The organism is Grimontia sp. NTOU-MAR1 (assembly GCF_035758505.1).
Classification (GTDB): Bacteria; Pseudomonadota; Gammaproteobacteria; order Enterobacterales; family Vibrionaceae; genus Enterovibrio; species Enterovibrio marinus.
In genome coordinates, this window is the sequence record NZ_CP142108.1 from 2,421,235 (window position 1) to 2,478,905 (window position 57,671).

General features: G+C 50.8%; 55 protein-coding genes, 3 tRNA genes, 3 rRNA genes and 1 riboswitch (1 of these 62 running past the window's edge). Of the genes, 22 read left to right on the forward strand and 39 right to left on the reverse strand.

The window, feature by feature from the left end:
* The 9 genes from hemB to rmuC form a co-directional block, all read right to left on the reverse strand.
* Positions 1-574: the 5' portion of a porphobilinogen synthase gene (gene hemB, locus VP504_RS11045; RefSeq protein WP_325891204.1), read on the reverse strand. 482 nt of this gene lie to the left of the window's left edge; the window shows 574 of its 1,056 coding nt (coding positions 1-574); it begins with the start codon at positions 572-574; its stop codon lies beyond the left edge, outside the window.
* 48 nt (positions 575-622) lie between these two features.
* Positions 623-1,402, reverse strand: a complete 780-nt coding sequence (gene tatD, locus VP504_RS11050; protein ID WP_325891205.1) for a 3'-5' ssDNA/RNA exonuclease TatD — start codon at positions 1,400-1,402, stop codon at positions 623-625.
* Positions 1,403-1,479: 77 nt separating this feature from the next.
* On the reverse strand, positions 1,480-2,241 hold the full coding sequence (gene tatC, locus VP504_RS11055; protein ID WP_325891206.1) for a Sec-independent protein translocase subunit TatC: 762 nt from the start codon (positions 2,239-2,241) through the stop codon (positions 1,480-1,482).
* A gap of 35 nt (positions 2,242-2,276) precedes the next feature.
* Complete coding sequence (gene tatB, locus VP504_RS11060) at positions 2,277-2,639, reverse strand: Sec-independent protein translocase protein TatB (RefSeq protein ID WP_325891207.1); 363 nt, start codon at positions 2,637-2,639, stop codon at positions 2,277-2,279.
* Positions 2,640-2,642: 3 nt separating this feature from the next.
* Positions 2,643-2,876, reverse strand: coding sequence for a Sec-independent protein translocase subunit TatA (tatA, locus tag VP504_RS11065; RefSeq protein WP_062708600.1), 234 nt, complete (start codon positions 2,874-2,876; stop codon positions 2,643-2,645).
* Positions 2,877-2,959: 83 nt separating this feature from the next.
* Complete coding sequence (gene ubiB, locus VP504_RS11070) at positions 2,960-4,594, reverse strand: ubiquinone biosynthesis regulatory protein kinase UbiB (protein ID WP_325891209.1); 1,635 nt, start codon at positions 4,592-4,594, stop codon at positions 2,960-2,962.
* Positions 4,591-5,214 (reverse strand): ubiquinone biosynthesis accessory factor UbiJ, encoded by a 624-nt coding sequence (locus VP504_RS11075; protein ID WP_325891210.1) that lies wholly within the window; start codon positions 5,212-5,214, stop codon positions 4,591-4,593. Before VP504_RS11075 ends, ubiB begins: the two co-directional genes overlap by 4 nt.
* Positions 5,215-5,224: 10 nt before the next feature.
* Complete coding sequence (ubiE, locus tag VP504_RS11080; RefSeq protein WP_325891211.1) at positions 5,225-6,004, reverse strand: bifunctional demethylmenaquinone methyltransferase/2-methoxy-6-polyprenyl-1,4-benzoquinol methylase UbiE; 780 nt, start codon at positions 6,002-6,004, stop codon at positions 5,225-5,227.
* Between the two features lie 121 nt (positions 6,005-6,125).
* Positions 6,126-7,646: a DNA recombination protein RmuC gene (rmuC, locus tag VP504_RS11085; protein WP_442788875.1), complete on the reverse strand. Its 1,521-nt coding sequence runs from the start codon at positions 7,644-7,646 to the stop codon at positions 6,126-6,128.
* 139 nt (positions 7,647-7,785) lie between these two features.
* Here rmuC and VP504_RS11090 point away from each other — a divergent pair, with 139 nt between their 5' ends.
* Positions 7,786-8,667: a DMT family transporter gene (locus tag VP504_RS11090; RefSeq protein ID WP_325891212.1), complete on the forward strand. Its 882-nt coding sequence runs from the start codon at positions 7,786-7,788 to the stop codon at positions 8,665-8,667.
* Here the strand turns inward: VP504_RS11090 and tsrA are convergent, their stop codons facing one another.
* Together tsrA and VP504_RS11100 are read right to left on the reverse strand one after the other, a co-directional pair.
* Positions 8,668-8,958, reverse strand: coding sequence for an H-NS-like global regulator TsrA (tsrA, locus tag VP504_RS11095; protein ID WP_325891213.1), 291 nt, complete (start codon positions 8,956-8,958; stop codon positions 8,668-8,670).
* Between the two features lie 230 nt (positions 8,959-9,188).
* The gene (locus tag VP504_RS11100) at positions 9,189-10,385 is read right to left on the reverse strand and encodes a multidrug effflux MFS transporter (protein WP_325891214.1); all 1,197 of its coding nucleotides are present in this window, start codon (positions 10,383-10,385) and stop codon (positions 9,189-9,191) included.
* Between the two features lie 100 nt (positions 10,386-10,485).
* On the opposite strand from VP504_RS11100, the gene VP504_RS11105 reads away from it, so the two are divergent.
* Together VP504_RS11105 and VP504_RS11110 are read left to right on the forward strand one after the other, a co-directional pair.
* Positions 10,486-11,457 (forward strand): LysR substrate-binding domain-containing protein, encoded by a 972-nt coding sequence (locus tag VP504_RS11105; RefSeq protein WP_325891216.1) that lies wholly within the window; start codon positions 10,486-10,488, stop codon positions 11,455-11,457.
* Positions 11,458-11,505: 48 nt separating this feature from the next.
* Positions 11,506-13,293, forward strand: a complete 1,788-nt coding sequence (locus VP504_RS11110; protein WP_325891217.1) for an aminopeptidase P family protein — start codon at positions 11,506-11,508, stop codon at positions 13,291-13,293.
* Positions 13,294-13,326: 33 nt separating this feature from the next.
* Here the strand turns inward: VP504_RS11110 and VP504_RS11115 are convergent, their stop codons facing one another.
* The 15 genes from VP504_RS11115 to VP504_RS11185 all read right to left on the reverse strand — a co-directional run bounded on the left by VP504_RS11115 (position 13,327) and on the right by VP504_RS11185 (position 25,925).
* Complete coding sequence (locus VP504_RS11115) at positions 13,327-13,695, reverse strand: hypothetical protein (RefSeq protein ID WP_239644008.1); 369 nt, start codon at positions 13,693-13,695, stop codon at positions 13,327-13,329.
* A 131-nt stretch (positions 13,696-13,826) separates the two neighbouring features.
* Positions 13,827-14,939, reverse strand: coding sequence for a 2-iminoacetate synthase ThiH (thiH, locus tag VP504_RS11120; protein WP_325891218.1), 1,113 nt, complete (start codon positions 14,937-14,939; stop codon positions 13,827-13,829).
* Positions 14,940-14,950: 11 nt separating this feature from the next.
* Positions 14,951-15,721 carry a thiazole synthase gene (locus VP504_RS11125; protein WP_325891219.1) on the reverse strand — a complete coding sequence of 257 codons (771 nt, stop codon included), beginning with the start codon at positions 15,719-15,721 and terminating at the stop codon, positions 14,951-14,953.
* A 2-nt stretch (positions 15,722-15,723) separates the two neighbouring features.
* Positions 15,724-15,924 (reverse strand): sulfur carrier protein ThiS, encoded by a 201-nt coding sequence (gene thiS / locus VP504_RS11130; protein WP_325891220.1) that lies wholly within the window; start codon positions 15,922-15,924, stop codon positions 15,724-15,726.
* Positions 15,908-16,720, reverse strand: a complete 813-nt coding sequence (locus VP504_RS11135; RefSeq protein WP_325891221.1) for a HesA/MoeB/ThiF family protein — start codon at positions 16,718-16,720, stop codon at positions 15,908-15,910. Before VP504_RS11135 ends, thiS begins: the two co-directional genes overlap by 17 nt.
* Positions 16,692-17,363, reverse strand: coding sequence for a thiamine phosphate synthase (gene thiE / locus VP504_RS11140; protein WP_325891223.1), 672 nt, complete (start codon positions 17,361-17,363; stop codon positions 16,692-16,694). The genes VP504_RS11135 and thiE overlap by 29 nt, the downstream gene beginning before the upstream one ends.
* 8 nt (positions 17,364-17,371) lie before the next feature.
* A complete protein-coding gene (thiC, locus tag VP504_RS11145; RefSeq protein ID WP_325891224.1) occupies positions 17,372-19,285 on the reverse strand; it encodes a phosphomethylpyrimidine synthase ThiC in 1,914 nt (637 codons plus the stop codon).
* 98 nt (positions 19,286-19,383) lie between these two features.
* Positions 19,384-19,482, reverse strand: a riboswitch (TPP riboswitch).
* A 49-nt stretch (positions 19,483-19,531) separates the two neighbouring features.
* A complete protein-coding gene (crcB, locus tag VP504_RS11150) occupies positions 19,532-19,915 on the reverse strand; it encodes a fluoride efflux transporter CrcB (protein ID WP_325891225.1) in 384 nt (127 codons plus the stop codon).
* A 157-nt stretch (positions 19,916-20,072) separates the two neighbouring features.
* Positions 20,073-20,149 (reverse strand) — tRNA-Trp (locus VP504_RS11155).
* Positions 20,150-20,235: 86 nt separating this feature from the next.
* Positions 20,236-20,370: a hypothetical protein gene (locus VP504_RS11160; RefSeq protein ID WP_325891226.1), complete on the reverse strand. Its 135-nt coding sequence runs from the start codon at positions 20,368-20,370 to the stop codon at positions 20,236-20,238.
* A 317-nt stretch (positions 20,371-20,687) separates the two neighbouring features.
* A tRNA-Asp gene (locus VP504_RS11165) sits at positions 20,688-20,764 on the reverse strand.
* A gap of 15 nt (positions 20,765-20,779) precedes the next feature.
* Positions 20,780-20,895, reverse strand: a 5S ribosomal RNA gene (gene rrf, locus VP504_RS11170).
* Positions 20,896-21,015: 120 nt separating this feature from the next.
* A 23S ribosomal RNA gene (locus tag VP504_RS11175) occupies positions 21,016-23,903 on the reverse strand.
* 333 nt (positions 23,904-24,236) lie between these two features.
* A tRNA-Glu gene (locus VP504_RS11180) sits at positions 24,237-24,312 on the reverse strand.
* Positions 24,313-24,374: 62 nt separating this feature from the next.
* Positions 24,375-25,925, reverse strand: a 16S ribosomal RNA gene (locus VP504_RS11185).
* The 16S, 23S and 5S rRNA genes sit together here with 2 tRNA genes alongside, the layout of an rRNA operon.
* A gap of 653 nt (positions 25,926-26,578) precedes the next feature.
* Here VP504_RS11185 and VP504_RS11190 point away from each other — a divergent pair.
* Positions 26,579-27,124 carry a gamma carbonic anhydrase family protein gene (locus VP504_RS11190; protein WP_325891227.1) on the forward strand — a complete coding sequence of 182 codons (546 nt, stop codon included), beginning with the start codon at positions 26,579-26,581 and terminating at the stop codon, positions 27,122-27,124.
* Here the strand turns inward: VP504_RS11190 and VP504_RS11195 are convergent.
* The 4 genes from VP504_RS11195 to VP504_RS11210 form a co-directional block, all read right to left on the reverse strand.
* Positions 27,121-27,384: a DUF1488 domain-containing protein gene (locus VP504_RS11195; RefSeq protein WP_251876898.1), complete on the reverse strand. Its 264-nt coding sequence runs from the start codon at positions 27,382-27,384 to the stop codon at positions 27,121-27,123. The genes VP504_RS11190 and VP504_RS11195 overlap by 4 nt on opposite strands.
* Positions 27,385-27,395: 11 nt before the next feature.
* Positions 27,396-28,214 carry a shikimate dehydrogenase gene (gene aroE / locus VP504_RS11200; RefSeq protein WP_325891229.1) on the reverse strand — a complete coding sequence of 273 codons (819 nt, stop codon included), beginning with the start codon at positions 28,212-28,214 and terminating at the stop codon, positions 27,396-27,398.
* Positions 28,215-28,232: 18 nt separating this feature from the next.
* On the reverse strand, positions 28,233-29,084 hold the full coding sequence (gene hemF, locus VP504_RS11205) for an oxygen-dependent coproporphyrinogen oxidase (protein ID WP_325894037.1): 852 nt from the start codon (positions 29,082-29,084) through the stop codon (positions 28,233-28,235).
* Positions 29,085-29,177: 93 nt separating this feature from the next.
* On the reverse strand, positions 29,178-29,735 hold the full coding sequence (locus VP504_RS11210) for a Sua5/YciO/YrdC/YwlC family protein (RefSeq protein ID WP_325891230.1): 558 nt from the start codon (positions 29,733-29,735) through the stop codon (positions 29,178-29,180).
* Positions 29,736-29,966: 231 nt separating this feature from the next.
* Between VP504_RS11210 and purE the strand changes: the two genes are divergently transcribed.
* Both purE and VP504_RS11220 read left to right on the forward strand, forming a co-directional pair.
* Entirely contained in the window at positions 29,967-30,452 is a 486-nt protein-coding gene (gene purE / locus VP504_RS11215) for a 5-(carboxyamino)imidazole ribonucleotide mutase (RefSeq protein WP_325891231.1), read from the forward strand.
* Between the two features lie 2 nt (positions 30,453-30,454).
* On the forward strand, positions 30,455-31,591 hold the full coding sequence (locus VP504_RS11220; RefSeq protein ID WP_325891232.1) for a 5-(carboxyamino)imidazole ribonucleotide synthase: 1,137 nt from the start codon (positions 30,455-30,457) through the stop codon (positions 31,589-31,591).
* Between the two features lie 77 nt (positions 31,592-31,668).
* Here the strand turns inward: VP504_RS11220 and VP504_RS11225 are convergent, their stop codons facing one another.
* The 4 genes from VP504_RS11225 to VP504_RS11240 are packed head-to-tail and all read right to left on the reverse strand — an operon-like array spanning position 31,669 to position 34,865.
* Complete coding sequence (locus tag VP504_RS11225) at positions 31,669-32,235, reverse strand: DNA topoisomerase family protein (RefSeq protein WP_325891233.1); 567 nt, start codon at positions 32,233-32,235, stop codon at positions 31,669-31,671.
* 17 nt (positions 32,236-32,252) lie between these two features.
* Positions 32,253-32,729, reverse strand: a complete 477-nt coding sequence (locus VP504_RS11230) for a DUF494 family protein (protein ID WP_062712307.1) — start codon at positions 32,727-32,729, stop codon at positions 32,253-32,255.
* A 2-nt stretch (positions 32,730-32,731) separates the two neighbouring features.
* On the reverse strand, positions 32,732-33,829 hold the full coding sequence (gene dprA / locus VP504_RS11235) for a DNA-processing protein DprA (RefSeq protein WP_325891235.1): 1,098 nt from the start codon (positions 33,827-33,829) through the stop codon (positions 32,732-32,734).
* A gap of 1 nt (position 33,830) precedes the next feature.
* Positions 33,831-34,865, reverse strand: coding sequence for a LysM peptidoglycan-binding domain-containing protein (locus VP504_RS11240; RefSeq protein ID WP_325891237.1), 1,035 nt, complete (start codon positions 34,863-34,865; stop codon positions 33,831-33,833).
* 120 nt (positions 34,866-34,985) lie between these two features.
* Here VP504_RS11240 and def point away from each other — a divergent pair, with 120 nt between their 5' ends.
* The 5 genes from def (at position 34,986) to VP504_RS11265 (ending at position 40,713) form a co-directional block, all read left to right on the forward strand.
* Positions 34,986-35,498 (forward strand): peptide deformylase, encoded by a 513-nt coding sequence (gene def, locus VP504_RS11245; RefSeq protein WP_325891238.1) that lies wholly within the window; start codon positions 34,986-34,988, stop codon positions 35,496-35,498.
* A 7-nt stretch (positions 35,499-35,505) separates the two neighbouring features.
* Positions 35,506-36,450 (forward strand): methionyl-tRNA formyltransferase, encoded by a 945-nt coding sequence (gene fmt / locus VP504_RS11250; protein WP_325891239.1) that lies wholly within the window; start codon positions 35,506-35,508, stop codon positions 36,448-36,450.
* A 69-nt stretch (positions 36,451-36,519) separates the two neighbouring features.
* On the forward strand, positions 36,520-37,797 hold the full coding sequence (gene rsmB / locus VP504_RS11255) for a 16S rRNA (cytosine(967)-C(5))-methyltransferase RsmB (RefSeq protein ID WP_325891240.1): 1,278 nt from the start codon (positions 36,520-36,522) through the stop codon (positions 37,795-37,797).
* Positions 37,798-37,869: 72 nt separating this feature from the next.
* Positions 37,870-39,246: a Trk system potassium transporter TrkA gene (trkA, locus tag VP504_RS11260; protein ID WP_062712296.1), complete on the forward strand. Its 1,377-nt coding sequence runs from the start codon at positions 37,870-37,872 to the stop codon at positions 39,244-39,246.
* A gap of 21 nt (positions 39,247-39,267) precedes the next feature.
* A complete protein-coding gene (locus tag VP504_RS11265) occupies positions 39,268-40,713 on the forward strand; it encodes a TrkH family potassium uptake protein (RefSeq protein ID WP_325891242.1) in 1,446 nt (481 codons plus the stop codon).
* Positions 40,714-40,727: 14 nt separating this feature from the next.
* Here the strand turns inward: VP504_RS11265 and trhA are convergent, their stop codons facing one another.
* Both trhA and VP504_RS11275 read right to left on the reverse strand, forming a co-directional pair.
* Positions 40,728-41,384 (reverse strand): PAQR family membrane homeostasis protein TrhA, encoded by a 657-nt coding sequence (trhA, locus tag VP504_RS11270; RefSeq protein WP_325891244.1) that lies wholly within the window; start codon positions 41,382-41,384, stop codon positions 40,728-40,730.
* 83 nt (positions 41,385-41,467) lie between these two features.
* On the reverse strand, positions 41,468-42,256 hold the full coding sequence (locus tag VP504_RS11275; RefSeq protein ID WP_325891246.1) for a sporulation protein: 789 nt from the start codon (positions 42,254-42,256) through the stop codon (positions 41,468-41,470).
* Positions 42,257-42,414: 158 nt separating this feature from the next.
* Here VP504_RS11275 and VP504_RS11280 point away from each other — a divergent pair, with 158 nt between their 5' ends.
* The 6 genes from VP504_RS11280 to VP504_RS11305 all read left to right on the forward strand — a co-directional run bounded on the left by VP504_RS11280 (position 42,415) and on the right by VP504_RS11305 (position 47,649).
* Positions 42,415-43,440 carry a GGDEF domain-containing protein gene (locus VP504_RS11280; protein ID WP_325891248.1) on the forward strand — a complete coding sequence of 342 codons (1,026 nt, stop codon included), beginning with the start codon at positions 42,415-42,417 and terminating at the stop codon, positions 43,438-43,440.
* A 226-nt stretch (positions 43,441-43,666) separates the two neighbouring features.
* Entirely contained in the window at positions 43,667-43,846 is a 180-nt protein-coding gene (locus tag VP504_RS11285) for a hypothetical protein (protein WP_325891250.1), read from the forward strand.
* Positions 43,847-43,949: 103 nt separating this feature from the next.
* Positions 43,950-44,216, forward strand: coding sequence for a YihD family protein (locus VP504_RS11290; protein WP_325891252.1), 267 nt, complete (start codon positions 43,950-43,952; stop codon positions 44,214-44,216).
* A 276-nt stretch (positions 44,217-44,492) separates the two neighbouring features.
* Positions 44,493-45,920 (forward strand): cytochrome c oxidase accessory protein CcoG, encoded by a 1,428-nt coding sequence (gene ccoG / locus VP504_RS11295; RefSeq protein ID WP_325891254.1) that lies wholly within the window; start codon positions 44,493-44,495, stop codon positions 45,918-45,920.
* A 104-nt stretch (positions 45,921-46,024) separates the two neighbouring features.
* Complete coding sequence (locus VP504_RS11300; RefSeq protein ID WP_325891255.1) at positions 46,025-47,011, forward strand: serine/threonine protein kinase; 987 nt, start codon at positions 46,025-46,027, stop codon at positions 47,009-47,011.
* Between the two features lie 35 nt (positions 47,012-47,046).
* Positions 47,047-47,649, forward strand: a complete 603-nt coding sequence (locus VP504_RS11305) for a thiol:disulfide interchange protein DsbA/DsbL (protein WP_325891256.1) — start codon at positions 47,047-47,049, stop codon at positions 47,647-47,649.
* A gap of 71 nt (positions 47,650-47,720) precedes the next feature.
* Here the strand turns inward: VP504_RS11305 and VP504_RS11310 are convergent, their stop codons facing one another.
* Together VP504_RS11310 and VP504_RS11315 are read right to left on the reverse strand one after the other, a co-directional pair.
* Entirely contained in the window at positions 47,721-48,635 is a 915-nt protein-coding gene (locus tag VP504_RS11310) for an acyltransferase (RefSeq protein ID WP_325891258.1), read from the reverse strand.
* A gap of 120 nt (positions 48,636-48,755) precedes the next feature.
* Positions 48,756-50,282 carry a YifB family Mg chelatase-like AAA ATPase gene (locus tag VP504_RS11315; RefSeq protein ID WP_325891259.1) on the reverse strand — a complete coding sequence of 509 codons (1,527 nt, stop codon included), beginning with the start codon at positions 50,280-50,282 and terminating at the stop codon, positions 48,756-48,758.
* Positions 50,283-50,737: 455 nt separating this feature from the next.
* On the opposite strand from VP504_RS11315, the gene ilvG reads away from it, so the two are divergent.
* From ilvG to ilvA, 5 genes are read left to right on the forward strand one after another with little or no spacing between them, the layout of a single operon-like run.
* Entirely contained in the window at positions 50,738-52,384 is a 1,647-nt protein-coding gene (ilvG, locus tag VP504_RS11320) for an acetolactate synthase 2 catalytic subunit (RefSeq protein WP_325891261.1), read from the forward strand.
* Positions 52,381-52,629 carry an acetolactate synthase 2 small subunit gene (gene ilvM, locus VP504_RS11325; RefSeq protein WP_325891263.1) on the forward strand — a complete coding sequence of 83 codons (249 nt, stop codon included), beginning with the start codon at positions 52,381-52,383 and terminating at the stop codon, positions 52,627-52,629. The genes ilvG and ilvM overlap by 4 nt, the downstream gene beginning before the upstream one ends.
* 22 nt (positions 52,630-52,651) lie before the next feature.
* A complete protein-coding gene (locus VP504_RS11330) occupies positions 52,652-53,587 on the forward strand; it encodes a branched-chain amino acid transaminase (RefSeq protein WP_325891265.1) in 936 nt (311 codons plus the stop codon).
* Positions 53,588-53,609: 22 nt separating this feature from the next.
* Positions 53,610-55,451: a dihydroxy-acid dehydratase gene (ilvD, locus tag VP504_RS11335; RefSeq protein ID WP_325891266.1), complete on the forward strand. Its 1,842-nt coding sequence runs from the start codon at positions 53,610-53,612 to the stop codon at positions 55,449-55,451.
* A 2-nt stretch (positions 55,452-55,453) separates the two neighbouring features.
* Positions 55,454-57,016, forward strand: a complete 1,563-nt coding sequence (gene ilvA, locus VP504_RS11340) for a threonine ammonia-lyase, biosynthetic (protein ID WP_325891267.1) — start codon at positions 55,454-55,456, stop codon at positions 57,014-57,016.
* A gap of 58 nt (positions 57,017-57,074) precedes the next feature.
* Here ilvA and VP504_RS11345 read toward each other — a convergent pair whose 3' ends face one another.
* Positions 57,075-57,446, reverse strand: a complete 372-nt coding sequence (locus VP504_RS11345; RefSeq protein WP_325891268.1) for a helix-turn-helix domain-containing protein — start codon at positions 57,444-57,446, stop codon at positions 57,075-57,077.
* Between the last annotated feature and the right edge of the window lie 225 nt (positions 57,447-57,671).

Genomic DNA, 57,671 nt, shown 5'->3' on the forward strand with positions numbered 1-57,671 from the left:
CCGCTTCCTCCAGCGCTTCCCGGATAGCACCGATGCGGCCGTCCATCATATCTGACGGTGCCACGATATCTGCGCCAGCTTCCGCATGGGAGAGCGCCTGTTGAATAAGCACCTGGGTGGTTTCGTCATTCAGTACGTAACCGTCTTCGTCGGTCAGACCGTCCTGACCTGAAAGGGTGTATGGGTCAAGTGCGACATCAGTGATCACGCCTATTTGTGGTACGTGCTCTTTCAGCAAACGCACGGCGCGCTGCACCAAACCTTCCGGGTTATGCGCCTCGTCAGCGGTTGCTGATTTGAACTCTTTCGGCACCACGGGGAACAGGGCAATCGCAGGCACGCCCAGTTTTGCCAGATATTCTGCTTCGTACAGCATGAGATCGATGGACAAACGCTCAATGCCCGGCATTGACTCTATCGCTTCACGACGGTTTTTCCCCATCAGAATGAACATCGGGTAAATCAGATCGCTGGCGGAAAGCTGGTTTTCCGCCATCAGGCGGCGGCTGAAATCATGTTTGCGCAGACGGCGCATACGACGGGCCGGAAACGCGCCCTGAATGGATACGGTCACGGTATCCTCCTTAATCCAAGTGCTTGAGCTTTGACAGCATCATAGCGGTTACAGTCCAAAGAATCGACGGGTGTTGAGGGTGGTTTGTGTGATCAACTGCTCAGTGTCCTGCTGACGTAATGCAGCAATTTCTGATGCAATATGAGGCAAATAGCAGGGCTCATTGCGACGGGATTTAGGTTTTGGCTTGAGATCCCGTGGCAAAAGATACGGTGCATCAGTTTCAATCATCAGCTTGTCATCAGGGATGAGTGGCACAATGGCACGCAAGGCTTCACCGCGCCTTTCATCGCACACCCAGCCGGTAATACCAATATAAAGGCCAGCTTCCAAGCATGCTTTCAGCTCATCCTCCGAGCCCGTAAAGCAGTGCAGCACGGCACCCGGCAAATTATCAATATAAGGCGTCAGAATGGCCATAAAGCGCTCATGGGCGTCACGACAATGAAGAAACACAGGCATGTTAAGCTCAACGGCGAGTTTAAGGTGCGCCTCAAACACAGCCTCTTGCTGCGGCCTTGGTGAAAGGTCGCGGTTAAAGTCGAGCCCACATTCACCAATGGCAACCACCTGAGGCTGATTGGCTAAAGCCCGGATAGACGGTAACTTCAAATCGTCCACAGTTTTGGCATCATGGGGATGAACGCCGACCGTGGAAAACGCAAAACCAGGCATAGATGCTGCCATAGCGGCGGCATCTGGGCTGGATTCCAGATCCGTACCTGTCAGCACCATAGCACTGATACCGGCTTCTTTAGCGCGCGACACAACGCCTTCTCTGTCTTTGTCGAACTGGCTGCTGGTGAGGTTCACCCCAATATCAATCACGCTCAATCCTTTTCATTTGATCTGAATAAGAAAAAAGCCAGTGTATCACTGGCTTTCCGGTTCAGCACACGCTCAGGTTAACCCTGGCTTTGCTCTTCATTCTCTTCGTTTTCTTCGCCGCGCGGCTTATAGAAGCGTGAGAAGAATAGGCCGATTTCAAACAGCAGACACATAGGGATCGCCAGAAGCGTCTGCGAAATAATGTCTGGTGGTGTCAGCAACATACCAACTACAAACGCAGCCACGACGATATATGGGCGCTTCTTGCGCAGATCATCAGGCTCTACCGCACCCGTCCAAGTCAGCAGCAAAATCGCTACCGGAATCTCAAACGCCAGACCAAAGGCCATAAACAGCGCCAGAATGAAGTCCAGATAGCTGGCAATGTCTGTGGCTATCTGAACATCTACCGGGGCAATCGAGGTAAAAAAGCCAAATACCAGCGGGAAAACCACGAAGTAGGCAAATGCCACACCGCAGTAAAACAGCAGTGAGCTGGAGGCTAACAGCGGGAATATCAGACGTTTTTCATGTTTGTACAGGCCCGGGGCAATAAATGCCCAAACCTGATAGAGGATCATCGGTACTGCAACAAACACCGACACCACTAAGGTCAGCTTGATGGGCGTAAAGAAGGGCGAGGCCACATCCGTCGCAATCATGCTGGTACCTTCCGGCAACTGGGAAACCAGTGGCTCGGAAATGAAGGTGTAAATGTCGTTGGCAAAGTAAACCAGCGCCAGAAACACCACCAGCACAGCCAGCAATGCACGCAGCAGACGATCTCTCAGCTCGGTAAGATGGCTGATGAGCGGTTGGGTATCTTCAACAGATGACATAGTTTCTCGACAAAAACTGAAGCCCGGATAAAACCTTACTCGGTTTTATCCTTGGTTGGGCTGGAAGCATTGGCAGCGTCTGCTGCAGGCTCACTTTCGCTTTTCGGTGCGTAAGGGCGCTGAACATCTTCCGCTGCTTTTTTAAGCTCATCTACAGACTGTTGCAGATCTGGTGACAGGTTTTGCATACCCATCTGCTCGGCTTTTTTCAGGTTATCCTGAAGCTCCTGGATTTTCAGCTCTTGTTCGAGCTCATCTCTCACGGAGCCTGCCATTCTGCGCGCAGTACCCACCCATCGGGACACGTTGCGGATGGCCACAGGTAAACGTTCGGGGCCGAGCACCACCAGACCGACAACGGCGATCAGGATCAGCTCCCAAAAACCGATATCAAACACGGATTATGCCTGCTCTTTGTCTTTCGCTTCGCTTTTTTGAGCTGTGTTGCCGCCTTTCTCTTCCAGTTTTTCCTGGCCGAAATCAGCATCTTTTTTGTCTTCGTCAGACATGGCTTTCTTGAAGCCTTTTACCGCCGAACCCAAATCGCCACCGATGTTACGCAGCTTTTTGGTTCCGAACAGAAGAATAACAATGACTGCTACGATCAGCAGTTGCCAAATACTAATACCACCCATGCTAGTGTTACCTCTGCGTTATGTGGTGAATAAAAAAGTAACCGGAGTTTATCCCCCCAATGTTACAACTTATTTCTTTAATTTCACTTATTAAATGCGCGCCATGCGAATAACCAGCTAAACAGCGCGGTGCCACCGGTCAACTGAGGTAAAAGTTCTACCTGATTGCTATACAGTATGGCAGAAGTCACCAGCAGCGTAGCGCCAACGCCCATCAGGAAACGGGCTCGGTTTTGCTGCTTACGCGCCAGCATAAATTCGCGGTACATGGCATCCATTCTCAGGTTAACCTGACGGCCTTGCTTAAGGCTGTCGTAAACCAGCTCTGGTAGCTCGGGCAGTTTCTCCGCCCAGAACGGCGCTCTTTCTTTGATGGCGTTGATCACAGCCTGAGGACCGACCTGACGTGACATCCAATCTTCAAGGAACGGCTTGGCGGTATCCCACAAATCCAGTTGCGGATAAAGTTGGCGCCCCAACCCTTCCACATAAAGCAGTGTTTTTTGCAGCAGAACCAACTGAGGCTGAACTTCCATGTTGAAGCGGCGCGCAGTATTAAATAGATTCAGCAGCACATGCCCAAATGAAATATCGCACAATGGCTTTTCGAAAATTGGCTCACACACGGTACGAATAGCAAATTCGAACTCATCGACATTGGTATCATGCGGCACCCAGCCTGAATCAACGTGCAGTTCGGCCACCTTACGGTAGTCACGGTTGAAGAAAGCGAGAAAGTTTTCCGCCAGATAACGTTTATCTTCACGGTTCAGCGTACCAACAATGCCGCAATCCAGGCCAATCCACTGCGGGTCTTCCGGGTGCTCATAGGAAACGAACACATTGCCCGGATGCATGTCTGCATGGAAGAAACTGTCGCGGAACACCTGGGTGAAGAAGACCTGCACGCCGCGCTCAGCCAGAAGCTTGAGATCGGTGCCGTTGGCTTTCAGCCCCTCGATATCAGACACCTGAATGCCATAGATGCGCTCAGACACCATCAGGCTCGAGCGGCAGTAATCGCTGAACACTTCCGGCACATAGAGAATATGATCGTTTCCAAAGTTGCGGCGAAGCTGAATCGCATTGGCCGCTTCTCGCATCAGATCCAGTTCATCAAGAAGAGTCTTTTCATACTCACGCACCACTTCCACCGGTTTTAAGCGTCTTGCTTCCGGGAGGAAACGCGCCACCAAACGTGCCATGCGATACATGAGTTTGATGTCGGCCTGAATGACAGGAAGAATGTCAGGGCGAATCACCTTTAACACCACCTCGCGGCCGTTTTCCTTCAAGGTCGCAGTGTGGACCTGTGCAATGGAGGCCGATGCCAGCGGAGTATCGCAGAAATCGTCAAACCAGTTTTCCAGCGGACCACCAAGGGCTTTTTCCATTTGCGCTTTGGCAAGCTTGCCATCAAACGGCTCAACCTGATCTTGTAGCAGAGCAAGCTGGTCAGCAATTGCAGGCGGAAAAAGATCACGGCGTGTCGACATCATCTGGCCGAACTTGATCCACACCGGACCCAACTCTTGAAGTGCCAAACGCAGGCGCTCACCGAGTTGCTTGTCCGGATGTTGATTCTTCATCCAGAACAGCAGTTTGCGCATCAATTGCGGGCCACGGGTTATCGGCTGATCCGGCAACAGCTCATCCAGCCCGTAACTTAGCTGGACTTGAGTAATTTTGTAGAGGCGGCGGATTTCGCTGGGTGTCATGCGCTTTCCACCTCAGCCAATTTCTTTTCGAACCCTTCAAGTCGTGCTGACAAACGGGAAGCCTGACTTTGGACATCATCGACCTGATCGGCAAAGTAGGCCACTTCCAGCGCACCCGGCGCCAGTCGCCACTCTTCGACCACCAACTCGCCAACATACCGCTGATTACGCTCGGTCATCTGCTTGAGAAATGCCAATCCTTGCTGGGCACCACGAACCAGCGTGTGAGCAACCACATCACCGGTGTAGTGCGAGAGCCATTCTGCGATATCCGGGTTAAGACCATTGAGAAGGCTGGAAAAATGCTGGGCGACATCAATATCACCGTCCAGATGCAATTTGTCTTCTTTGATGAGTTTGGTCAGGTTGGCTTTGTCTTTCAGATGTGGCACGACGGAAATGGCCAATGCCAAGTCGCAATCTGCTTCACCTTCAAAATCCGCCAGCACATCGATTTGCTGGCTGAACACAAACACCAACTGCTTATTGATGTCCGTCAGGCGCACACGCAGCACTTTGCCTTTAAGCCTCGCCAGTCGGCGTTGGCTCTCTACATCCTGCTTGAGCAGGGTGTTTAAGCTGGTTTCAACAACGGCGGTGACTAATGGGTCGAATGGCATTCCCAACCCCTTAGAATTTGTAGCCGCGGTGCAGGGCAACAATACCACCGGTCAGGTTGAAGTATTTGGTTTGCTCGAAACCTGCTTCTTCCATCATGCCCTTCAGAGTATCCTGATCTGGGTGCATGCGGATAGATTCTGCCAAATAACGGTAGCTTTCGCCGTCATTCGCTATAATTTCGCCTATTTTCGGCAATAGGTGGAACGAGTAGGCATCATAGACTTTTGACAGCGGCTCAACGATTGGCTTGGAGAATTCCAGTACAAGCAGACGGCCACCCGGTTTCAGTACGCGGTACATTGAGCGTAGTGCTTTGTCTTTGTCAGTGACGTTACGAAGACCAAAGCCGATGGTGATGCAATCAAAGTGGTTATCAGGGAATGGCAGCTCTTCCGCGTTCGCCTGCACATAATTCACGTTGCCGACGATACCCAGATCGCGCAGTTTATCGCGACCGACATTCAACATGGAGTTATTGATGTCTGCCAACACCACCTGACCTTTCTCACCCACGATGCGGGAGAATTTAGCCGTCAGGTCGCCAGTACCACCAGCCAAGTCGAGGACATGATGACCTGGACGCACGCCGCTGCAATCAATGGTAAAGCGTTTCCAGATACGGTGAATACCCATGGACATCACATCGTTCATGATGTCGTACTTTGCCGCCACATTGTGGAAGACGTTGGCAACCATACCGGCTTTCTCATCTTTAGCGACGGTCTGAAAGCCAAAGTGGGTGGTATTCTGTTCCGCGTCTTGCGTCACGCCCTGTGTCATATCTGTCATTATTAACCCCTGAGTAACACCGGGCCGGAAAAGAAGAAAACGCCCGATATTTTTGCGCTTAGTGTACTTTACATACTCAAACAACCACAAGAAACGCTTAATGTGCCAAGTGAATGTCCGTTTACTCCTTTGAGACAGGTAAGGTAACAACATCATCATTCTCTTCCGTCGTATCTCTTTTCAGCATAGCCGGACTGATATCACGCTTCACTTCCACACCCAGCGTTTTAAAGCTCTCCGCCTGACGCAAAATATTGCCACGCCCGCTGGATAGCTTATTTACGGCGCTTTGATAGCTGTCTGACGCTTTATCGAGTGCCGAGCCCATGGCTTCCATGTCCGACACAAACAAACGAATTTTGTCGTAAAGCTTGCCTGCTTTTTCTGCTATCACACGGGCATTCTGGTTCTGATGTTCAAAGCGCCACAGATTATTGATGGTGCGGAGTGCCACCAGCAAAGTGGTTGGGCTCACCAACATGATATTGTGATCCAGCGCTTCACGGATAAGGGAGGGCTCAGCCTCGATGGCAATCTGGAATGCAGGTTCAACAGGAATGAACATCAGCACATAATCGAGGCTTTGAATGCCATGAAGTTGATGGTAGTCCTTACGACCAAGGCCTCGGATATGACCGCGAATGGCGGCAATGTGCTCACGCAGTGCGCTGTCTTTATCCACCAGTGATTCGGCGTGGTAATAACGCTCATACGCTACCAAGGCCATTTTGGCATCAATCACCACATCCTTTCCTTGCGGTAGGCGTACGATGACGTCCGGCTGGTAGCGTTTACCCTGCTCGTTCTCAAGGCTGACCTGAGTCTCGTATTCATACCCTTCACGAAGGCCGGATTCTTCCAGCACACGGGCAAGAACCACTTCCCCCCAGTTACCCTGCTGTTTGTTGTCGCCTTTGAGTGCCTGAGTCAGGTTCACTGCTTCTCGGGTCATGGCTTCGTTAAGCTGCTGGAGGTTTTTGATTTCATGCACCAGGGTGTGACGCTCTTTGGCCTGTTCGCCAAAGCTGTCACTGACTTGCTTACGGAAACCTTCCAGCTCGTTTTTCAAAGGACTCAAGAGAGATTCGAGACTCTGACGGTTTTGTTCATCCACAGTGCGGGTTTTGTGGTCGAAGACTTTGTTGGCTAGCGCCTCGAACTGAACACGAAGACGCTCCTCCGCGCCTTCAAGCAGTTTGATTTTCTCTTCTGCAGCCTCTAGCTGCTCTTCGGTACGGGTTTGCTGCTCGCGAAGGGTCAGCTCCAGTGCCGCTTTAGTATCACGAAGGTTCTCAGCGGTATCCGCCAATTGGGCTTTTTCGGCGCGCAGGGTTTCCATCTGGCGCAGCTTTTCTGCCGCTGCCGCGAGCTTGCCATATTGAGTGCGAAGCTCAGAGCTTAAGCGATCACGTTCCAGATCCATGCCATCAAGCTCATCCTGCAAGCTCTGGTTTTCGTCCTTCAGCCGACCAATCTCAGACTGGCTGTGCTTTTCATCAGCTTCCCGCAATTGCTCATGCAATGCCTGCAGGCTTTGTTTTGCCATACGATGGTAAAACAAAGCCAATAACGCCGTGACACCTGCGCCAGCCCCTGCTGCCATCCATATCAGACTGTCTGAAAACAGTGCTTCAAGCTGCATGCCGATACCCTTTTATTTCCAATACGCTAACTGTATTGAAGGCTAATCAGACACTGGATAAATGTCCAGCTTTTCTATTCAGCAGATCTTACTCTAGACTGCCGCATTCTCTCCTTCATTTTTTATAAGTGATTCTCCTATGAACGACCGCCTTGCGATTGGCTACGGATTGGCTGCGGTGCTCCTTTGGTCGACCGTCGCGACGGCTTTTAAAATCACCTTAAGCTACATGACTCCGATTCAGATGCTGGCTGCCGCCAGTGTGGTGTCGGCACTTTCTCTGGCTGCGGTCGCAAGCTTTCAGGGCAAATTGCACCTATTGACGTCTACTTTTGCCAAACGACCGCTGTATTACCTGCTGCTCGGGCTTATCAACCCGCTGATTTATTATCTGGTGCTGTTCAAAGCTTATGATTTGTTGCCCGCTTCCCTCGCGCAGCCACTGAACTATAGCTGGGCGATCACCCTGACGCTGATGGCAGCGTTATTCTTAGGCCAGAAAATTCGTAAACAGGATTGGATTGCAGCTGCTCTGGGTTACGCCGGTGTGGTGGTCATTGCCACCAAAGGGGATATTTTCGGCCTGCAATTCGACAGCCCATTAGGTGTAGGGTTGGCACTGCTTTCCACAGTTTTGTGGGCAGGTTACTGGATTTTGAACGCAAAAAACCAAGCCGACCCAGTGATTGGGTTGCTGCTTGGTTTCTTACTTTCTTTGCCGTTTTCGATTGGACTTAGCCTATACACCAGCGACTGGAGTGGCATTCCATGGCAAGGCTGGGCGGCGGCGACCTATGTTGGTCTGTTCGAGATGGGCATTACTTTTGTGCTTTGGCTTAATGCCATGAAGCTTGCCACCAACACCGCCAAGATCAGTAACCTGATCTTTATTTCACCCTTTATTTCGCTGATCTTGCTGTCGCAAATTATTGGAGAACAAATTCATCCTACGACCTTAATCGGTCTGTTGATGATTGTTGTCGGTTTGCTGATTCAGCAGCGAAAAGGGAAAATGAAATAATCAGGCGCTACGCTGCGCGAGATAGTCGCGCAGCTCATCGACAGAAATACCGTCGTTTGCCAGCTCTTGCGCCAATTCCAGCACACGCTCACCTTTGCGATCATCAATCACTTTATTGAACTGGTGTACCAGCTCGCGAAGACCACTGATTGGCACCTGACGCGCTGCTCTTTTTACGCGCTCTTCACTCATGCCGCTCAATTCAGTGAGCAATTTACCGAACATCATTTTTTCCGGAGATTCTTCTAGCATCTCCAGATGACGAGCTAATTCAATTGTCGACATCGACATAATATTTAACTGCCTGTGTATGTATTTACGAAGGAGTGTGCGAACAGCCTTTGATTTGGCTAGCACCCCGAAATCGGGAAGATCTGAGAAATTCGCACACTAAATATACTTCTCAAGCCAAATAAGCAACAAAAAAATACCCGCTAATGAGCAATTAACGGGTAAATGGTGGAATAACGGTTGTCGAGACCGTCGCGCTTTTCGCGTCTTATTAGTGAATTCGCTAAGTTTTACGCTTCTGCGGTATGCCAGCGTTTACCTTTCGACGACCACAACAGCAAAAGGCCTGGTGCCAACAGTAACATGTGAAAGACCAGAAGGTGTGGCTCAGAAAGACCTGCGCGTTGTGTCAGGCTGACCAGCACACCTGCACCACTCATCTGGAAAAGACCCAGCAAAGCGGCTGCCGTGCCCGCGCGTTGGCCAAACGGCTCCAGCGCTTTACCCGCCGCAGAGCCCAGAATCCAGGCAAAGCCAAATGATGACAGGAAGACAGGCACCATAAAGGCCCAAGCCGCTTGTGTGGTGCTGAGTACTGCCATCAGGCCACCTGCAAACACCAATAGCAGCATGCCAGCATTCAGGGTTTTACGGCTGCCAAATTTGTCCATCACTTTAGGCGCCGTCATGGATGCCGTAATGTTCAGCACTGCATTGACACCAAACCACAGGGTGAACTGCTCCATGGTTAGGCCAAGGCCATTAATCAGGCGAACCGGTGCTGAGGTGACGTAAGCCAAAATAACCGACATCGCCAACATGCAAAGCACCGCGTGATACACAAACACAGGCTCTTTCAAAACCTGCCAGTAACGCGAAGGGCTCAGCAGTTTGCCGCTGCTGTCCGTGTCTGCCGGACGGGTTTCACGGAACAGGGTCAATACCAGCACTAAGGCCACCAGCGCATAGGCCATCATAAAGCTGAAGTTTGAACGCCAGCCAAACTGCGCCGTCAACCATGCGCCCAAAAGCGGTGCCAGTGCAGGAATGAAACAGATAGCGCCGTTAAGATAGCTGATCATCTGGCCGCTTCGCTTGCCGCCAAAACTGTCACGCACGGCAGCGAATGCACACACAGAAGTTGCACAAGCGCCCGCACCTTGCATCAGACGGGCAAAAAGCAGCGCATCCAGCGAACTTGCAACCCAGGCAAAGCCCGAGCTCAAGCTGTAAATCACAATACCGGCTATCGCGACTGGGCGGCGACCATAACGGTCTGCTAAAGGTCCAGCCAGAAGTTGGCCAAGACCCAGACTCACCATAAACCAGGAAATGGTGTCCTGAATTCGGGTAGAGGCCACATCAAACTCTGCCGCCATCAGTGGCATGGCAGGCAAGTAAATATCGATTGCCAGTGGGCTGAACAGTACAAGCAGTACCATGAGCGCCACAAGTCGGCTATCAGGCTTGGAAGAAGGGGTAGACATAAAGAACTCCTGATGATTTGAGGCGAAGTGTAGTGGGATTTTGATATGAACAAAAATGGTTTATATTCAGGTTAGACATTCCCATCAGGAATAACATTTAATGAACCTCAACCAACTGCTGCGTTACGATCTCAGCCTGCTTATCTGTCTTCATGTGTTACTGGAAGAGAGCAACGTCACCCGGGCAGCGCAGCGTCTTCATCTCAGTCAATCCGCGGTCAGTAAAAACCTCGCCAAGCTTCGCGAACAGTTTGATGATCCCTTGTTTAACCGCACTTCCCGAGGCCTTTACCCAACGCCGAAAGCCTTGTCCTTAAAGCCGGGACTGAAAAGCCTGCTAGGGCACATTGAAGGGCTGACAGTCTCGAATGAATTCAACCCGGCAACCAGCGATCGCCGTTTTCACTTCTCACTGGTCGAAAGTGCCTATCCCCTGCTGCTTCCCCGATTTTTAGGTGAAATCCTCGACGCAGCTCCCTCTATCACGCTGGATACTCAGGCATGGAGCGGGCAAACTTTCGACGCCATGGCACGTGGTGAGGTAGATTTTGGCATTACGGGAAAAGACCTTAACCCTGCTGACGCCATGCTGACGATGATGCCGCCGAAAGGCATCATCTATGAGGAGCTTTATCAGGATGAGCAACGGGTGATAGTGAGAAAAGATCACCCCGTGCTAAATGAAGAAAAATGGGATTTGGGTACCTATCTGAAACAGCGACACGTTCAGGTCAGGTGTGATGGCAGCGATCGCTGGCTGCTTGACTATAAACTTGCAGAGCGGGGCATTGAGCGAGACATCGCGATGTATGTGCCGGATTTCAACAGCGCTGCGAGCCTTTGCACCCATACCGACCTGGTGTTTACAGCACCGGCGCATTTTGCAGCTGCCGTCGCTAAGCAACTCAATTTACACGTGTTGTCATTGCCAACACCTTTACCGCCCATGGCATATACCCTGTTCTGGCATCAAAGTCAGCAATCCGATCCTGGTCATAGCTGGTTACGGCAGCTGATTATTTCACGTTGTCGACATATGACAGAAATTGCAGCGGCAGATGAAAACAGATAGCTTAGACAACCAAAGACCCCTATACGATCACCCAAATAAGGACGAAGAATGCACGCTATCATTGCGCAGCGCGTCGATGCATTGAGACGCTGGCTGGAAGAACAGGCACTGGACGCTCTGATCATTCCTCATGAAGATGAATTTCTCGGCGAATACATCCCCGAGCACAATGAACGCCTCCACTGGGCGACAGGTTTTACTGGTTCAGCGGGTGCGGCTGTTATCGCGGGAGACAAAGCCGCGATGTTTGTTGATGGCCGCTACACGGTACAGGTACGCAAGCAAGTTCCTGGTGACATTTTCGAATACCGTCATCTGATTGAAGAGCCCGCTCTGCAATGGCTTCAAGACAACCTGCCTAAAGGTAGCAAGGTGGCCGTTGACCCACGCCTTCATAGCGCGAACTGGCTGGCATCTGCGGAGAAACAGGTCGAGGGTAAGCTGGATTTGGTATGTGTAGATACCAACCCGGTCGATAATACATGGCATGATCGTCCTGCCCCTCTGCTGACCAATGCAAGGCTGATGGGCACCAACATTGTGGGTCAAAACAGCGAAGATAAACGCCGTGAAATCGGTACTGCGATTGCTAAATCTGGCGCTGATGCAGCGCTTTTAAGTCAGCTCGACAGCATCTGTTGGCTTCTGAATATCCGTGGTGGCGATGTATCACGTCTGCCTGTGGTGCTGGCCAGCGCTATCGCCAATGCCAAAGGCGAAGTCACCCTGTTTATCGACCCTGCGCGCCTGCCAGAAGGTTTCTCTACACATGTGGGCGAAGGCGTATCGGTCCAATCTCCAGAAGCACTGGAGTCGGCTCTGGCTGAACTCTCGGGCCAATCTGTGTTGGTCGACCCGCAAACCAGCAATGCCTGGGCAAGTCAGGTACTGAATCAAAACGGTGCTATTATCGTTCACGCTGCAGATCCATGCATGCTGCCAAAAGCAGCCAAAAACGCGGTCGAAGTTGGTGGTATGAAAGCAAGCCATGTCCGCGATGGCGTGGCAGTCAGCCGTTTCCTTGCCTGGCTGGATAAAGAGGTCGCTGCAGGCAATCTGCCAAACGAAGCCGAGCTTTCTGACAAGCTATACAGCTTCCGCGAACTGGATAAAACACTGGCAGATTTGAGCTTCGATACGATCTCAGCAGCAGGTGGCAATGCAGCTATGTGCCACTACAACCACCTGAACCAGCCTGAGCCGGGCGAGCTTGAACTGAACAATGTGTATCTGGTGGACTCAGGCGGTCAGTATCCGGATGGCACGACAGATATCACCCGCACGGTTGCGATTGGTGAATGTGCCGATGAAGTGAAGCAAGCTTTCACTCTGGTACTGAAAGGCCATATCTCTCTGGCAACGGCGCGTTTTCCGAAAGGTACCGCTGGTAGCCAACTGGATGCGCTGGCGCGTCAACACCTGTGGGCAAATGGCTTCGACTACGACCATGGTACAGGCCACGGAGTAGGTCACTTCCTGAGTGTCCATGAAGGCCCGCAGCGTATCTCCAAAGCCCCTAGCACAGTAGCACTGCTGCCGGGCATGGTGCTGTCGAACGAGCCAGGTTATTACCGCGCCGACGCCTTTGGTATTCGTATCGAAAACCTGGAGTTGGTGGTAGAAGTGCCAACCCAGGGCGACATGACTGTGCTTGGTTTTGAGTCATTAACCCGCGCTCCAATTGATCGCCGCTTGGTGGATGTATCACTGCTGACTTACAGCGAGATTGCATGGTGGAACGATTACCACCAGAAAGTGTGGCAGGATGTTAGCCCATCACTTGAAGCTGAGGACTTGGCGTGGCTTGAACAGGCAACTGCTCCAATTTCAAATTAGTAAAGTTTAAAAGGGCTCTTTCGAGCCCTTTCTTTACAAGTTTGTAGGAGGGCCTTCAGCACATCTATCAGCGTTATAAAACTCATAGCTTCCGCCTCGACCTTTTGCCCAAACATTCACTATAAAGCCGCGATCAATATACCACTCCAGCCACTCACATGCAGTTTCGTAACCATATTGTCGCATACCAATTTTATCCCACTTGTAGCCACTTTGAATTTGATGGCTCACGACAATAAATCCATCATCATCCACAGTTACTGCATCGTACTTGGACAGGGAGCGTTTCGCTGACTTAATATCAAACTCGCTCGCTGAAGGCTTGTAAGGGCTTGACTCAATTGTCGATGTGCACGAAGCGACAATAAAGGCAAAGGACATAGATAGAACTACTTTTTTCATTATTATCTTCCTTGATAACCAACTGAAAATCTTTACCAGTCTAGCGCGGTGAAACCCCTTAGCCACATAAAAGTCAAGATTTTTACAAACCATCTTATATTTGAGTCAAGACTATTAAGGACACTATCGTCTCATCCAGAGTATCCCTGCTCCCAATCCTTCCAAACCACTTCAAAGCCCGCTGCTTTTACTGCATTAGCTACAGCACTCGCGCTACGTTCGTCCGAAACCGAAAACTGCTCCAGTTCAGGCTCATCATCGGCGTAACCACCAGGCTGGGTTTTCGAAGCTGCTGACATCGAGGTGATCCCAAGTGGCAGCACTTTATCACGAAATTCAGGTGACTCTCGGGTCGATAGAGAAAGCTCCACTTCTGAGTTAAGCAACCTATAGGCACAGATAAGTTGAACCATCTGCCTATCCGTCATCACCGACTTTGGCTGCACAGCACCTTCACAAGGACGGAGCCTTGGAAAGGAAATCGAGTAACGGCTTCGCCAGTAAGTGCGCTCCATGTACTCAAGGTGACTGGCGACAAAGAAGCAATCAGTTCGCCACTCATCCAGTCCAATCAGAGCACCAATGCCAATCTTGTCGATCCCTGCCTGGGCAAGCCTGTCAGGGGTATCAAGGCGGAAAGCAAAATCCGTCTTGTTACCACGCAGATGATGTTCGGCATAGGTCGAGCGATTATAGGTTTCCTGATAGACCATCACTGCGTCTAGACCCAGACCTTTAAGCTCAGCATAGTCTTTCGTTTCCATGGGTTGTACCTCCATGGCGAGATAGCTGAAATGATGCTTAATAGCAGGCACTGAGGTTCGAAAATAGTCCATCCCCACTTTGGTTTGATGCTCACCCGTCACCAAAAGGATGCTGTCAAAGTTCATTGCTTTAATCGCTTCGCACTCTCGCTCAATGTCATCCAGCGACAAAGTGCGTCGCTTGATACGGTTTTCCATTGAAAAGCCACAATAGGTACAAGCATTGGCGCAAAGGTTCGACAGATAAAGCGGCACGTAGAAATTGACCGTATAGCCGAATCGACGGCGGGTCAGCGCTGCAGCTTGCTGGGCCATCGCTTCAAGGAAGGGCTCCGCAGCGGGCGAGATCAGCGCCTTGAAGTCTTCCAAGTTCCGCTTTGGCTTAGCCAATGCCCGCTGAACATCCGCTTCCGTTTTGCTGTAAATCGAGAGACGGATATCATCCCAATTGAGCGTCTGCCAATGATCAGAAAAAGCCATATCTCCTCCCGTCACGCCAGCTCATCAAGAAAAGCGGTGAGTGGACTGGAAGCGACGGCTTGTTTTGCCTGACCTGCTAAGCCTGACTCATACGCCATGCGTCCTGCTTCTACAGCTAACTTGAATGCCTTAGCCATCGCGACAGGGTCAGCTGCCGCAGCAATGGCCGTGTTAACCAGCACCGCATCTGCACCTTTTTCCATCGCTTCAGCGGCATGGGAAGGGGCGCCTATCCCAGCATCTACCACCACTGGCACTTTGGCCTGATCGATGATGATGTCAAGAAAGTCTCGCGACGCAAGGCCTTTGTTGCTGCCAATAGGCGCACCAAGCGGCATGACAGCCGCACAACCAGCTTCTTCCAGATGCTTACAAAGCACAGGATCGGCGTGGCAATATGGCAGCACCACAAACCCCTCTTTGACCAGTGCTTCAGCCGCTTTCAATGTTTCAATCGGGTCAGGCATCAGGTATTTGGGATCAGGATGAATTTCAAGCTTCAGCCAGTTCGTTCCCAACGCCTCACGTGCAAGCCTTGCCGCAAAAATGGCTTCTTTCGCCGTCTTTGCCCCCGAAGTGTTAGGTAACAGATTCACGCCCGACGCAATCAGCGGCACCAGAATGTCATCATCACGCTTTTGGATATCGACACGTTTTAGCGCCATGGTAACTAACTCGGAGCCACTTTCGGCGATACTCTCTGCCATCACCTGGGTACTTGAGAACTTTCCTGTTCCGGTAAACAGGCGAGAGGAAAAAGTTTTATCTGCAATTTTCAACATGGTTAACCTCCAGCAATGGCCTGAAACATAGCGACCTGAGTACCCTCGGTCAGTGGTGTAGATTGCCACTGGCTGCGGGGGATAATTTCACCGTTCAGAGCGATCGCCACAGACTGTTCAGGCAGAGATAATTCACTCACCAATGCCAGCAAATCGCTGGCAGTTTTTGGCGAGTAGGCTTCATCATTAAGCCAGATCTGCATGTGAGATCTCCTTATTTAGAAGTGTGCGAGGCTTACAAATGGCGCACTCAGGATCGCGAGCAATCAGCATCTTTTTGAGCGATAGTGACAGACCATCAAACTGGAAGAAGTTAGGTGACACCCTCTCTCCTATCAGTAGCTTCAGTGCTTCTAAAGCCTGAAAGTTTCCGATAATACCCACTACTGGCCCCACGACACCTGCACTCTGACAGTTTCGCGATTGCGCATCCTGATGGGAGGGAAATAGGCAGTGATAACAAGGTGAGGAAGAGGCTCTGAAATCGAAAGTCATCAGCTGACCTTGCCAACCAATACCAGCACCGGCAATCAATGGCTTGCCCAGTTTCAGACAGGCGGCATTCACCGCCTGCCTGGTTGCCATGTTGTCACTACAATCAAGCACGATATCGGCAAGGGAAACTTCAAGTTCCAGCACCATTCCATCTAGCTGACGAGTGACGGGACGACATTGGATGAGGCTATTCAACGCGTTGAGTTGTTCACTCAGCGCTTTCGCCTTACCTTTGCCCAAGTCCTTTTCACGATAAGCAATCTGCCTCGGCAAGTTTGAACGCTCCAGCACATCACCATCAGCCAGCACTAACTGTCCGACTCCTGCCCCAGCCAAATACTGTGAAGCCGCAGTTCCAAGACCACCACACCCCACTATCAGTACTTTGGCTTGGGAAAGTTTCAGTTGCGCCTCTTCGCCCCAGTTATCCAACATGATTTGGCGACTGTAACGGTCAAACTCATAGTCTGACAGACTAGCTTTGTTCGACGACGATACGCTCATTTCTCGCCTCCTCTGTCAGCACCTCAGAGAATGATTGAAGCGTTGCCGCCAAGTCACAGGACTGGGTGACCGCCCGCACAACGGCGATCGCATCCACACCGCTTTGCCAGACTTCTCGGGCTTTAGCGAGATCAATGCCACCAATAGCCACTGTCGGTACTTTCCCTGCTACTGTCACTAAATGCTTCGACAACTGCGCTACGCCCTGGGGTGGAGTGGGCATCTGTTTGGTTGGTGTTGGGAAAATATGGCCGATAGCTAAATAGCTCGGGTTAAGAGATAAGGCCAATTCCAGCTCATCAGATGTTCGGGTGGACACACCAAGGCGAATGCCAGCAGTAGCTATCGCATCCAGATCCGCCGATTTCAAATCGTCCTGACCCAGATGGATCCCATATGCGCCGGCACCGAGAGCCTTTTCCCAGTGATCATTGATAAATACCTGAGCCTGACAAAGACGGCCGCAAGCAACAGCCTCTTTGATCATGGCATCAAGGTTAGGATGATTGGCATCTTTAACCCTAAGCTGAACCGTACGCACACCAAAAGCCAGCAAACGCTTCAACAGAGCAATATCATCAACCACCGGATAGAGAGGGCCAATGCCCCCGTCCATCCGTGGAAACACGGGAGAGGTGTTCATAGCACCTCCTACGCTTTCTGGTGGTAGAGTTCGCTGCCTTTAGCGAGAAATTCCGCTGATTTTTGCTTCATGCCTTCAAGGGGATCTTCCAGCATTTTCACTTCGATGCCTTCGCCTAGCTCAAGGTCTTTTGCATAGTCGCGAACTTCATGACTGATTTTCATTGAGCAGAACTTAGGGCCACACATGGAGCAGAAGTGCGCCACTTTGCCCGACTCCTGTGGGAGAGTCTCATCGTGATAAGCGCGCGCAGTATCTGGGTCGAGCGCCAGATTGAACTGATCTTCCCAACGGAATTCGAAGCGCGCTTTAGACAGCGCATTGTCACGTACCTGAGCGCCAGGGTGTCCTTTCGCCAAATCAGCCGCGTGAGCACAGAGCTTGTAAGTAATCAGGCCGACTTTCACATCATCTTTATTCGGAAGCCCTAAGTGTTCTTTCGGTGTCACGTAGCAAAGCATGGCACAGCCAAACCAGCCGATCATCGCCGCACCAATACCTGAAGTGATGTGGTCATAGCCAGGAGCTACGTCTGTCGTCAAAGGTCCAAGGGTATAGAAAGGTGCTTCATGGCAATGCTCTAACTGCTCTTCCATGTTTTCTTTGATCATGTGCATTGGCACGTGGCCAGGGCCTTCAATCATTACCTGAACGTCGTACTCCCAAGCTACCTTGGTCAACTCACCAAGAGTACGAAGTTCTGAGAACTGGGCTTCGTCGTTAGCATCAGCAATAGATCCCGGACGCAGACCATCGCCCAACGACAATGCCACGTCATACTTCGCACAGATTTCACAAATCTCACGGAAGTGGGTGTAGAGGAAACTTTCCTGATGGTGTGCTAAACACCACTTGGCGATGATAGAGCCGCCACGGGAGACAATGCCGGTAACACGTTTAGCTGTCATTGGTACGTAGCGCAGCAGCACACCAGCGTGGATAGTGAAGTAATCAACACCCTGCTCTGCCTGTTCAATAAGGGTATCGCGCATCACTTCCCAAGTCAGGTTTTCAGCGATACCATTTACTTTCTCGAGTGCCTGGTACATAGGAACAGTACCGATTGGCACAGGGCTATTTCTCAAGATCCACTCGCGAGTTTCATGGATGTTTCGACCGGTCGACAAATCCATGACCGTATCTGCGCCCCAGCGGGTAGACCACACCAATTTCTCGGTTTCCTCTTCAATCGATGAGGTGACTGATGAGTTACCGATATTAGCGTTCACCTTCACCAGGAAATTGCGACCAATGATCATTGGCTCAGATTCAGGGTGGTTAATATTGGAAGGAATGATCGCGCGGCCTTCCGCAACTTCTTTACGAACAAATTCCGGCGTAATTTCTTTTGGAAGGTTAGCACCAAAGTTCTGACCCGGATGCTGACGGTTCAGTTGCTCATCTGCATATTGCTGGCGACCCATGTTTTCACGAATCGCGATGTATTCCATTTCAGGAGTAATGATGCCCCGACGTGCATAGTGTAGCTGGGTAACACACTGCCCATTTTGGGCTCGACGCACGGACGGTAGATTACCAAAGCGAAGCTCATCCAGTGTGTCATCATCCAAACGTGTCTTGGCAAAGTCTGACGTCACTCCATCAAGGAGTTCAGTATCACTACGCTCTTCTATCCAGCGTTCTCGTAGCTTTGGCAAACCCGCATAGATGTCAATTTCGTAGTCTGGATCGGTATAAACACCCGATGTGTCGTAAACACGAACTGGCTCATTTTCTTCAAACTGGGGATTATCTTTAGTGCCACCAATGAGGCTTGGTGCTAGGGAGATTTCACGCATGCCCACCCGAATATCTGGACGGGAGCCCTCTACATGAACTTTAAGAGAATTAGGAAATGGTTGTACCGACAGGTTGTCGATAAAGGCTTTTGCTTCGTTTCTGGCTTGTTTACGGTTCGACATAGCATTACTCCAATATATTTTTGGGAATAAATGCTTGCCGGATTTGCTGAGCAAGAGGTGTGGCGAAACTTATAGATATCAATATCCCAGAACACCACAATTGTTGTTCTCTTGTTCCCTTCGCAGGTATTAGCCTGATCAGGTTCAACGGATCCTGCTTACGCAGTCTCAGCCAAATGGCACTCCGACAAGTATCAGTGAACGAGTATAGGGAATGCTTTCCGTTATCTCAACCACTCAAAGTGATTAACCGCGCATTAACAACTGAAAGCCTGCCCAGGCAGCAAAAATGCAGATAACGACATTAAGCACAACATTCAGGCCCACTTTGAACCACTCGCCTTGCTGTAACAACAGAACATTGTCCATCGAGAAAGTCGAGAACGTAGTGAGCGCTCCAAGAAAGCCCAGTCCGATGAGATGCCGCCATGGGCCAGGGGAAAATACCTCTTGTTCCAACGCTGCAACTAGCAGCCCCATTAAAAATGAGCCCACGACGTTAACCGTCAAAGTGCCATATGGGAATCCACGACCTAGTAATACAACACAGAGTTCAGAGATCAGGTATCGTGAGCAAGCACCGAAGGCGCCGCCGATAGCTATGTAGAAGAGTAAAACCGCTTGATTCATGGCGTTCAAACCCATGCCATCCAGAAAACCAAGCTGACATGATACGCCTTAAAACTCATATTCGCTAAGGCGATATCTTAGCCAGTTAAAATGTTGAACTGAAATGTGGGGACATTAGATACGCAAAACCTCAGCATTTCTGCTGAGGCTTCGAATTTGGCAGGGGTGGAGGGATTCGAACCCCCAACACGCGGATTTGGAATCCGCTGCTCTGCCAATTGGAGCTACACCCCTGTACGCGCGCTATTCTAATGGTTCTCAATCAAATAGCCAGTAATGATTGGGGAAAGCTAAACCAAATGAGCAGATTTCATGCAAAATTATGATTCTTCAGCAAGATTTTTCTGCTTGTACTTATTAAATACCAGCAATGCGATAACTGCCGGCCCTGCAACCAAAGCTGCAATAGCGCTACAAAGCAGAGTCATTTGAAGTAAAGCTGCTAAATCATCCATCTGGTGATTCCTTTATCCCTGTTAGATAAACCGATAATACCGCGATGTTATATAAAAAAAGTCTCAATAATAAGAATTTCGGATTGATACTCCATCCATTGCATAAATAAAAGTGAGAGAAATAAACAATGAACACTCAGTGTATGCATTTCAATGCATTATATGTAGATTTTCGATATATCAACTTATTACCCAATGCCCGCTCATTAATTTTGGTCAGGCTTGTATTTTGAACTTAAGACAGAAATTGAGTGTCTTATTTGAGTATGACAAATAGCAAAAAACCCCAGCCTTTCGACTGAGGTTTCTCTAAGAAGTGGCGGAGCGGACGGGACTCGAACCCGCGACCCCCGGCGTGACAGGCCGGTATTCTAACCAACTGAACTACCGCTCCACACTTAAATTGGAAGCCTGGCGATGTCCTACTCTCACATGGGGAGACCCCACACTACCATCGGCGCTGTTACGTTTCACTACTGAGTTCGGCATGGAGTCAGGTGGGTCCATAACGCTATGGTCGCCAAGCAAATTCTGCTAAGTCTTTACCTTTAAAAAAGGTGAAAACCAAAATCTTGGAAAGCTGTTTGTGTATTCTCTACACATTCAAGGTTCTCTCTGAGTCCGTCAAAACCCCTTGGGTGTTGTATGGTTAAGCCTCACGGGCAATTAGTATCAGTTAGCTCAACGCCTCGCAGCGCTTACACACCTGACCTATCTACGTCGTCGTCTCCAACAACCCTTTAGAGGACTTTAAGTCCTAGGGATGACTCATCTTGAGGCTCGCTTCCCGCTTAGATGCTTTCAGCGGTTATCGATGCCGAACTTAGCTACCGGGCAATGCCACTGGCGTGACAACCCGAACACCAGAGGTTCGTCCACTCCGGTCCTCTCGTACTAGGAGCAGCCCCTCTCAATCATCCAACGCCCACGGCAGATAGGGACCGAACTGTCTCACGACGTTCTAAACCCAGCTCGCGTACCACTTTAAATGGCGAACAGCCATACCCTTGGGACCGACTTCAGCCCCAGGATGTGATGAGCCGACATCGAGGTGCCAAACACCGCCGTCGATATGAACTCTTGGGCGGTATCAGCCTGTTATCCCCGGAGTACCTTTTATCCGTTGAGCGATGGCCCTTCCATTCAGAACCACCGGATCACTATGACCTGCTTTCGCACCTGCTCGAACCGTCATTCTCGCAGTCAAGCGGGCTTATGCCATTGCACTAACCTCACGATGTCCGACCGTGATTAGCCCACCTTCGTGCTCCTCCGTTACGCTTTGGGAGGAGACCGCCCCAGTCAAACTACCCACCAGGCACTGTCCTCAACCCCGATAAGGGGCCTAAGTTAGAACATCAAACATACAAGGGTGGTATTTCAAGGTCGGCTCCACACAAACTGGCGTCTGTGTTTCAAAGCCTCCCACCTATCCTACACATGTAGGCTCAATGTTCAGTGCCAAGCTGTAGTAAAGGTTCACGGGGTCTTTCCGTCTAGCCGCGGGTACACAGCATCTTCACTGCGATTTCAATTTCACTGAGTCTCGGGTGGAGACAGCGTGGCCATCATTACGCCATTCGTGCAGGTCGGAACTTACCCGACAAGGAATTTCGCTACCTTAGGACCGTTATAGTTACGGCCGCCGTTTACCGGGGCTTCGATCAAGAGCTTCGACCGAAGTCTAACCCCATCAATTAACCTTCCGGCACCGGGCAGGCGTCACACCGTATACGTCATCTTTCGATTTTGCACAGTGCTATGTTTTTAATAAACAGTTGCAGCCACCTGGTATCTGCGACTGCCCTCAGCTCCATCCGCAAGGGACTTCACCATGGGCAGCGTACCTTCTCCCGAAGTTACGGTACCATTTTGCCTAGTTCCTTCACCCGAGTTCTCTCAAGCGCCTTGGTATTCTCTACCCGACCACCTGTGTCGGTTTGGGGTACGGTTCCTGATAACCTGAAGCTTAGAGGCTTTTCCCGGAAGCATGGCATCAATGACTTCATCACCGTAGTGACTCGACATCGTGTCTCAGTGTATAGCGTCCCGGATTTGCCTAAGACACCCACCTACGCACTTGAACCTCGACAACCGTCGCGAGGCCCACCTAGCCTTCTCCGTCCCCCCATCGCAGTTATCAGCAGTACGGGAATATTAACCCGTTTCCCATCGACTACGCCTTTCGGCCTCGCCTTAGGGGCCGACTTACCCTGCCCCGATTAACGTTGGACAGGAACCCTTGGTCTTCCGGCGAGGAGGTTTTTCACCCCCTTTGTCGTTACTCATGTCAGCATTCGCACTTCTGATACCTCCAGCAGCCCTTACAGACCACCTTCTACGGCTTACAGAACGCTCCCCTACCCAGATATAAATATCTGCCGCAGCTTCGGTGTATCGCTTAGCCCCGTTACATCTTCCGCGCAGGCCGACTCGACCAGTGAGCTATTACGCTTTCTTTAAATGATGGCTGCTTCTAAGCCAACATCCTGGCTGTCTGAGCCTTCCCACATCGTTTCCCACTTAGCGATAACTTGGGGACCTTAGCTGGCGGTCTGGGTTGTTTCCCTCTCCACGACGGACGTTAGCACCCGCCGTGTGTCTCCCGGATAGTACTTACTGGTATTCGGAGTTTGCAAAGGGTTGGTAAGTCGGGATGACCCCCTAGCCTTAACAGTGCTCTACCCCCAGTAGTATTCGTCCGAGGCGCTACCTAAATAGCTTTCGGGGAGAACCAGCTATCTCCGAGTTTGATTGGCCTTTCACCCCTAGCCACAAGTCATCCGCTAATTTTTCAACATTAGTCGGTTCGGTCCTCCAATTGATGTTACTCAATCTTCAACCTGCCCATGGCTAGATCACTCGGTTTCGGGTCTACGTCATGCAACTCATTCGCCCAGTTAAGACTCGGTTTCCCTACGGCTCCCCTATGCGGTTAACCTTGCTACATAACGTAAGTCGCTGACCCATTATACAAAAGGTACGCAGTCACCTAACACGTAGGCTCCCACTGCTTGTACGTACACGGTTTCAGGTTCTGTTTCACTCCCCTCACAGGGGTTCTTTTCGCCTTTCCCTCACGGTACTGGTTCACTATCGGTCAGTCAGGAGTATTTAGCCTTGGAGGATGGTCCCCCCATCTTCAGACAAGATAACACGTGTCCCGTCCTACTCGTTTTCACGTTAAACAAGCCGTCGTGTACGGGGCTATCACCCTGTATCGCGCCACTTTCCAGAGGCTTCCACTAACTCATAAAACGCTTAAGGGCTAATCCGGGGTCGCTCGCCGCTACTGCCGGAATCTCAATTGATTTCTTTTCCTTCGGGTACTTAGATGTTTCAGTTCCCCGAGTTCGCCTCCACACACCTATGTATTCAGTGTGGGATACTGGCTTATGCCAGTGGGTTTCCCCATTCGGACATCCCAGATTCAAATGGCTGTTACTGCCTTATCTGGGCTTATCGCAAGTTACTACGTCCTTCATCGCCTCTGACTGCCAAGGCATCCACCGTGTACGCTTAGTCACTTAACCATACAACCCCAAGAGGTTTCGTAGGTTTAAACAACCAAGGTGTTCTTATAAGAACATGTTCACCCTTTTTGCCTCTGCTTTTTCTTAAAAAGCGGAAACATAAAGCGATGAACGATTTCGCCGGACTCAAATATTGTTCATCACTTCAGGAGAAGGATGAAACCAAGAACACTTGAATGTGTTTGGTGTTAATTCCGAAGAATCAACATTTGAGAACTTTTACAAACAAACTGAATCAGTTTGTTTAGTCAGCTTTCCAGATTTTTAAAGAGCAATGCGATGTTCTTTCGAAGCACCACTTTCTAATCACACTCAATGAATGCGTTTAATAAGTGGCGTCCCATAGGGGAGTCGAACCCCTGTTACCGCCGTGAAAGGGCGGTGTCCTAGGCCTCTAGACGAATGGGACACATCGTTTCTTTACATTTCGACCGTAGCAATCTGTGTGGACACTGGCATCAATAGTATCGTTAAGGAGGTGATCCAGCCCCAGGTTCCCCTAGGGCTACCTTGTTACGACTTCACCCCAGTCATGAACCACACCGTGGTAAACGCCCTCCCGAAGGTTAAGCTATCTACTTCTGGTGCAGCCCACTCCCATGGTGTGACGGGCGGTGTGTACAAGGCCCGGGAACGTATTCACCGTGGCATTCTGATCCACGATTACTAGCGATTCCGACTTCATGGAGTCGAGTTGCAGACTCCAATCCGGACTACGACATACTTTCTGGGATTCGCTTCACATCGCTGCCTCGCTGCCCTCTGTATATGCCATTGTAGCACGTGTGTAGCCCTACTCGTAAGGGCCATGATGACTTGACGTCGTCCCCACCTTCCTCCGGTTTATCACCGGCAGTCTCCCTGGAGTTCCCACTCGAAGGCTGGCAAACAAGGATAAGGGTTGCGCTCGTTGCGGGACTTAACCCAACATTTCACAACACGAGCTGACGACAGCCATGCAGCACCTGTCTCACAGTTCCCGAAGGCACACCAGAATCTCTTCCGGCTTCTGTGGATGTCAAGAGTAGGTAAGGTTCTTCGCGTTGCATCGAATTAAACCACATGCTCCACCGCTTGTGCGGGCCCCCGTCAATTCATTTGAGTTTTAATCTTGCGACCGTACTCCCCAGGCGGTCTACTTAACGCGTTAGCTCCGAAAGCCACAGTTCTAGACTACAGCCTCCAAGTAGACATCGTTTACGGCGTGGACTACCAGGGTATCTAATCCTGTTTGCTCCCCACGCTTTCGCATCTGAGCGTCAGTCTTTGTCCAGGGGGCCGCCTTCGCCACCGGTATTCCTTCAGATCTCTACGCATTTCACCGCTACACCTGAAATTCTACCCCCCTCTACAAGACTCTAGCCTGCCAGTTCAAAATGACTTTCCCAGGTTAAGCCCGGGGCTTTCACATCTTGCTTAACAGACCGCCTGCATGCGCTTTACGCCCAGTAATTCCGATTAACGCTCGCACCCTCCGTATTACCGCGGCTGCTGGCACGGAGTTAGCCGGTGCTTCTTCTGCCGCTAACGTCAAACACTGCACGTATTAAGTACAATGCCTTCCTCACGGCTGAAAGTGCTTTACAACCCGAAGGCCTTCTTCACACACGCGGCATGGCTGCATCAGGCTTGCGCCCATTGTGCAATATTCCCCACTGCTGCCTCCCGTAGGAGTCTGGACCGTGTCTCAGTTCCAGTGTGGCTGATCATCCTCTCAAACCAGCTAGGGATCGTCGCCTTGGTGAGCCTTTACCCCACCAACTAGCTAATCCCAACTGGGCCCATCCGGTAGCGAGAGGCCATAAGGTCCCCCTCTTTGGTCCAAAGACATCATGCGGTATTAGCCACCGTTTCCAGTGGTTATCCCCCTCTACCAGGCAGGTTCCCAGCCATTACTCACCCGTCCGCCGCTCGCCGCCCAATAAATCATCCGAAGAATCTTTATTGTCGCTGCCGCTCGACTTGCATGTGTTAGGCCTGCCGCCAGCGTTCAATCTGAGCCATGATCAAACTCTTCAATTAAAGTTTTTGGCTCGATGAAATACTGTTGTTGTTTTGTCTCCGCTTTTTAAAAAAGCAGAAGCAAAACGAATTGACTGTGCCGATATAACCGAAGTTATTTCGTTTGGTCACTCAGTAAACATCGATAAATCTTTTGTCTATCAATCACGAGTGCCCACACAGATTGCATAGGTCAAATTGTTAAAGAACGTTGACTTGAAGAAGCGTCGCTTCTCACCGTCAGGGCTGCGAATTTTACGCTGCCGGGCGATGAAGTCAAGAAGAAATTTTGAGATTTTTCAGCGTTGCTTTTGCAACCCTCAAAACACCTTGTTGACTTGCCTCTCGGGGTGATTTTCCCTTCGAAGCGGGCGGTCATTTTACTGATTCGAAACAGCGCGTCAAGCGTTTATTTCAACTCAATTTTTGAGGCCTTCGCCGTACCGATTTGAGTGGGCGTTTCCGCTGTGGGAGCCGCTCTCCGTGTCGGTGAGGCGGCATTATAGGGAGGTCTGAAATTCTGGCAAGGGCTTTTTTGAGGTTTTTTATGAAAAATGATGCGTTCGATTACTTTTCGCCCAAAACGGCATTAAAGTGCATTGAAACGAACAAGAATTGCACTCTTTTCCGCATCAAGATAGTCTGTTTTCAATCATCCTTATTTGGAATTCTCTATGTCTTCTGTACTTCGCAGCTATAAAGGTATCTTTCCAACAGTCGGTGAACGCGTTTACCTCGACCCTTCTTCTGTATTGGTTGGCGATATTACCCTTGGAGATGACGCAAGCATTTGGCCTTTGGTTGCTGCCCGCGGTGACGTTAACCATATCCGTATAGGCCAGCGGTCTAACATTCAGGATGGCTCTGTTCTTCATGTCACCCACAAGAACAAAGAGAATCCAGGAGGCTATCCGCTGATCATCGGTGATGACGTGACTGTCGGACACAAAGTCATGCTGCATGGCTGCACTATCGGTAATAAAGTGCTGGTCGGCATGGGCGCGATTGTTCTCGATGGTGCTGTAATAGAAGATGAAGTCATGGTGGGTGCGGGCAGTTTGGTTCCGCCTGGTAAACGTTTAGAGTCTGGTTTTCTCTATGTGGGCAGTCCGGTAAAACAAGCGCGCCCTTTGAAAGAAGCAGAACGCGCTTTTTTGCAGAAATCGTCTGATAACTATGTTGTCACGAAAAATGAGTACATCGCAGAGCTCGAAGGTTAACGCACCCAGATCTCACCGGACGCATTGAAGTCTTCCTCTTCAATGGCTTCTTCTGCTAACTCTTCCAGATCGAAGCGATTCCCGGCAAACGCTGCCAGAATCGCTTCTTCTGTATTCAAAGCTACTCGCTCTCTCTTTTCCAGATCAACAATCGAGATAAAGCAGGCAATCAAGGAGCCTGCTTGCTGCGCATCAAAGCGGACAGCGCATTTTTCAGTATCGACCTCTTGGAGGTCAGGGAAAAGGATGTTCTGGTTCATCTGCACTTCATCTATTCAGCAAGATTACGGCGAAGCTCTCTCAGCACCTGTCCAGTTCCCGGCCTGATACCACGCCAAATCGTAAAACTCTCCGCCGCTTGTCCCACCAGCATACCCAATCCATCAATCACACGAGCGGCACCGTTATCCAGAGCCCACCGGTTACTGCTGGTCACGCCTGAACCATATACCATGTCATAAACCACGGTTTGACTGCCAAACACAGTCGCTGAGATTTGTGGGTGTTCTCCTGAAAGGCTGGCAGATGTGGAATTCACCACCACATCAAACTCTCCTTCCAGCGATTCAAAGCTGGTTGCCGACACACTGCCATTATCCGCAAATAGTGATGCCAGTATCTCGGCTTTACTTGCAGTGCGGTTAGCAATCACCAGTTGTGCAGGCTCGTGAGCCAGTAAGGGAAGAATCACTCCCCTCGCTGCGCCACCTGCACCAAGCAATAAAATTTTAGCGCCTTCGAGTTGGACATGGTGACTCAGCAGATCTTGCACCAGGCCTTCCCCGTCTGTGTTATCGCCGAGTATGCCGCCATCATCGAGCTTTTTCAGTGTGTTCACCGCCCCAGCGAGCTTAGCCCGCTCGGTCAGCATGGTCGCCAACTTAAACGCCTCTTCTTTAAAAGGCACAGTGACATTGCATCCTTTGCCGCCACTGTTAAAAAAGGCAGCTACCGCTTCCTCAAAACCACCGATTGGCGCTTCGAGCGTTTCATAATTCATTGCCTGCGCAGTCTGGCGCGCAAACAAGGTGTGTATAAAAGGAGACTTACTGTGTGAGATCGGGTTGCCGACAACGACATATTTATCCACGACTTTGTTTTCCTTGAATTACCATTCCCTTGGTTTCAAAAACTCTTTGTAGAGCTTCTCTTCAGCAGACCCTGGCTCAGGCTCGAATCCATACTCCCAGCGCACCAGTGGTGGCATAGACATCAGGATTGATTCTGTCCGTCCGCCGCTTTGCAGACCAAACAGAGTGCCACGATCGTAGACAAGATTAAACTCAACATAACGCCCGCGGCGATAAAGTTGGAATTCACGCTCATGTTCACCGTAAGCGGCGTCTTTGCGTTTCTGCACGATCGGAAGGTAAGCGTCGAGGTAACCTTCACCCACGGCTTTAATGTAATCGAAAGACGCGTCAAATCCCCACTGGTTCAAATCATCGAAGAAAAGACCGCCGACACCACGGGTTTCGTTACGGTGAGGAAGGAAGAAATAACGATCACACCAAGCTTTGTGCTCGGCATAAACATCTGCACCGAAGGGAGCACAAATAGACTTCGCCGTCTGGTGCCAGTGAACACAATCTTCTTCTACCGGATAGAAAGGCGTGAGATCGAAGCCACCACCAAACCACCAAACCGGGGCTTCCCCTTCTTTTTCGGCAATGAAGAAACGGACATTGGCGTGGGAAGTCGGAACATTCGGGTTTTTAGGATGCACCACCAAAGACACACCCATGGCTTCAAAGCCTCTGCCTGCCAGTTCAGGGCGGTGCGCCGTCGCCGAGCCCGGCATTTTGTCCCCAAACACATGGGAGAAATTCACGCCAGCCTGCTCAAATACATAGCCATCGCGAAGCACCCGGCTTTTACCACCGCCGCCCGCAGGTCTCTCCCAGGCATCTTCCTCAAATGTCGCACCGCCGTCTTCTTTTTCCAGCGCCGCACATATCATGTCCTGCAACGACAGCAAAAAGCGCTTAACCGCCTCTTTATCAACCTGCTGAGGAAGGTTCTGATTCTCCACGTGATTTCCTTGTACTTTTATTTAGCCCTGACGAAGCACCTTACCAGAACGCGCATCTCGGATCTCGGTGGGCTTATCACGTCCGCCAATTTTTCCTTCTAAAACATTCGGCACACGGCTACCCAATTGCTCTACCACTTCCGCCAAACTGCGACACGGCTCTTCACCGCTGAGGTTTGCACTGGTTGAAGTGATGGGTTTGCCATAAGAAAGACACAGCTCGCGGACATCCGGATGATCGGAAACGCGCACAGCGACAGTATCAAACTGCCCAGTCACCCAGTCGGTGATCTTCTTGCCAGCTGGCATGACCCACGTAACAGGACCCGGCCAGGTTGCTAAAACATCGTCTTTCACTTCTTCGCTCAGGCTATCGAAGTCAATGTACCCGTCTAACTGGGAAAGCTCTGCTGCGATCAGAATGAGGCCTTTGGCCTTATCACGCTCTTTTACATCTAAAAGCGCCTGCACAGCGGCTGGGCTATCTGGGTCACAACCCACACCAAATACCCCTTCTGTGGGATACGCGATAACTTCCCCGCGCGTCAACGCTGCCACGCATTGTTCTAAATTCGCCAATGCTCTTCTCCTGCCTCTACCCGAAAAATTCGGCTTACTATGACCAACTTTACCCGACGTTCTCAACACTTTTGTCACAAATCGAAACAGACTTTCTATCAGCCCCATTTATATCAGGCATCCAAACAGCAGCAAACAGACTGACGCAAACGTTTTCCTTACCGCTTTTTGCCGATATAATGCGCCCACTTTCCATGTTTCAGCGGTTAACGAGCATTTACAGGAGTTACTATGAAAGTCGGCATCATCATGGGTTCTAAGTCAGACTGGCCAACCATGAAAAACGCAGCAGATATGCTGGATCACTTCAGCGTTGCCTACGAAACCAAAGTGGTTTCCGCCCACCGCACTCCTGGCCTGCTCGCAGATTATGCCAGCGAAGCTGCTTCACGTGGCCTGAAAGTGATTATTGCTGGCGCAGGTGGTGCTGCTCACCTACCTGGGATGACCGCTGCATTTACAAGCCTTCCTGTACTGGGTGTACCGGTTCAGTCAAAAGCACTGAAAGGGATGGATTCGCTACTTTCTATCGTTCAAATGCCAAAAGGTGTGGCAGTCGGTACGCTGGCGATTGGTGATGCGGGTGCCGCGAATGCCGGTCTGCTTGCAGCGCAAATCTTGGCCACCAATGATGCAGAACTGATGGCGAAGGTCGACGCTTTCCGTCAGAACCAAACAGACACCGTTCTCGCTAACTCTGACCCATCGGTAGATTAATCATGAATGTGCTGGTTCTCGGTGCCGGACAGCTGGCACGTATGATGGCGCTGGCAGGCGCCCCCCTAAATCTTAAGATTAGCGCGTACGATGTGCGAAGCGGCAACCTTGTACACCCAGTCACGCTGGAAGTACTTGGGCAAGGTCTGGAAAACGGAATTGCCGATGCGGATGTGATTACTGCCGAGTTTGAACACATCGCGCCGGACGTTCTGGACGTCTGTCAGGCCAGCGGTAAGTTCTACCCCGGTGAAACCGCCATCCTGACCGGTGGTGACCGTCGCCTGGAAAAAGCATTGCTGGATAAAGCAGGTGTAGCCAATGCCCATTATCAGGTGATTGAATCCCGCGCTGATTATGACAAGGCAATCGCCAACATTGGCCTTCCACTCATCCTGAAAAGCGCCCTTGATGGCTATGACGGCAAAGGCCAATGGCGCCTGAAGCCAGATTCAGATATTGAATCAGTGTGGCAGGATATCGACCAGTTCCTCAAAACCTCTCCACAAGGTGCGCGTCAGTGTGTGATTGCCGAAGAATTTGTGCCATTTGACCGCGAAGTGTCATTAATCGGTGCGCGCAATGCCAAAGGCGATTTGGAAATTTACCCACTGACCGAGAATATCCACACCAACGGTATCTTGAGCGTGTCGGTGGCAGCCGGTGACAATGATGCAGTACAGGCGCAGGCTGAAGCCATGTTTAAAGCGGTGGCAGACACACTGGATTATGTCGGCGTACTGGCGATTGAATTTTTTGATGTCGGCGGCAACCTGAAAGTAAACGAGATAGCGCCGCGCGTGCATAACTCCGGTCACTGGACACAGCAAGGTGCTGAGGTCTGCCAGTTTGAGAACCATCTTCGCGCAGTCTGTGGCTTACCGCTTGGCAGTGCCAAACGCATCCGTCCGACTGCGATGATCAACATCGTCGGTGAAGTGACTGTCCCGACAGGTGTCATGGGACTGGCGCATGTGCATTGGTACGACAAAGCGCCGCGACCGGGCCGTAAAATTGGCCACATCAACCTGTGCGCAGGCAATGCAAAGGCGTTAGGTGAAGCACTTCAAGAAGTCGCCAAACACATGGACGACACTGAGTTTCCCGCCCTTCAAAGTGCCGCAGAAACATTAAGCTGAATGAACCAAGCCCAAAACGAGAAAAGCCGCTGCTAGCGGCTTTTCTTTTTTCTAAAACCAAACAAGTCGACTTTGGGTCATTGCCCCTGTTTGTGTTGACACTTTTTATCCGCACAGACTTTCACGATGCCCGCCGCCAGTTTTTTCTCCAGCAGAAGCGGATATCCGCAAACCTCACAGTTGCCCTTGATGGGCTTAAGGTTCACGGCGAATTTGCATTTCGGGTAAGCGTCACAGGCATAGAAGGCTTTACCAAAACGCGATTTCTTCTCGTGAAGTTTTCCTTTGCGGCACTCAGGACAGCTGATGTCCATAGTTTCCGCTTCAGGTTCCTGATCGCGCTTTTCGATATGTTGGCATTCCGGATACGCCGAGCAGCCGATAAACATACCGAAGCGCCCTTGGCGGAGCACCAACTCGTTGCCACATTCCGGACACGGCATGCCAAGCTCTTTAACTATGTGTCCGTCATTGTGGTTCAGTGACTCGATGAAATCACAAGCCGGATAGCCAGTACACGCTTTGAAAGGGCCACGTTTACTGTGTTTGATAACAAGAGCGCTGCCACATTGTGGGCAGCGCTCTTCATTTTCCAGCGCATGTTCATGAGCGCTGAAAAGGGAATCGTCAATTTTTCCAGCCAAAACAGACCAACCTCAAATCAGTGAAGGTATTCATCTTCCGCTGTGCTGTAAAGTAACTCTTCCATTTGATCGTACGCGCTCTCGTTACCGGGCACGTTAAACAGCACCATCAGGATCACCCATTTCAGATCTTCCAGCACAAATTCCTGCGTATCGAGCTCCATAACACGGTCAATCACCATTTCACGGGTTTCAGGACTCAATACACTAATTTGCTCGAGGAAAGTCAGAAAACCTCGGCTCTCAGTATCCAGTCGATCCATCTCTTTCGGAGTGTAGATACGAACAGAAGTGAGCGCACCGCCAGTAAGGTATGGGGTTTTGTCGGCGTCTTGAAGTAGCGCCAGCTTTTCAAGCCAGTTCAGCGCTTTGTATATATCGTCTTGATGAAATCCAGCTCTGGAGAGTTCATCAGCCAGTTCGTCCTGATCCACCATCAACTCAACATCGCTGTGGATATAGGTTTCAAACAGGTACATTAAGATGTCCATCATGGCTATCCCCTCCTCGTTCTGACATAACCACCGGGTACCGCTGTTACCAGCCCCTGTAGCTCAAGTTCTAACAACTGCATCATGATTTCGTGAACGGGTTCATCGCAGATCTCTGCAAGCACATCGACACATCTTGCTTCATTTCCTACGTTAGCCAACAGTTCAGGAAATGGCAATTCTTCTTGCAAAACTTGGGCCTGAGCGACCTCCAACTGGTGGTTAATTGCGCAACCGGCCAATGCGCCAACCTGCTCTAAAATCTCGTCTACCGACTCCACCAGAAAAGCACCCTGCTTTATCAAGCCGTTACTGCCTTTCGCATGCGGGTTATGGATAGAGCCCGGTAAAGCAAAGACATCTCGCCCTTGTTCAAGCGCCAGCCTAGCGGTGATCAGCGAACCACTCTTCATTGCTGCCTCCACCACCAGCACTCCTGCAGATAGACCGCTGATAATACGATTTCGTCTCGGGAAAAATGCTGGTTTTGGCGGTGACCAGGGCCAAAGCTCTGACACCAGAGCACCATTATCCCTGATATCGTCAGACAGTTGACGGTGTCTGGCTGGATAAATTTTCTCAAGTCCCGAGCCCAACACAGCAATAGTTTTCCCTTTGCCATCGAGTGCACCGCGGTGAGCACGACCATCAATCCCCAGAGCTAACCCGCTGGTTACAACCACATCATGGGCTGCCAGCTCTTTGGCAAACGCATGCGCCAGTGACAAGCCATCATTGGATGCATGACGACTACCGACTATCGCGAGTTGCGGTAGTGACAGTATATGGGGATCACCATCGACAAATAAAAGAGGGGGCGCGCCACTAATTTGCTTCAACAGGTAAGGATAGCGGGAATCAGTCAGGGAAATAATGTGCCTGCCCGGTGCTGATGCCCAGGTCAGGCATTTGTCGATGATGGAAAAGTCAGGTTGCCGCAGCGCCTGTATCTGAGTGGACTTTAAACCAAGTGCGGCGAGTTCTATCTCCTCAAGCGATTCCAGTTTATGCGGTGGGTGCCGACTGATGATCTTACTGACTGCCTGACTACCGAGGCGGGGAACGGCGGCGAGCCTAAGCCACCACTCAAGCTCGCGAGACATCTTATCCTTCCGCTGCGATGACTGGCATGTCCGCTTTCAGCGGCTTATCAGCTTCCACCACCATAGCAAGGCTAAAGAAAGGATAACTGCGGATAACCAACAGGGTGCCTGTCGATGTTGATGGCAATATTTTCAGCACGTCGCCGCTCGCATTGTCGATGTCGCTGTCGTAGCGCATATCACCCTTGGAGCCTTTCATTGCCGCGCCCGGCACCACCACAGACAAGGTATGCCCTTCATTCAGGCCGTCCTGCTCACCCAGATCGACCACCACGATTTGGCGGTGTCCGACATAGTTACTGCCATAAAGGTGCCCGATCATCCTGCCTTCAACACCATCAGGTGCGGGTTTGGGGTGGAAAATCTCTCCGGTTTTCGCACCAAGCGCAGGCAATAGAATATCGTTAGGTTTGATTTCCTGGTTTTGGCGGGTCAGCTTCATCTCAGCAATATCATCGAGCGAGCGCACCAGCTTGGCTTCACCGACTTTCTTGAGGCTTATCATGCGAATCATTGCATCACCCTTTTCCCGCTGGAAATCCGTCACAGTGCGATAAATAAACCACTCTTCACTGTCTAAAGACTTATCAACAAAAAACGGCGTGCGTTTAGAGATGTAACTCCATCCTTCCTGCGTGCCCAATACTCGCGGAGCGAGCAAATACTCACGCTCATGAATGAGGGTGTCATAGGTCAAGAATTGGCGCAGAACCGATGGTGAAGTGCTGTTGATAGGGGTCGAGTCAGTACGGTTAGCCCCTGCCGTATAAGAGAGCGCAGGTTTGCCATCAAGCCAGCTCAGGCGAAGTTTGTCGCCCGGATAGATAAGATGAGGATTTTTGATTGCCGGATTGTGTTGCCAAAGCGTCGGCCAGTGCCAAGATTTTTCAAGATAAAGACCCGCAATATCCCAAAGGGTATCGCCTTTTTTCACTATATAGTTTTCAGGCGCATCAGCGCTCAAACGCACTTCTGACGCAGCTATCACGCCTGGCAGCCCCAGCGCCAGACAAAAAATGATAAGCTTTTTAAACATCCCTTGTCTCCAAAAGCGTACTTTCGATTTGGATGCTGTCATTTGAATAGCAAAATGTCTAGAATTAGCCCAATTACCGAAGCCGGATACGGCGCAGTTCAACATATTTAAGAGACGTTTATGAGTGTATTACAGGTTTTGACCTTCCCGGACGATCGCCTACGCACGGTGGCGAAACCGGTAGAAAGCGTCACACCAGAGATCCAGACTATTGTTGATGACATGCTGGAAACCATGTACGACGAAGAAGGCATTGGCCTTGCTGCTACCCAAGTGGACATCCACCAGCGTATCGTCGTGATTGATATTTCAGAAACCCGTGATGAGCCTATGGTGCTGATCAACCCTGAAATTCTTGAGAAGCGCGGTGAAGATGGCATCGAAGAAGGTTGTCTGTCTGTTCCTGGTGCACGCGCACTGGTATCCCGAGCATCTGAAGTGACAGTGAAAGCACTGGATCGCGATGGCAACGAATACCAATTCGAAGCGGATGATCTTCTGGCTATCTGTGTTCAGCACGAACTGGACCACCTTGAAGGCAAACTGTTTGTTGATTACCTGTCGCCCCTGAAGCAACAGCGCATCAAACAGAAGCAGGAAAAAATCAAACGCGCTAACCAAAAAGCCAGCTGAGGTTTCCTTGAGCGACTCATTGAAAATCGTATTTGCCGGTACGCCGGATTTCGCCGCCCGTCACCTGGCGGCGTTGTTGTGTTCACACCACGAAGTGGTAGCAGTTTATACCCAGCCTGACCGTCCGGCGGGCCGTGGTAAGAAATTGACTGCCAGCCCAGTCAAGCTACTGGCGCAGGAACACAACATTTCTGTTTATCAACCAGCAAGCCTGAAAGCGGAAGACGCGCAGCAAGAGCTAGCTGCCATTGGTGCGGACATCATGGTTGTAGTGGCATATGGCCTGCTGCTACCTAAAGTGGTGCTAGACACACCTCGCCTTGGCTGTATCAATGTTCACGGTTCTATCCTGCCACGCTGGCGTGGCGCTGCACCTATCCAACGCTCAATCTGGGCGGGCGATGCAGAGACAGGCGTCACCATCATGCAGATGGATGAGGGTCTGGATACCGGCGATATGCTGAAAATCGCAACCCTGAACATCGACGCCAAAGAAACCAGTGCCACGCTTTATGAAAGACTAGCGGATATGGGCCCTGAAGCCTTGGTGGAATGTCTGAATGATATCGCTTCTGGCAAAGCCGTTGCTGAAAAGCAGGACGATGAGCTTGCCAACTACGCGAAAAAACTCAGCAAAGAAGAAGCACAAATCGACTGGACCATGAGCGCAGACGCGATTGAACGTTGCATCCGCGCTTTTAACCCATGGCCGATGAGTCACTTCCCTGTGGCGGACAACAACATCAAAGTCTGGGATGCCGAGGCCGAACCGGAGGATAGCGGCAAAGCGCCAGGCACCATTTTGTCAGCGGACAAGAAAGGTATCCGGGTGGCAACCGGAGAAGGCGTGCTGCGCCTGACATCCATCCAGCCCCCGGGCAAAAAAGCCATGAGCGCGGCAGACATTCTGAACTCCCGCCGCGACTGGTTTGAACCTGGCACCCAACTGTAATTGAGAAGGCCAGCTTGCTGGCCTTTTTTAGTGGCTCGCATTCACGTGAGCAAACACTGAGGTATATTCATGAACGTTAGAGCTGTCGCTGCACAGGTTATTTATCAGGTTGTCGACCAAGGACAATCCCTGTCAGCCGCCCTGCCGCCTGCCCAACAAAAAGTCGCCCCGCGCGATGGCGCCCTGCTGCAGGAGATCTGCTACGGTGTGCTGCGCTGGCTGCCGCGTCTCGAATCCATCACCCAATCTCTGATGGACAAGCCACTTAAAGGCAAGCAACGCGTTTTCCATCATTTGATTTTGGTTGGCCTGTACCAGCTCAGCTATATGCGTATTCCAGCCCACGCGGCGGTTGCTGAAACCGTGAATGCCACCAAGGTGTTGAAAAAACCTCAACTCCGTGGCCTTATCAATGCCGTGCTACGTAATTACCAACGTAATCAGGAAGCTTTAGATGCCGCCGCTGTTGCGCACGACGCCGGTAAGTACGGTCACCCTGGCTGGTTGTTGAAACTGCTACAAAAAGCTTATCCGGAGCAATGGGAGCAGGTGGTTGAAGCTAACCATGAAAAAGCGCCGATGTGGCTGCGTGTTAACCGCACTCACCACACCCGCGATGCTTACAAAGACCTTTTGGATGGGGCAGGCATTGAGACCGCAATACATCCTGAAGCGGGAGATGCACTGAAACTGGCAACGCCTTGTGATGTCACTGCCCTACCAGGCTTTTCAGAAGGCTGGGTCTCCGTGCAGGACGCTGCCGCGCAGCTGTCGGTTGACTACCTCCAGCCTCAAGCAGGCGATCTCATCCTTGATTGCTGCGCTGCGCCAGGCGGGAAAACCTGTCACATCCTGGAGCACGAACCAACCGCAAAGGTTGTTGCAATGGATGTGGATGCCACCCGTCTTACCCGCGTGGAAGAAAACCTAAAACGCCTGAAGCTCGACGCGCAGGTGATTTGTGGCGATGCCCGCACTCCAGGCGAATGGTGGCAGGGTGAGCAGTTTGATCGTATTCTGCTCGACGCACCTTGTTCGGCAACGGGTGTTATTCGCCGCCATCCGGACATCAAGTGGCTTCGCCGCGCAGACGATATCGACCAGTTAGTGTCGCTGCAGTCTGAAATTATTGATGCAATGTGGGCGCAGCTGAAATCTGGTGGTACGCTGGTCTATGCGACTTGCTCGGTCACCCCGCAAGAAAACGCAGAGCAGGTGAAAGCTTTCCTCGCCCGCGCATCAGATGCGACATTGGAAACCGGCACACCTGAGCAACCGGGCCGACAAATCCTGCCTGGTCAGGAAGACATGGATGGGTTCTATTACGCTGTCCTCAAAAAAGCGTAATGGAGATAGCGCGGGCAGCAACCACGGCCCGCGACAACAATAAAAAATTGAACCGAGGTTCACGCAGACGTTATGAAAATCATCATCTTGGGGGCTGGACAGGTCGGTGGCACACTGGCTGAAAACTTGGTGGGCGAAAACAACGACATCACCATCGTCGATAAAGACCCCGAGCGACTCAGAGAGCTGCAGGACAAATATGATCTTCGTGTGGTGCAAGGCTACGCCAGCCATCCCACCACACTGCTGGAAGCCGGCGCACAGGATGCCGACATGCTGGTCGCTGTGACCAACTCCGACGAAACCAACATGATCGCCTGTCAGGTTGCTTTTACCCTCTACAACACGCCCAACCGTGTAGCCCGTATTCGAAGCCCGGAATACCTCGCCACTAAAGACCAATTATTCCAGACCGATGCTTGCCCGGTTGAATACCTGATTGCGCCGGAAGAGCTGGTGACCCAGTACATTCAGCGTCTTATTGAATACCCAGGTGCACTGCAGGTGGTGAACTTTGCCGATAACCGAGTCGGTCTGGTTGCGGTTAAGGCCTATTACGGTGGTCCGCTAGTGGGTAATGCGCTGTCAGCCCTTCGCGAACACATGCCACATGTCGATACCCGCGTGGCGGCGATTTTCCGTCGTGATCGCCCTATCCGTCCGCAAGGCACGACTATTATCGAGGCGGACGATGAAGTCTTCTTCGTGGCAGCAAGTAACCACATCCGCTCAGTGATGAGTGAACTTCAGCGCCTTGAGAAGCCTTACAAGCGCATCATGATTGTCGGCGGCGGTAACATTGGTGCTGGTCTTGCACGAAGCCTTGAGCGTGCATACAGCGTGAAGCTGATTGAGCGCAACCCAAGACGCGCAGAGCAACTGTCAGAAATCCTCGAGAACACCATTGTATTCTGCGGTGATGCGGCGGATCAGGAACTTCTGAGCGAAGAGCATATTGACCAGATTGATGTCTTCATTGCTGTGACCAATGAAGACGAAGCCAACATCATGTCTGCGATGTTGGCCAAACGTTTGGGTGCCAAGAAGGTGATGGTGCTTATACAGCGGGGGGCTTACGTCGACTTGGTGCAGGGCGGTGTTATTGATATTGCAATATCTCCGCAGCAGGCGACCATTTCAGCTCTGCTGACCCACGTACGTAAAGCCGACATCGTGAACGTTTCTTCGCTGCGCCGCGGCGCAGCAGAAGCGATTGAAGCCATTGCACATGGTGATTCCAACACATCGAAAGTAGTAGGGCGTGCGATTGGCGACATTAAGTTGCCACCAGGTACCACCATCGGTGCGATTGTAAGGGAAGAGGAAGTCCTGATCGCGCACGATAAAACCGTTATTCAACAGGACGATCACGTAGTGATGTTCCTGGTGGATAAGAAATATATTCCGGACGTGGAAAGGCTGTTCCAGCCAAGTCCATTCTTCCTCTAAAGATAAAACGCATCACAGTGTATGGTTAACTTCAAACCGGTACTGTTCGTCATAGGGCTGGTCTTATCCAAGATCGCCCTATTTATGTATGTACCCACCCTAACTGCCTTTTTCACCGGTACCGCCGGCTTTCTCGACTTTGGTCTTTCTGTCATCATTACCCATGTCGCTGCGTTTGCTTGTCTGACGCTCGGAAAAACCGAGGACTTCCGGCTAAACGCCCGCGACATGTTTGTTATCACCACCATGGTGTGGCTAATTGCCAGTGCCTTTGCAGCGCTACCTTTTGTCTTCATTAATCACATAAGCTTTACCGACGCCTATTTTGAAACCATGTCCGGTATTACCACCACGGGTTCTACCGTACTAAGTGGCCTTGATAATATGGCGCCGTCGATTCTGCTTTGGCGCTCCATACTTCAGTGGCTTGGTGGTGTTGGGTTTATCGTGATGGGTGTCGCCATCCTGCCGTTTTTGAACGTCGGTGGTATGCGCCTGTTCCAGACCGAGTCTTCCGATTGGTCCGCAAAATCCAGCCCACGTACCAAAAACGTTGCCATCAGTATCATTAAGGTTTACGTCTCACTGTCAGCACTCTGTTTTGTCGCCTACTGGCTGGCGGGCATGACGGCGTTTGAGGCGGTAAACCACGCCATGACAACGTTATCGACCGGCGGCTACTCAACCTCAGACAGCTCAATGAACCATTTCAGTCATGCCGCGCACTGGGTCGCCACCTTGTTTATGTTCGCAGGTGGCCTGCCATTTCTTCTGATGATTAACGCGCTGCGCCGACGTGAGCCGAGCATGCTGGTGAACGATGCACAGGTGCAGGGCTTTACCTATCTAGTACTAGCAACGGCGCTAATGGTGTCGCTCTGGCTGGTAATGTCCAAAGACTATGCGGTGATGGACGCGGTGAGGGTATCACTGTTCAACATCGTCTCGGTGGTGACAACAACCGGGTTTGGATTGGATGACTTCACCGCCTGGGGGCCTTTCGCGTCGGTGATTTTTGCTTTTATGTTGCTGGTGGGTGGATGCTCAGGCTCTACGGCGGGTGGCGCGAAAATTTTCCGTTTCCAAATTGCGTTGGCTTTACTGAAAAAACAAATCCAGCAACTGGTACACCCTTCAGGCGTATTCATCCAACGCTACAATAGCCGGCCGGTCAATGAGGACATCGTTCGCTCTGTGGTGGCCTTCGCGATCACTTACATCATGACCATTCTGGTGGTTGCAATGATACTCGCCGCCACTGGACTTGATGGCATTACCAGCCTGACAGGGGCAATGACAGCTGTGGCAAACGTGGGACCAGGGATGGGGTCCATCATTGGGCCAACAGGGAATTTTGTCGGATTACCTGATACTGCCAAATGGGCACTCAGTATTGGCATGTTGATGGGAAGACTAGAGATTCTGACCGTATTGGTTTTACTGTTCCCCATATTCTGGCGCGACTAGTCACGCCCATTGTTTCACACGGGCTGCACGTACCAGTAAATGGCGAAGAAGTGCAGCACCGTGCCGCCCAGCACAAACAGGTGCCAGATAGCATGGTTGTAGGGAATGCTTTGTTTCACGTAGAAAATCACGCCCAGCGAATACACCAAGCCGCCCATCCCTAACAATACCATTCCGGCTATCGGCATCACCTGCGCCAACTGATAAACCACCACCAGAGACAGCCACCCCATCGCCAGATACGTCGCCAGTGACAACGATTTAAACCGGTAAACAAAGGCAATTTTCAGGATCACCCCGACCAGCGCGATCCCCCAAATCAATGCCATTACCCAGTTTGCCAGCGGCGTTCTGAGGCTTATCAGCATAAAAGGCGTATAGGTGCCCGCGATGAGTAGATAGATAGCACAGTGGTCAAACGTTTTGAGTGCACGCTTCGCACCGGCAAATGGAATCGCGTGGTATAGGGTGGATGCCAGATAAAGCAGGATGATGCTGGCGCCATACACACTGTAGCTGGCAATACTGAGCGCATCGGCATGCTCACCGACAGCTTTCACCAAGAGCATCACTAACGCCACGATGCCAAAAATCACACCCAGGCCATGGCTAACACTGCTGGCAATTTCTTCTTTCACCGAATATTGAGGCGCAGAAGCCGCTGTTGTCATGCGACAGTCTCCCTAATTGCTAACGCATTTGATCAGTTCAGCGGCGAGTATGACATATTTAAGCTTACACGTGTAAGCTTAAATTATTGCGAGATTTGCTTCAGCAATGTTTTAACCTCATCAGCGACTTCCTCAACACTTCCTGCAACTGTTAATTCACGGGAAAGTGTGTTGGCCCCCACAAAACGACCCACTGCAGCACCTATGCCTTCACCCTGTCTGCCAAAGGTCATGGCAAGATGAAGCGCATCTTCCGCTCTTGCCGCCACCAGCGTCATGTCCCTGAACACGGATTGATAAGGCTCCGAAACTGGCGCCCACTCGAACTGCTGCTCAAAGGGTATGGGCTGTCGCTCGACTTCTTCGTTTTTCACCTTTTCGATACGAAATCCTGAATCCTCAAGCGCGGAGAAAGCCGCATCTAATTGGATATCCGGTTTCACCGTCAACTCGGTTTTCGATGAGGGGTCTTTACCCATCGGAATATCGAGGCTCACTTCAAGCCAAATTTTGCCATCCCCCATCGACAAAGGTGTATTCAGCGGAAGAGTCATTGTTGATTCAAAGTGCTGGGGTTTGCCAGGTTCGGTATTAAATGCATCCGGAAGTGACCATTTTGCAAGCACGTGGCTTTTACGCCGACGTTGCTTTTTCCTACCCTGTTCACCTTGAGCTCTGAGCTCTTCCCATCCCATGTAGTCACAGCAAACCCTGAGTTCAACCTTATCCACCTGTTGGACAACATCTCCGCCTGTTACCGTCACCAACACCCTGGTTTGTTCACCCTGTATCAGTTTCGTGGAACCAAGTTCAACGCTCACACCTGCACTGCCAAACCCTACTTTCGCCAGTGTTTTTTTAAACCATCCCATGTTTTTCATTCCTTTTTTTTGCATACAGGCAATCAACGAAGTCTAGACACCAAACAATGACTAAGCTGTCACAGCAACGCGCTAAATTCAGTCTAAGATTAATAAACTGGTAATGTACGGCGGTCTTGCCTCGAAAAATGACGGAGAATAAGTCAGCCATGTCAAAAGAGATTTTTGCGCAAAGTTCTGGATATTTGAAGAAAGTTGTTCCCCTTCTAATGAAGTACCAAGTTCCCGCAACACCACCTAATTACGCGCTTTGGTACACCTACGTCGCTAATGCCGATATCGAACTTTCCAAAAAGATTGATGAATCTATAAAAGAAACAGGGACGTTAAGTCCCACACTCAGTGAAGAGCTGTACAACGATCATGTCGCTGACGAGAAGGTGAAAGATGTCGACGAGTTCCAGCGCGGACTTCAAGCGCTGGCTCTTGAAATGAGTAACACCATGGAAGATACGCTGAAAGACACCGCCACTTTCCAAAGCACATTAGACAAGACTTTCTCACAACTTGCCCGTGTTGGTGAAGAAGCCCTGTCGATGGAAGAAACCGTTGCCGTGGTCAGAAAAGCCGTGAAAGGCTCCAATGAACTGCGTCAGTCGACTAATTTCTTTAAAAGCCAGTTAGCTGATGCACAAGAAGAGATATCCCGACTTAAGGAAACACTGCAGCAGGCCAACGAAGATGCTCTTCACGATGCACTCACGGGTATCTACAACCGTCGCGCCTTTGATACCGAGCTAGAGTCTTTGGCTACCAGTCCGCCACCGAAAGGCTTCAGTCTGTTACTTTGTGATTTGGACCACTTTAAAAGTTTCAATGATACCTACGGCCATTTGATGGGTGATCAGGTGTTAAAACTCACCGCTAAGCGCCTCTCTGATTATTGCCGTGACGGAATACATGCTTACCGTTATGGTGGGGAAGAGTTTGCCTTGCTTGTACCCAACCGCCCACTGAGTGGCGGATGCCGCGTTGCTGAAACCATCCGAGCCACCATCGATAAACTTGCGATTAAAGATAAGAAAACCGGCAAGAAACTCGACAGTATCTCGGTCTCTATCGGTGTCGCTGAGTATGAAAAAGGCGAGAGTATCCGAAACCTCATCAGCCGTGCCGACGCCCAGTTATACGAGGCCAAAAACTTGGGTAGAAACCGTGTCATGCCCGTGATATAAGGGCGAGACAATCAAGTGTAAAGGCGAGTTTACTCCGCTTTTTTTCTACGCGAATTATTTTTCCCGCTGCTGCTTTTTTCGGCAATTCTTTCCTGTTATTATCCGCGCAAATTCGCACTTCGCGAACCCCAGAGTGAACACGAAGTAAGGCTAGCAGCCATCGGAAACCCTGACGCCACTCTGTAAGAGAACCCTGTCATGGATGCGCAACCAATGAGAACCTTAAATGCGCCCTGTTACTGTCCATCCTGTTCGTGTTACCCGCACTCCTTCCCGCATGCGCGCTCACTTTTTTGCGCCAGCGTTCAAAAGCAAAACCAACACTGACCTGAAAGGTACTCCAGATCTGAACCTGATGCGTCCAACACCTGTCATGGTTGAAATGCCAAAAGGTGAAGCGGCTTAATTGACCCTTGCTGTGATTGGTCTGCCCGTCTGAATCTGGTACTGTAAGATGATAAGTCACATAAAAAGTAAGGCCAAAATCCGGCCAGTTGGAGTCTTCAAAAATGAAATGTCATCGCATTAATGAACTTATCGAACTGCTTCATCCTGAGTGGCAGAAAGTGCCTGAACTGAACCTGCTCCAAATGATCGTTAAGTTAGCTGAGGAAGCCGGCTACGAAGGTAAGCTGGAAGACCTGACCGATGACGTTCTGATTTATCATCTGAAAATGCGTAACAGCCAGAGAGATGACATGATCCCAGGTCTTGCAAAGGACTGCGAAGATGACTTCAAAACGGCGATTCTGCGCGCACGTGGCATTATCAACTAACGACTGCGCAATAAACCAGACACAAAAGCGAAGCTTCAGGCTTCGCTTTTTTATTTTCAAAACAATTGGCTGTTACACGTCAGTGGTGTGATTGTCCGGTTATTTTCCCACCATACGCACAGAATTCATCTCTCCTCCTCAGATATAATCTGGCGTCTATGATTGAAGTGATAGTTAACTATCAGAGTGTTGAGTGTTAATCGATGAAAGGCACTGACAATGTATCAGTGTCAGCAATGTTCGGGAAATCCCGTTAGCCCAAGGAATGCAGCTGTCATGAGCAACGATAAAATTGACGTCAAAGACGTCCCCCCCAAAGAGTTCAACCCTAAAACCCATAAAAATAGTGGCGATCGTTTTAACCCAGGTAACCGCATCTATGTGCGGGCAATGACCGGGGTATACCAGAAGCTTCGCCAGAAAATGGGTTGGTTTTTTATGCTGTTGTTCGTGCTGACGCCATGGATCCCATATGGCGACCGCCAGGCGATCCTGATTGATATCGGCAAACAGCAGTTCAACTTCTTCGGCACAACGCTTTGGCCTCAGGACCTGACCCTACTCGCCACCCTGTTTATGATCGCCGCCTTTGGCCTTTTCTTCATCACCACTTTTTTAGGGAGGGTCTGGTGTGGGTATCTTTGTCCGCAAACAGTCTGGACCTTTATCTACATCTGGTTCGAGGAAAAACTCGAAGGGCCGGCCAACAAGCGGAAGAAGCAGGACTCCCTGCCAATGAACAAAGAGCTTTTGCTCCGGAAAACGGCCAAGCACATCTGCTGGTTTGCGGTAGCACTACTGACTGGCCTCACCTTCGTGGGCTATTTCGTTCCAGTCAAAGAACTCTTCATTGACTTTTTTACCTTCAACAGCAGTTTCTGGATAGCTTTCTGGGTATTGTTTTTCAGCGTCTGTACCTATGGAAACGCTGGTTGGATGCGCTCAATCATGTGTATCCACATGTGCCCTTACGCGCGTTTCCAGTCCGCCATGTTCGACAAAGACACCTTTATCGTGGGTTACGACCAAAAACGTGGTGAAGCGCGGGGCCCAAGGCCACGGAAAAAAGATCCAAAAGAGCTGGGCCTTGGAGATTGTATCGATTGCAACCTGTGTGTTCAGGTATGTCCAACAGGTATCGATATCCGTGATGGCCTTCAATATGAGTGCATAAATTGTGGAGCATGCATCGATGCCTGTGACGAAACCATGAGCAAGATGAACTACGCCAAAGGCCTTATCAGTTACACCACTGAGCATAAACTTGAAGGCCATAAGGTCGATGTCGTCAGACCAAAGCTGATTGGCTATGGGGTTGTAATGGTGGCGATGCTTGGGCTGTTTGTCATGCTGTTTTCCGCGGTGCAACCGATGGGACTGGACGTTATCCGTGACCGCACACAGCTGTTCAAAACCAACAGTGAAGGCCTGATAGAGAACACCTACACACTGAAAATTCTCAACAAAACCCAATCACCGGAAACCTACTCGCTCACCGTGAAAGGTTTGGATGATGTGGAATGGTATGGCAAGCAAGAAGTCACTCTGACCGCAGGTGAGATTTTCACCCTGCCAATCAGCCTAGGTGTAGACCCTTATGAGCTGAGTACGTCGGTCTCTAACATCACCTTCGTGCTGGAACGCCAATCGGGGGATGATAAGAAGACCATAGAAACAGAAAGCCGCTTTATCAGTAAGATGTAGTGCACTTTCCCGAAAAAACGGACGCCATCTGAGCGTCCGTTTTTTATCTTCGGCGGCAAACTCTGCTACCATCACATCCCACACACTTTAACGTAGCCAACCCTATGAGCGACGCCCAATTTAGCTATGAACATCTCACGCCAGACACCTTGCTCAATGCACTGGAGTCGGTTGGCATTCGCCCGGAATCAGGCCTTCTGGCATTGAACAGCTACGAAAACCGGGTCTATCAGTTTCAGGATGAAGAACGTCGTCGACTGGTAACCAAGTTTTACCGGCCACAGCGCTGGAGCCGTGAGCAAATCCTCGAAGAGCACGCCTTTGCCGATGATCTGGAGCAGTCTGAAATTCCAGTCGCCACACCAATGAGAATTAACGGGGAAACTTTGTTTAACTTCGAAGGCTACCAGTTTGCAGTTTTCCCAAGTGTCGGCGGCCGAACGTTCGAAGTGGACAACTGGGACCAGCTTGAAATGGTGGGCCGCTTTTTAGGTCGTATTCACAAAGTCGGCGCCAGTAAACCCTTTGTACACCGCCCGACCATTGGTCTGGATGAATACCTCTTCGCGCCGCGTAAAGCGTTGGAGAATTCAAGCTTCATCCCCATGCATCTCGAAAATGCCTTCTTTGCAGATCTAGACCGCCTGATCAGCGTACTGAAGTATCGCTGGAATCCAGATGTGAGCACCCTGCGGTTGCACGGTGATTGCCACCCCAGCAATATTCTCTGGCGAGATGGCCCCATGTTTGTGGACTTGGATGACGCAAGAAACGGTCCTGCGATTCAGGATATCTGGATGCTGCTCAACGGGGACCGACACGATCAGCTCGCACAACTTGATACCATTTCCGAGGCATATTCAGAATTTCACGATTTTCCCGCCAATGAGCTGCAACTTATTGAACCATTACGCGGTCTGAGAATGGTGCATTACATGGCATGGCTGGCAAAACGCTGGGAGGATCCGGCATTTCCGCGTGCATTCCCATGGTTTGCTGAGGCAAAATACTGGGAAAATCAGGTACTCGCCTTTAAAGAACAATTGGCCGCCCTTGAAGAACCGCCACTCACACTGGTTCCTCAATGGTAAGCAGCCATCAATAACACTCAGGGAGAAAAGACGTTATGTTGAAAAAAATGTTGGCTGTAGTTGCAGCAGCAATGTTGGCCTTTTCGGCGCAGGCAGCGCGCTTCAACGCGGGTGAAGACTACCAGATGCTGGATCTGCCAAAGAGCGATACACCCAGCGTGGTTGAGTTTTTCTCATTTTATTGCCCACACTGCTTTAAAAGCGAACCACTGATGCAAGAGCTGAAGAAGAACATTCCAGATAATGCTAGCTTCACCAAAAACCATGTGTCATTCATGGGTGGCAATATGGGGAAAGCTCTGAGCAAAGCCTATGCAACCGCAGTGATGCTGGATGTGGAAGACAAAGTTGTGCCTGTAATTTTCAACCGTATCCACCTGATGCAGAAGCCACCGCGCAATGAAGAAGAGCTTCGCCAGATGTTTATCGATGAAGGCGTGGACGCAGACAAGTTTGACGGCACGTTCAATAGCTTTGCAGCGAATGGTATGGCAAACCGTTTTGATAAAGCGTTCCAGGAATCAGGCCTTCGTGGCGTGCCGGCACTGATTGTAAACGGCAAGTACCACGTGACGCCAAAAACTGTGAAGACCAAAGAAGATTACTTCGCGCTGGTTAACTTCTTGCTGACACAGTAAGAGCTAACAACATGAAAAAAGGGCCATCAGGCCCTTTTTTGTTATCTATGATTTTTTTCAACTTTAACTTTCTAAACCGCGCTTTTCCGTCGCTCTGGGATATCCACTTCAGGCTGCTCATTCCCATAGATTCCATCTAGTCTGACATCTTTATCTCCCCAAACATCATTGAGCCACTGATGGAAGCGGCGCTTGAACACTTTGTCGTTGAAGTAATCGCCTTTGACGCTTTCATCCACTGGAAGCGTATCGATGCGCACCACAATCTTTTTCATCTTCCCGCTCAGCAAATCTTTGAAAGGAAGTGCACGGTTATCGGGGTACGCCACCGTGACATTGATGATGGCATCAAACTGATCGCCCATTGCGCCAAGCGTATAAGCGATGCCACCTGTTTTAGGTGGCAGTAGGTTGTTATATGGCGATCGAGTCTGACATTTCTTGTCATCGGTAAATCGAGTGCCTTCAACAAAGTTCACGACCGTGGTTGGGGTGTAGCGGAAACGCTCACAGGATTTTCGGGTAGTTTCCAGATCACTACCGCGCTTTTCAGGATGCTGTAACAGGTACTCGCGCGAATAGCGCTTCATGAATGGCATATCAACCGCCCAGCAAGCCATGCCGAGAAAAGGGACGTACAGCAACTGCTGTTTGAGGAAAAACTTCGCCATCGGAATGCGGTTTCTGAATACTGAAAAAATCACCACGATGTCCGTCCAACTGAGATGATTACAGATCAGCAAGTACCACCCATCTTTTTTCAGGGTCTCTCCTCCCTGAATGTCCCACTCAACATCAGAAGTGAAGCTCAGTAGTTTATGGTTTCCGGTCGCCCACGCCCACATCATACCGTTGCAAAGTCGGGTTACGCAACGTTGCAAAGCCGGAATGGGTAACAACATTTTGATCAGGGCAAAACAGCAGATCAGCACTGACCAAAACGCAGTATTCAAGCAGACCAGAAATGAGTTCAGATAAAGTAACAATGTCTCGATCTCGCGTTATATTCACTGAGTTGTCATTCAATGGTCATAATACGACGCAGAAATAAAAAACACCATTCAGTTACAAGTGGTCACATCAGTCTATCCGTGTCACTGACTGGGCTAACTCGCCAGTGATGTCAGCTGTTTAAGAAGCCTATCCATCGAGCGGTATCCCAACGCCTCGGCCAAATGACCACGTTGGATATTTGCCTCACCGGACAAATCCGCAATAGTGCGTGCCACTTTAATGATACGGTGGTATGCGCGAATAGACAGCCCTAATCGATGCAAAGCAGTTTCCAGAAAGTCCGCGTCTGCTTTATCGAGTGGACAGTAGGTTTCAATTTCTCTGCTGGACAGCAGGCTGTTAACTTTACCTGCCCTTTTTAGCATCACAGCTCTTGCCCTTTCTACCCGCGCTTTTATCACTTCCGTCGGTTCGCCGCGGTCGCCGCCTTCAGTTAACGTACCTCGCGGTAGGGCTGGGATTTCAATCGAGAGATCAAACCTGTCCAGGAAAGGACCTGATAAGCGGTTGAGATAACGAAGCGTCGCCTGTGGATTAGATCGCGCCAGCTGACCTTCATAGTGCCCGGTCGGGCTGGGGTTAAGTGCACCGATAAGCTGGAATCGGGCTGGAAAGCAGGTTTTACCGTTGGCGCGAGAAATCACGACTTCACCGGACTCCAAAGGTTCTCGCAATGAATCCAATACTTTTCGTTCGAACTCGGGCATCTCATCGAGAAAAAGCAAGCCGTTGTGCGCCAGCGATATTTCGCCCGGTTTTGGTGTGCTTCCACCACCCACCAATGCAGCCATTGAACTTGAGTGGTGTGGGGTGCGAAAAGGCCGTTTGCGCCAGTTACCTTCGTGCAAAGGCTTTTCTGTCAGGGAAGTGATCGCCGCGGTTTCGAGTGCTTCTTTGTCACTCATTGGCGGTAACAGATCAGCCATGCGTGAAGCCAACATGGTTTTTCCCGTCCCAGGAGGGCCAAGGAACAAAAGGTTATGAGAGCCTGCTGCCGCAATCTCCAGCGCACGTTTTCCCTGCTGCTGCCCGATAATATCCTGCATACAACGTCCAGCTGTATTCGGCGTCACTTCATCGCCCTCAGGCTCTTTGAGCATCAAGCTACCCTGTCCGCTTAGGTGACGGCAAACGGAAATCAGATCCGGCGCGGACACATGAATATCTCTGCCAACCAGCGCCACCTGTCCGCCGTTTTCATCTGGTACCACTAGGCTTCTATTCGCTTCACGGCATGCTACGGCAGCAGGCAAAGTCCCTTTTACGGCACGAAGTTGACCGGAAAGGGCCAACTCTCCGGCAAATTCATGACTATCAAGCTTGATCATCGGAATTTGACCGGAAGCGGCCAAAATACCAAGGGCGATGGGTAAGTCAAACCTGCCACCTTCCTTGGGTAAGTCTGCCGGGGCAAGATTGACCGTGATGCGTCTTGCTGGAAACTCAAAGCCCGAGTTCACGATCGCGCTGCGCACCCTGTCGCGGGCTTCTTTGACGGTGGTTTCGGCTAGGCCAACTAGCGTGAATGCAGGTAACCCATTGCTGATATGGACTTCGACAGTCACCTGTGGTGCTTCGACGCCGACACAGGCGCGACTTTGGATAATGGCAAGATTCATAGGGCGTAATCAGTAACTATTTATCTATCAATAAGTTATTTGCATAAACTATTAGTATTACTGCATTACGAAGCGGAAATTGGAAATTCGAGCCACTTTTTGCTTGTCATGCGACAGAAGTCTGTGATACCACTATGAGCAGACAACAACTGTGCAAACAAACGTTGACATAAACATACAGCGCCGACACAAACGGCGCTCAAAGAGACAAAATGAATCATCTATCTCGCGCCCTAGTCATTATTATTTCAATTATCGTGGTGGTACTACCGCGAGGGGCAGCGACAGCTAGAAGATAGCAAACAGACATCGCAACAGCCCCCGCATCGAAAGGTCCGGGGGCTTTTTTCACATTTGGACGTGCGATTGCAAAACGCAAAAGGAAAAAGCGGTATGGGATCATATCAGGAAGCAGAGCAAACAATCTCCCAGTCGGGATTTAACGGGGGTCGACAATGACAGGTGCACAAATGGTCGTTGAAGCCTTGCGAAAACAGGGTGTAACAACACTCTTTGGTTATCCTGGCGGTGCTATTATGCCCGTGTATGATGCCCTTTATGACGGTGATGTCGATCATGTGCTTTGCCGTCACGAGCAAGGCGCAGCCATGGCCGCTATCGGCTACGCACGCTCCACCGGCGGCGTCGGTGTGTGTCTTGCCACTTCCGGTCCAGGCGCCACCAACCTTATCACTGGCCTTGCAGATGCCATGATGGACTCCGTGCCCGTCGTCGCTATCACAGGTCAGGTTGCCAGCCCGCTAATCGGTACCGACGCCTTTCAGGAGGTTGATGTCCTCGGTCTTTCCCTTGCCTGCACCAAACACAGTTTTCTGGTGACCGACACATCAAAACTCGCTTCCACATTGGCAGAAGCTTTTGTGGTTGCTAAAGAAGGGCGCCCTGGCCCCGTGCTGGTGGATATAGCCAAAGACGTGCAGCTTGCCCAAGTCGAAGAAGCCTTTACGGCTATTGTAAATCAGCCTTCTGCGCCAGAAGTGTCGCAAGCTTCGTTACAGGAAGCCAATGCACTGATCGCAGAAGCCAAGCAGCCGATGGTATATGTCGGTGGTGGTATTCAACTGGCACATGCAACCGACACCCTTCGCCAGTTTTTAAATCACAGCCAAATACCAGCCACCAGCACCTTGAAAGGGCTTGGCTCTGTTGACAAAGATTACCCGTATTATCTCGGCATGCTTGGTATGCATGGCACCAAAGCGGCGAATCTGGCGGTACAGCAATCTGATTTATTGATTGCCATTGGTGCACGTTTTGACGATCGTGTCACTGGCAAACTGGATACCTTCGCGCCTAACGCTAAAGTGGTTCACATCGATATTGATGCTGCGGAATTCCACAAACTTCGCCGCGCCAACGTCGCACTTCGCGGTGAGTTGAATACCGTGTTGCCACAGTTGGGTGAGCCTTCAGATATCCAAGCGTGGCAAGACAGCGTGCTGAACATGAAAAAGGACTTCGGCTGGCGATATGACCACCCGGGGGATCCAATTTTCGCGCCACTGCTCCTTAAACAGCTCTCTGACATGATGCCGGACTCCACCGTCGTCGCCACCGATGTGGGCCAACACCAAATGTGGGTGGCGCAGCACGTTGAGCCACGTCGCCCAGAAAACCTCCTAACCTCCGCAGGTCTTGGCACCATGGGCTTTGGTTTACCTGCTGCTATGGGTGCCAAAATGGCCCGTCCTGATGACGAAGTTGTATTAGTTTCTGGAGATGGTTCATTTATGATGAACATTCAGGAGCTTGGTACCCTGAAACGCCGTAATATTCCGGTTAAGATGGTGCTGCTGGATAACCAGCGCTTGGGGATGGTGCGTCAATGGCAGCAGCTTTTCTTTGAAGAGCGCTACAGCGAAACCAACTTATCGGATAACCCTGACTTCGTCACACTGGCTTCAGCCTTTAATATCCCAGGGAAGACCATTACCCGTAAAGACGAAGTCATCCCTGCTCTGCAGGAGTTACTGGCAAGTGACACAGCCTACCTGCTGCATGTTGCTATCTCAGAGGAAGAGAATGTATGGCCACTGGTTCCACCCGGTGCCGCTAACCAGGATATGTTGGAGCGCACATGAGCCAATCACACACCCTATTAATCAATGCCGACGACCAACCAGAATTGCTGGAACGTCTGCTGCGCATTGTCCGTCACCGTGGATTCCGGCTGATGAGCCTAGATATGCATCATACCGATGACACCAATACGGTTGAAATTACCCTGCAAGTGAAGAGCGATCGTCCTATCGCCAATCTTCAGAGCCAGTTAGACAAATTATGGGATGTCTCACGTGTACGTCTGCTCCCGCTAGAACAACAGTAATGCGTTATAAGGATTAATAAGAATGGCAAACACAGCGGATTATATTTGGTCAAACGGCGAACTGATCCCATGGCAAGATGCCACAGTTCACGTGCTGACCCACGCCATGCATTATGGCACTTCGGTTTTTGAAGGGATTCGTTGCTACGACACCCCGAATGGCCCAGTGGTCTTCCGCCACCGCGAACACATGCAGCGCCTGAAAGACAGCGCAAAAATCTACCGCTTCCCTATTCCTTACTCAGTCGAGGAGCTAATGGAAGCATGCCGTGAAACACTGCGCACCAATAACCTGAACTCTGCTTACATCCGCCCGCTGGGTTTTGTCGGTAACGTTGGCTTGGGTGTATGCCCACCACCAGACACCAAAATGGACCTTATTATTGCTGCCTTCAGCTGGGGCACTTATCTCGGCGAAGATGCGCTAGCCAACGGTGTCGATGCCATGATTTCAAGCTGGAACCGTGCCGCGCCGAACACTATCCCAACCGCAGCCAAAGCAGGTGGTAACTACCTGTCGAGCCTGTTAGTCGGTGGCGAAGCCCGTCGCCATGGCTACGCTGAAGGTATCGCCCTGAGTGTGGATGGTTACCTGTCGGAAGGTGCCGGTGAGAACCTGTTCGTGATAAAAAATGGCGTTATTTCAACACCACCAGCGACCAGCGCCATCCTTCCAGGCATAACCCGTGACTCCATCATGACCATCGCCAAAGACATGGGTTATGAAGTGCGTGAAGAGAACATCGCGCGTGAAGCCCTCTATCTGGCTGATGAAGTTTTTATGACGGGCACAGCGGCGGAAATCGTTCCGGTTCGCAGCGTAGATCAAATCACTGTGGGTGAAGGCAAACGCGGCCCAGTCACAGAGAAAGTACAAACCGCCTTCTTTGGCCTGTTTAACGGCCAAACCGAAGACAAATGGGGATGGCTGGATCCGGTCTCTCCGGACACCAAATAAGCAGTTTTAGAGGAATAAGGAAATGCCTAAGTATCGTTCAGCCACCACCACTCACGGCCGTAATATGGCGGGTGCCCGCGCCCTTTGGCGTGCAACCGGCGTAAAAGATGAAGATTTCGGTAAGCCTATTATCGCCGTGGTTAACTCTTTCACCCAGTTCGTACCAGGTCACGTTCACCTTAAAGATCTAGGCCAACTAGTAGCGAAAGAAATCGAAGCCGCAGGCGGCATCGCAAAAGAATTCAACACCATCGCCGTCGATGACGGCATTGCCATGGGTCACGGTGGTATGCTTTACAGCCTGCCATCACGTGAGCTGATTGCTGACTCTGTGGAATACATGGTGAATGCTCACTGTGCTGATGCAATGGTGTGTATCTCCAACTGTGACAAGATCACTCCAGGAATGTTGATGGCGGCAATGCGCCTGAATATCCCAGCAATTTTCGTGTCGGGCGGTCCAATGGAAGCGGGGAAAACCAAGCTTTCGGATCAGATTCTGAAGCTGGATCTGGTTGATGCCATGATTCAGGGCGCCGATCCAAATGTGTCAGACGAGCAAAGCGAGCAGATCGAGCGCTCAGCGTGTCCAACCTGTGGCTCTTGTTCAGGTATGTTTACCGCGAACTCAATGAACTGTCTGACCGAAGCGCTGGGACTCAGCCAACCGGGTAACGGTTCCATGTTGGCAACCCACGCCGACCGCGAGCAGCTTTTCATCACGGCTGGCCAGCGCATTGTAGAGCTGACCAAACGCTATTATGAACAGGACGATGCATCGACCTTGCCACGTAATATCGCGAGCAAAGCAGCGCTTGAAAACGCCATGGCATTGGATATCGCAATGGGAGGATCGACCAATACTATCCTTCACCTGCTTGCGGCAGCGCAGGAAGGCGAGATCGATTTTGATATGACTGATATCGATCGTCTTTCCCGTCAGGTTCCACACCTGTGTAAAGTAGCACCATCCACGCAGAAATATCACATGGAAGACGTTCACCGTGCTGGTGGTGTCATGGGTATTCTGGGCGAGCTGGACCGTGCTGGCCTTCTGAAAACTGACGTACCAAATGTGTTGGGCGAGACAATGGCCGACACCTTGGCGAAATACGATATCGCTGTAACAGACAATGAAGCGGTGAAAACCTTCTACCGCGCTGGTCCTGCCGGTATCCGCACCACCAAGGCATTCTCTCAGGATTGCCGCTGGGATACGCTGGATGACGATCGCACTGAAGGTTGTATCCGCACGAAAGAAAATGCCTACAGCCAAGATGGCGGCCTTGCTGTACTCACAGGTAATATCGCTCTTGACGGCTGTATCGTGAAAACAGCGGGTGTGGAAGAAGAAAATCTGACCTTCCGCGGTCCGGCGCATGTTTTTGAGAGCCAGGAAGACGCTGTCAACGGTATTCTCGGCGGTGCAGTAAAAGCCGGTGAAGTCGTGGTTATCCGCTACGAAGGGCCAAAAGGCGGTCCAGGCATGCAGGAAATGCTCTACCCAACAACTTACCTTAAATCCATGGGCTTGGGTAAAGCCTGCGCACTAATTACTGATGGCCGCTTCTCAGGCGGTACCAGTGGCCTGTCCATCGGTCACGTTTCTCCGGAAGCTGCAAGCGGCGGCACCATTGGCCTGGTGAAGCAGGGCGACATCATCGCTATCGACATTCCAAACCGATCTATCGTGCTGGAAGTAGACGAAGCAGAACTTTCTGTACGTCGCACCGAGCAAGATGCGAAAGGCTGGAAACCTGAGTCACGTGTGCGCGAAGTGTCGTTTGCATTGAAAGCGTATGCCAGCATGGCAACCAGTGCTGATAAAGGTGCTGTGCGCGATAAAAGCAAGCTGGAGGGGTAATCATGAGTCAGGCCCGCCAACAACACAGTGAACCTGCGCCGCTCAGCAACGCCGACTACCTGCGTGATATTTTACGCGCACCTGTGTATGAGGCAGCCATTGTCAGCCCATTGCAGGATATGCCGCGAATTTCGCAGCGTTTAGGCAATACCATCCAGCTGAAGCGTGAAGACCGCCAGCCGGTGCATTCATTCAAGTTGCGCGGCGCCTATAACATGATGGCGCAGTTAACTGAAGCTCAGCAAAAAGCCGGTGTTATCGCCGCTTCTGCAGGTAACCACGCGCAGGGCGTTGCTCTGTCCGGCCATAAGCTGGGTATCAAAGCCACCATCGTGATGCCACGCACCACACCAGACATCAAAGTGGCGTCAGTGTGCGGCTTTGGTGGCAATGTGGTTTTGCATGGCAACAACTTTGATGAAGCCAAAGCCAGAGCGGTAGAGCTATCAGAAGAACACGGCTACACCTTTGTACCACCTTTTGATCACCCGTTAGTGATTGCGGGTCAGGGCACCATGGGCATGGAAATGCTGCAACAGAATGGCCATCTGGACTATATCTTCCTGCCTGTGGGCGGGGGAGGTATTGCCGCGGGCGTAGCAGTTATCGTGAAACAACTGATGCCACAGGTCAAACTCATTGCCGTAGAAGCGGAAGACTCTGCCTGCCTGAAAGCTGCATTGGATGCTGGAGAGCCTGTCACTCTGGATAATGTTGGCACCTTCGCAGACGGTGTGGCAGTCAAACGCATTGGAGATGAGACCTTCCGTCTGTGTCATGAGCATCTCGATGACATCATCACTGTGTCGAGTGACGAAATCTGTGCAGCTGTGAAAGATATCTTCGAAGATACCCGTGCGATTTCTGAACCTGCTGGGGCTTTATCACTGGCAGGTCTGAAAAAGTACACCGAACAGCAACAGCTCAAAGGCAAGAAGATGGCTGCTGTGCTTTCCGGCGCCAACACCAACTTCCACAGCCTGAGATACGTCTCTGAGCGCGCCGAACTGGGCGAGAAACGTGAAGGCCTGTTGGCCGTCACCATTCCTGAACGTACAGGCGCTTTCCTCGAGTTTTGTAAGATACTAGGAGGTCGCGCAGTGACAGAGTTTAACTACCGTCATAGTGACGATACGCTGGCAAACATCTTTGTGGGTGTGCGTTTGCAAAATGGACAGGAAGAGCTCGACGGCATCATCACCGATCTGCGAAAAGGTGGGTATCCTGTGCAGGACTTGTCTGACGATGAAATGGCGAAGGTCCACATCCGATACATGATTGGCGGACGCCCAACTAAGGCGATGAAAGAGCGTCTATATAGCTTTGAGTTCCCGGAATACCCAGGAGCCCTGCTACGCTTTCTCAACACGCTGGGAACGCATTGGAACATCAGTATCTTCAATTACCGCAATCACGGCTCTGATTATGGACGCGTGCTGTGTGGCTTTGAACTGGATGACAAAGACATCTTGTCGTTTACCTCGCACCTGCGCGAACTGGGGTATGCCTGGAAGGATGAGACGGATAACCCATCCTATAAATTCTTTCTGGCTAAATCCCAGTGAATAGCTTTACCAAGAAGACAAAAAAGCCCAGCATTGCTGGGCTTTTTGTTATTTTTACTTATTGATCTCTTTCCAGCGACGTCATGTTTATCATGTACTGTGCCAGTAGCAATGCCTGATCCATCACGAGGTTGCGCGCTGACTCCGGTAGCTGACTGAATAGCGCCAAAAGGGTATTGAGATCATCCCTGTGTGTAAACGCGATGTCGCTTCGCGTGCTTTCGCCGTACAAAAACCAGTTTAATGGACGGCCGGTTACATCAGCGATGATTGCCAGAGAAGACACTTTGGGTTCCGTTTTACCGGATTCAATATCTAAATAGGTCTGACGGGCAACATCTAAATGCTGTGCCATCTCCACCTGTGTGATATCCCGATACTCCCGCGCTTCCCTAATGCGCTGTGCAACATGACCTTTGACAATAAACATCGCTTGCCCCACAACTCGGCGCCTAGGAACAGATTGATTAGCACTGTTCACAATGACGCACTTTACTGCTAGAACTGCATTATGCACAGGGTCGTTTTCTACACATACAAAGCGTTGTTGAAGTGTGAAACAGGGCTGCTCTTGCCTAAACCAGATGACAAGGAAAATCCGCAATACCTATTTTGGCAGGCAAGGTTCTACCGAGCTTGCCAAGTAAGTAAGTGC

Coding starts and splice junctions, on each gene's coding strand:
- thiS (WP_325891220.1), bottom strand. CDS start 15,924: ATGCAGATCTGGCTTAATGATGAAGCCTACTCGCCAAAAACTGCCAGC.
- trkA (WP_062712296.1), top strand. CDS start 37,870: ATGAAAATCATCATCTTGGGGGCTGGACAGGTCGGTGGCACACTGGCT.
- VP504_RS11345 (WP_325891268.1), bottom strand. CDS start 57,446: ATGTTTATTGTCAAAGGTCATGTTGCACAGCGCATTAGGGAAGCGCGG.
- rsmB (WP_325891240.1), top strand. CDS start 36,520: ATGAACGTTAGAGCTGTCGCTGCACAGGTTATTTATCAGGTTGTCGAC.
- VP504_RS11280 (WP_325891248.1), top strand. CDS start 42,415: ATGTCAAAAGAGATTTTTGCGCAAAGTTCTGGATATTTGAAGAAAGTT.
- VP504_RS11220 (WP_325891232.1), top strand. CDS start 30,455: ATGAATGTGCTGGTTCTCGGTGCCGGACAGCTGGCACGTATGATGGCG.
- VP504_RS11135 (WP_325891221.1), bottom strand. CDS start 16,720: ATGAGCGTATCGTCGTCGAACAAAGCTAGTCTGTCAGACTATGAGTTT.
- VP504_RS11100 (WP_325891214.1), bottom strand. CDS start 10,385: ATGTCTACCCCTTCTTCCAAGCCTGATAGCCGACTTGTGGCGCTCATG.
- VP504_RS11195 (WP_251876898.1), bottom strand. CDS start 27,384: ATGAACCAGAACATCCTTTTCCCTGACCTCCAAGAGGTCGATACTGAA.
- VP504_RS11230 (WP_062712307.1), bottom strand. CDS start 32,729: ATGATGGACATCTTAATGTACCTGTTTGAAACCTATATCCACAGCGAT.
- tatC (WP_325891206.1), bottom strand. CDS start 2,241: ATGTCATCTGTTGAAGATACCCAACCGCTCATCAGCCATCTTACCGAG.
- thiC (WP_325891224.1), bottom strand. CDS start 19,285: ATGTCGAACCGTAAACAAGCCAGAAACGAAGCAAAAGCCTTTATCGAC.
- hemF (WP_325894037.1), bottom strand. CDS start 29,084: ATGATATGTGCGGCGCTGGAAAAAGAAGACGGCGGTGCGACATTTGAG.
- VP504_RS11290 (WP_325891252.1), top strand. CDS start 43,950: ATGAAATGTCATCGCATTAATGAACTTATCGAACTGCTTCATCCTGAG.
- thiE (WP_325891223.1), bottom strand. CDS start 17,363: ATGAACACCTCTCCCGTGTTTCCACGGATGGACGGGGGCATTGGCCCT.
- VP504_RS11075 (WP_325891210.1), bottom strand. CDS start 5,214: ATGCCATTCGACCCATTAGTCACCGCCGTTGTTGAAACCAGCTTAAAC.
- tsrA (WP_325891213.1), bottom strand. CDS start 8,958: ATGTCGATGTCGACAATTGAATTAGCTCGTCATCTGGAGATGCTAGAA.
- VP504_RS11240 (WP_325891237.1), bottom strand. CDS start 34,865: ATGTTTAAAAAGCTTATCATTTTTTGTCTGGCGCTGGGGCTGCCAGGC.
- VP504_RS11300 (WP_325891255.1), top strand. CDS start 46,025: ATGAGCGACGCCCAATTTAGCTATGAACATCTCACGCCAGACACCTTG.
- VP504_RS11110 (WP_325891217.1), top strand. CDS start 11,506: ATGCACGCTATCATTGCGCAGCGCGTCGATGCATTGAGACGCTGGCTG.
- trhA (WP_325891244.1), bottom strand. CDS start 41,384: ATGACAACAGCGGCTTCTGCGCCTCAATATTCGGTGAAAGAAGAAATT.
- VP504_RS11305 (WP_325891256.1), top strand. CDS start 47,047: ATGTTGAAAAAAATGTTGGCTGTAGTTGCAGCAGCAATGTTGGCCTTT.
- ccoG (WP_325891254.1), top strand. CDS start 44,493: ATGAGCAACGATAAAATTGACGTCAAAGACGTCCCCCCCAAAGAGTTC.
- thiH (WP_325891218.1), bottom strand. CDS start 14,939: ATGGCTTTTTCTGATCATTGGCAGACGCTCAATTGGGATGATATCCGT.
- VP504_RS11315 (WP_325891259.1), bottom strand. CDS start 50,282: ATGAATCTTGCCATTATCCAAAGTCGCGCCTGTGTCGGCGTCGAAGCA.
- tatA (WP_062708600.1), bottom strand. CDS start 2,876: ATGGGTGGTATTAGTATTTGGCAACTGCTGATCGTAGCAGTCATTGTT.
- VP504_RS11285 (WP_325891250.1), top strand. CDS start 43,667: ATGCGCCCTGTTACTGTCCATCCTGTTCGTGTTACCCGCACTCCTTCC.
- def (WP_325891238.1), top strand. CDS start 34,986: ATGAGTGTATTACAGGTTTTGACCTTCCCGGACGATCGCCTACGCACG.
- VP504_RS11275 (WP_325891246.1), bottom strand. CDS start 42,256: ATGGGATGGTTTAAAAAAACACTGGCGAAAGTAGGGTTTGGCAGTGCA.
- ilvD (WP_325891266.1), top strand. CDS start 53,610: ATGCCTAAGTATCGTTCAGCCACCACCACTCACGGCCGTAATATGGCG.
- VP504_RS11330 (WP_325891265.1), top strand. CDS start 52,652: ATGGCAAACACAGCGGATTATATTTGGTCAAACGGCGAACTGATCCCA.
- dprA (WP_325891235.1), bottom strand. CDS start 33,829: ATGTCTCGCGAGCTTGAGTGGTGGCTTAGGCTCGCCGCCGTTCCCCGC.
- VP504_RS11190 (WP_325891227.1), top strand. CDS start 26,579: ATGTCTTCTGTACTTCGCAGCTATAAAGGTATCTTTCCAACAGTCGGT.
- VP504_RS11090 (WP_325891212.1), top strand. CDS start 7,786: ATGAACGACCGCCTTGCGATTGGCTACGGATTGGCTGCGGTGCTCCTT.
- ilvG (WP_325891261.1), top strand. CDS start 50,738: ATGACAGGTGCACAAATGGTCGTTGAAGCCTTGCGAAAACAGGGTGTA.
- VP504_RS11160 (WP_325891226.1), bottom strand. CDS start 20,370: ATGGATGATTTAGCAGCTTTACTTCAAATGACTCTGCTTTGTAGCGCT.
- VP504_RS11115 (WP_239644008.1), bottom strand. CDS start 13,695: ATGAAAAAAGTAGTTCTATCTATGTCCTTTGCCTTTATTGTCGCTTCG.
- ubiE (WP_325891211.1), bottom strand. CDS start 6,004: ATGACAGATATGACACAGGGCGTGACGCAAGACGCGGAACAGAATACC.
- VP504_RS11105 (WP_325891216.1), top strand. CDS start 10,486: ATGAACCTCAACCAACTGCTGCGTTACGATCTCAGCCTGCTTATCTGT.
- VP504_RS11265 (WP_325891242.1), top strand. CDS start 39,268: ATGGTTAACTTCAAACCGGTACTGTTCGTCATAGGGCTGGTCTTATCC.
- ubiB (WP_325891209.1), bottom strand. CDS start 4,594: ATGACACCCAGCGAAATCCGCCGCCTCTACAAAATTACTCAAGTCCAG.
- rmuC (WP_442788875.1), bottom strand. CDS start 7,646: ATGCAGCTTGAAGCACTGTTTTCAGACAGTCTGATATGGATGGCAGCA.
- VP504_RS11125 (WP_325891219.1), bottom strand. CDS start 15,721: ATGTTGAAAATTGCAGATAAAACTTTTTCCTCTCGCCTGTTTACCGGA.
- ilvA (WP_325891267.1), top strand. CDS start 55,454: ATGAGTCAGGCCCGCCAACAACACAGTGAACCTGCGCCGCTCAGCAAC.
- ilvM (WP_325891263.1), top strand. CDS start 52,381: ATGAGCCAATCACACACCCTATTAATCAATGCCGACGACCAACCAGAA.
- crcB (WP_325891225.1), bottom strand. CDS start 19,915: ATGAATCAAGCGGTTTTACTCTTCTACATAGCTATCGGCGGCGCCTTC.
- purE (WP_325891231.1), top strand. CDS start 29,967: ATGAAAGTCGGCATCATCATGGGTTCTAAGTCAGACTGGCCAACCATG.